Here is a 57,671-nt window from a genome sequence, read left to right as displayed (position 1 = left end):
AACATGAGGTTTGCCTGTTCGCATGGTCACTTTCCAATCAAGGTTTCGGATATCATCCCCTAATTGGTAGTGTCTTAACTCTTCAAAATTTAATCCGCGTCCACGAAATACGGAAGAGTGACGACCAGACAATGCCGTCCCTGATTTTAGGTTAGGAAGCAAACTAAAAAAACCAGCTTGAGACTGTAATTTTACCAGTTTGCTATATTCACAGTGTATGCGTGCGTCTGTGCTTTTCTCTGTCATCAAAAGCCCTACCCAATAACAACGTGATCCAATAATTCATTTATCACCTGTTCTTGCGTTATACCATCCGCTAAAGCGTCATAACTTAACGTAACACGATGACCGAGAACTGAATGCGCCATTGCTCGAATATCATCGGGCTCTACATAATCTCTACCCTGTAACCAAGCATAAGCACGGGCACATTTATCTAATGCAATAGATGCTCGCGGACTTGAACCAACTTCAACCCAACGAGATAAATTAGATTCTTCGTAACGCTCAGGCTTACGTGTCGCCATCACTAACGCCACAATATAACGCTCACTAATTTCTGAAACTTCAATTTTGGACAGCTCAGCTCTCGCTTGCATAACTACCGACGGATCCAATTGAATAGCATCAGGCTTAGGAGTCGTATCATTTTCTGAACACGCCTTATCCAATGGTTTTTTATCAAGATTTTCTTCGCTTCTTACTAAACGAATAATATCTAGCTCTGCATCATCATCAGGATAATCAACCGATACTTTCATAATAAAGCGGTCCATTTGCGCTTCTGGTAATGGGTATGTCCCTTCTTGCTCCACGGGGTTTTGTGTTGCTAATACCATAAACAAATCAGGCAAAGTATGTGTTCTATCGCCAACGGTGATCGTTCCTTCTGCCATTGCCTCTAAAAGCGCGGCTTGAACTTTGGCTGGTGCCCTATTGATTTCGTCCGCTAGAACGATACTGTTAAATATAGGGCCAGGCTGGAAATTCAATTGTGGTTTACCATTTTGCTCTTGATAAACCTCTGTTCCGGTAACATCAGAAGGCAAAAGATCGGGAGTAAACTGAATACGACCAAATGATGTATGTAAATTATCAGCCAACGATTTTACTGATCGTGTTTTTGCCGTACCGGGCAAACCTTCAAGCAAAACATGACCTTGAGTAAGTAACCCAATAACTAATGAACGAACAACATGAGCTTGACCAATAACTGATTGCTCAACCTGTGACATAAGTGTATTTATTGCTTGTTGCGTTTGGTTCATGCTTCCTCCTAAACCCGATACGATTCGTTATCCATATTCATTGTATGTAAATTAACTATAACTATTGGTTATACACATCATTAATTGGGCTTCACCTGATTAAGACGTTGGTTTAATGAATTAATCACATTCTCAGGGGCGTATTTCTGTAATTCATTAATGCATGCTTTTGCTTTATTTGACTTATTTTTCAATAACATGTCACATTGTACAAATAAATGCTGAGGGTTTCCGCTAATGGTAAAAGCATGACCTAATGCATCAGCCGCTTGCTGACTACTAAAGGATTCCATGGATAACCCATATACATACCAATATTGAGCATTTTGTTTTTCTATCTGAGTCGCTTGTTTAAACCGCTCTGCCGCTTCCGCTTTTTGATTCAACCGTAAGAGCGATAATCCCGCACTATAACGAAGAGCTCCTGAATTAGGCTGCGCGTTAATGCCCTTTCTTAATATCTTGTATCCTTTATTTTCCTTACCTTGAGAGCGATATAAATCAGCAAGATTAACGTAACTATTCACAAAATACGGTTCTATCTCGATTGCTCCTAAATAGGCTTCTTCCGCTTTAGCTAACTCTCCCTGAGCACGGTATACATTACCTAAGTTTGTTCGACCAAAGCCTCTGTCAGAATTAAATTTTTGAATCTCGATGTATTCATCTAGTGCAGGTGACAACTGCTCTCTTTGTAATGGATTCAATTCAGACCAATAAGCAGCTAAAGCGCCTGCTGTTTCTGTTCTAATCGCTAATACAGGATCGGTTAATAAAGGAGAGATAATTTGCCAACGATCAAATGCCTTATAACCCGCAGAACCTTGAATGGCCCCTAGTCTTATTAGCTCATCATTATTTTTAACCGCTCGTCCTAAAGCCACTAAGGTATTTTTACTTGGGAAAGCGCTTAATCTCTGTAATGCAGATCCTCTGATTATTCCTGCTTGTTTCGCATCTTGAGCGGTATAAGACAATGCATCACCGGCTCCTCGATAATGGATATCTGATGCATAGAATGCCACGGCAAAGTGTTGTTGGTTTCTATACGGAGAATCAGGAAACCATTGTCCAACTTGCTCGTCAGCCCAGACATCATCTTTATCTTCATGACATTGGGTACAAACGTTCGGAGTACCAATGTTCTTACTAAGATCTGGTCTTGGTATTTGCCAGCTGTGATCACGCCTTGCATCAACTCCCATATAGACCGTTTCAGGCATATGGCACGTCGTACATTGAGAGGCTTCCGTATTGGCTAAATGAAAAGTGTGTTTCTCTGGTGTGTATTCTGATGCGATATGACATTGACTGCATATTGCTTCTTCTGGAATGCTTAATTTTGTCGTGTGTGGGTCATGACAATTTGTACATGTCACCCCTTTTTTGGCCATTTTTGACTGCATAAATGAACCATAAACATAATCTTCATCATAAATTTGACCATCATTATGATAAAGCTCTGGCGTAATTAAACTTGGAAGGTAGCTATCTAATAAAGAACGTTCATTAAGCTCACCTTTTGTATGTGCTTGCGCCTCATTTAATTGGGTTCTACGACTATGACACTGGGCACATACAGTAATTTGATCCGTTTTGTGAATGGCTTTTGGTTGAAGAATGGATGAACCTTGTTTAAATACCCATTCTTTTACTGATTTACTAAGATCACGATCAAAACCATAATGAAGCCCAATAGAGCCCTCTTGCTTTTTGCTCCATTTAATATGTTCACTCGCAGGGCCATGACACGCTTCACAACTGACATTTATTTCTGTCCATGAAGTCTCATAACTATTTTTCTCTGAATCGTAATTTTTTTGTACATTGGTTGAGTGGCAATCCGCGCACATGAAATTCCAATTTTGTCCTGTATTAGTCCAATAAAATTCGTCGGTTTTTTCCATATCAGGGTATAAATGATACCAACGTTGACCACCCTGACTTTTGTGTCTTGAATCCCAAGCAAATGGAATTAATTGAATTCGCCCATCGTCAAACTCAACCATGTATTGTTGTAATGGTTCGAAACCAAATGTATAGCTGATTTTATAATCATGAAATTGACCATCAGGCCCTTCGATATTGACCCAATACTCTTTGCCTTTTTTGAAAAATCGGTTAGTTTTGCCTTCGAACTCAAAAGTAGCATCATTAAAATCACCAAATACACTACTTTTATCCGCATGCTTCATCGCCATGTCATGATCCGAACCCTGCCAAGCATCAACGGCTTCTTTATGACAATCAATACAAGATTCGCTACCAATAAAATCAGCAGAAAATACAGTTGGTGAAAACAACATAATATTCACCCACATTACCAAAAATACGTAGGTAAGTTTTTTCTTAGTCATATATATCCTTATACATCTTGACCATAATTCTGATTTCAAAAGTAAACAAATAGCGATAAATTAGATATAGTTCACTTGTTATAAACTTTCCATTTAACTCATTGATTTTGCGTGTTCCCTCTTAATTTCTATTGCAATGCCTTTATATAAAAAGGGGCTCCGAAGAGCCCTCTTAATTAAGAACTGCCATAATAAATTAAGTTATTTACTGTGAGGCTGTTGAAGTTTTTCCATTACCTGATCAAGACCAAAGCTTGCTGCTTTTTGACGAGGAGGGAATTCTTCAAATGTTTCTAAGTATTTTCCTACATAAGCTTGCGCTGGTACGAACATATAAGCATGGTCTAGCAACCAATCATAATAAGTATTCGACGTTACATCAGCGACTTCATATGGGTCCATACGTAAGTTAAACAGTTTAGGCATACGTAATGTTACAAACGGTTCAGCCCAAATTTGAAGCGTGCCCTTCACACGTTGCTCCATAAATACCGCTTTCCACTTGTTATAACGAAGTGCCGCTAAGTCACCATCATCAGTGAAGTAGAAGATTTCTTCACGACGGCCTTTCTCTTCTTCACCAGTTAGGTAAGGGAGGAAGTTATAACCATCTAAATGGTTTTTAAAGCTCTTATTACCCAGTTTGGTTCCTTTTTTCAGATCCTTTTTAATATGGTCATTACCAGCAGCAGCTGCAAAAGTTGGTAGCCAATCCATGTGGTGCATGATTTCATTCGATACTACACCTGGTTCAATTTTTCCTGGCCAACGCACCATTGCAGGAACACGATAAGCGCCTTCCCAGTTTGTATTTTTCTCACTACGGAATGGTGTTGTACCCGCATCCGGCCATGAGTTCATATGAGGACCATTATCGGTAGAATAGAAAACAATGGTGTTATCTTTAATACCTAGTTTATCCACTGTTTTTAAAAGTTCACCAACGTGGTTATCGTGCTCAACCATACCATCAGCATAGTTACTAATGCCTGTTGAACCTTGTAATTCAGGTTTTACGTGAGTTCTAAAGTGCATACGAGTTGCGTTCCACCATACAAAGAATGGCTTATCCGCTTTCACCGCTCGTCCCATAAAATCAATAGCCGCAGAAACCGTTTCATCATCTACCGTTTCCATACGCTTACGAGTTAGAGGACCTGTATCTTCAATTTTTCCATCAGCAAAAGATTTAATTACACCACGAGGACCAAATTTTTTGCGGAATTCAGGATCTTTTGGATAGTCAATATTTTCTGGTTCTTCTTCAGCATTTAGGTGATAAAGGTTACCAAAAAATTCGTCAAAACCGTGTGCTGTAGGAAGGAATTCATCTTTATCACCAAGGTGGTTTTTACCAAATTGCCCTGTCATGTATCCCATAGGTTTAAGTACTTCAGCGATCGTTGCATCTTCAGCTTGTAGACCGATATCTGCACCAGGTAACCCAACTTTACTTAGACCTGTACGTAAAACACTTTGCCCTGTAATAAAAGTTGATCGACCAGCGGTACATGATTGCTCACCATAATAATCAGTAAACATCATGCCTTCTTTAGCAATACTATCGATATTGGGTGTTTTATATCCCATTAACCCAAAAGTATACGCACTGATATTAGACTGACCGATATCATCGCCCCAAATAACCAGAATATTTGGTTTTTCTGCTGCTAATGTATACCCCGAAGCTCCCATTAACACTGCACTTAGTATTGTTAATCTACGCTTCGTTCCTTTTTTGACTTCCATATAAACTCCTGTTTCATTGATAAAAAGAGCATAATTAAAGGTATAGTACATAAACCTAAAACTGACAACGGAATATACAACAATAATTTTACTTTTTAACTACATAACCGCTAGTTATGAGCTTAATAACCAATTCCAACACATCGTTTTTTCCGCTTTTGCAGCATAATGCCGTTTCCTTTCCAATATCATCTAGCTGAAATCATTCGTTCAGGAGATACAGATGAACAAAATAGTAAAAAAAACGGCCATTGCAACGGGTCTTGCTTTATCAGGGATCCAAGTGGCCTATGCTGCAGCTCAACCAAATATCCTTGTGATTTTTGGTGATGATATTGGTTACGGCAATATCTCTGCTTATAACCAAGGCATGCTTGGCTATCAAACACCGAATATTGATAGCATTGCAAATGATGGTGCCCTCTTTACCACTTATTACGGTCAGCAATCTTGCACGGCAGGACGTTCTGCTTTTATTACAGGTCAAATGCCTATCCGTACAGGCTTAACTAAAGTTGGACTACCCGGTGCTAAACAAGGTCTGCAGGAACAAGACATTACACTTGCTCAAACCTTAAAGGATCAAGGTTACGTTACTGGTCAATTTGGTAAAAACCACCTTGGTGACCGTGATGACATGCTGCCAACGAACCATGGTTTTGATGAATTCTTTGGCAACCTTTACCACCTAAATGCTGAAGAAGAACCAGAAAATGCAGACTACCCTAAAGATCCTGTTTTCCGTAAAAACTTTGGACCTCGTGGTGTTATTCACTCATACGCCGATGGAAAAATCGAAGATACGGGCCCTCTAACTCGAAAACGTATGGAAACCGTCGATGAAGAAACGCTTGATGCGGCGATGAACTTCATGACAAAAGCAGTAAAAGCCGACAAACCGTTCTTCACTTGGTACAACGCGACTCGCATGCATATAAGAACTCATGTTAAAGCTGAAAACTCAGGTAAAACAGGGCTTGGTGACTATGCAGATGGCATGGTTGAACATGACAATATTGTTGGTGACCTGCTTGATAAAGTCGATGACCTTGGTATCAGTGATAACACTGTCATCATTTATACAACTGATAACGGTCCGATGAATGCGACATGGCCTGACGCTGCATTTAGTCCATTCCGAGGGGAGAAAAATACAGGTTGGGAAGGCGGTTTCCGCGTACCAGCCGTTATAAAATGGCCGGGACACATCAAAGCTGGCACAAAACTTAGTGGCATGTTTGCTGGTGAAGACTGGCTACCAACACTAACAGCAATCGCTGGTAATAAAGACATTAAGCAACAACTACTCAAAGGCTACAAAGCGGATAATGGTAAAACGTACAAAAACCACTTAGACGGTTATAACCAAGTTAACTACCTAACAGGCAAATCAAAAGAGAGTGCTCGTCAAGAATTCTTCTATTGGTCTGATGATGGTGACCTACTGGCTATGCGTGACGGCCGTTGGAAAATACACTTCAAGATACAAGAAAACCAAGGTTGGAAAGTATGGACACGTGAACTTACCAACCTACGTATGCCAATGATCTTCGATATGCAAGTAGACCCATATGAAAAAGCAGATCAAGGCTTTGGGTATGATGAATGGGTTTTTGATCATGTATTTTTACTTGTTCCTACTCAAGCAAAAGTGGCGAAAATGATGGAAAGCTTTAAAGAGTTCCCACCACGTCAAGAAATTCCAAGCTTCTCTGTCGATAAAGTAATGCAACAGATGAAAAACATGGAAAAAGTCGCAGACGCTCATAAATAACACAAACAAAACTTAGGGCTCATATGGGCCCTATTTTGCTATTTATAAGATACATAAAGGTAAACCTATGCAGATAAATGCAAACTTTACATTTGATGAGTTCAGTGAAAAATTATGGTCAATATTTCATGGACAAGCCTTAATCACAAAATTCAGTTTTCCATTAAATGATGCCTGCTTCTCATTTAAGTGTCTGAAACGAAATAATGTAAATTTTTACCTATTTGAAAGTCCTGACCCATTCTCTTTATTTAGTTTTCAGCTTCCTTCTACGTCACAACCAAAGACATTGTTATTACTCGATGTAAATAATACAGGCATGCTTTTTAATGGCATTCTATGTGAAGAACACCAATTTGCTTTAATTTCAGAAAAAAGCCAACAACCATTTTGCTTACAAATACCAGGTAATAGCCCTATTTTGGTATGCGATATCAATACCGATAACAAACAATTTCACCAACTTTGCGGTAGTTTGGTACCTGTAGGTATTGATATAAAATACGCAGAAGAGTTAAAAACTGCCGTCCGTAATGCAAGTAATATGTTTCCAAATAATCAATCAAATGTAGGGGCAACCTTGCTAATGCATATTGTCGAGCTTTTATCTTTACATCCAATTCCAATGCGCCGACAAGCATTAATGGGAAGAAGCCGTTTACCAAGACGCAATTTTATTCCTAAGTGTATTGATTATATGATGGAAATGTCTTCAACCGATGCTATTAATAAACTATCTAAAGAAAAAAATATTTCAGAAAAAACCATTAGAAATGCGTTTAAAGAAATGATTGGATTTACCCCAAAAGAATTTGAACAAATCAGTAAACTTTTTGCCTTTCGTCGAGCATTAAAACAACCAGATATCAAAACTGTTTTTGAAGCCGCAATTGCAAGTGATGTATATCGATGGTCACGTTATGCTAGTCGTTATTCTAAAATATTCAATGAATTACCACTTCAAACACTTTGAGAAAGCTCTCAGTTTAGTTATGTATGAAAACATTCAAAAATACGTAAAAAACCTTTGTAATCAACAAAATAACCAACAACATAACTTTTAGTTATAAAGTCTATAAAGCGACGATTCCAAAATTGTTAATTAAAGTGAGCTCAAATTAATCACAACTACTATTTTGGAGTTATTTATGAGTAATCATTTAAGTAAGATTGCTGTTGGTGTAGGCTTACTTGCAACTTCTGGTGCTGCAATGGCAGCTGCACAACCTAACATTCTTGCTATTTTTGGTGATGATGTTGGTTATTGGAATATTAGCGCCTACAACCAAGGAATGATGGGTTATAAAACACCTAACATCGATCGTATCGCAAATGAAGGTGCATTATTCACTGATCACTATGGCCAACAATCTTGTACTGCTGGACGTGCTGCTTTCATTACAGGTCAAGAACCCTTCCGCACAGGCCTATTAACCATTGGTATGCCAGGTTCTGATCATGGTATTCCTGATTGGGCTCCAACCATTGCCGATCTACTCAAAGAACAAGGCTACATGACGGCACAATTTGGTAAAAACCACCTTGGTGACCAAGATAAACATCTTCCAACTAATCACGGTTTTGACGAATTCTTTGGCAACCTTTACCACCTAAATGCTGAAGAAGAGCCAGAAACTTACTACTACCCTAAAGATCCTGAGTTCCGTAAAAACTATGGTCCACGTGGTGTAATTAAATCTTATGCTGATGGTAAGATTGAAGATACGGGCCCAATGACTCGTAAGCGTATGGAGCACGCAGATGAAGAGTTCTTAGATTCTTCATTAGCATTTATGGAAAAAGCGGTAAAAGCAGATAAACCTTTCTTCATCTGGCATAACACAACTCGTATGCACGTTTGGACTCGTCTACAAGAAAAATACCAAGGTAAATCAGGCGTAAGTATTTATGCTGATGGTATGCTTGAACACGATGATCAAGTCGGTGTTCTACTTGATAAACTGGATGAGCTTGGTGTAGCTGATAACACGATCGTTATTTACTCAACCGATAACGGTGCAGAAACAGTAACATGGCCTGATGGCGGTGCCACACCATTCTACGGTGAAAAAGGCACAACATGGGAAGGTGGTATGCGTGTACCACAACTGGTTCGTTGGCCAGGAACCATCAAGCCAGGAACGAAAATTAATGAAATGATGGCGCACCAAGATTGGCTTCCAACCCTACTTGATGCTGCAGGTGTTCCAAACGTAAAAGAAAAACTGGCTAAAGGTTACAAAGCAAACGGTAAAGAGTTCAAAGTTCATATTGATGGTTACGATTTCAAACCATACTTTGAAGGAAAAGTAGATAAAGGCCCTCGTGAATCACTGCTTTACTTCACTGCAAATGGTGAGTTGAATGCGGTTCGCTGGCAAGATTGGAAACTGAACTTTGCGGTAATGGAAGGTAATATTTCTGATGCGGTTCGTTTATCACCAAACTGGCCTCAAATTATCCATCTACGTGCAGACCCATTTGAAAAAGCACCACATGAATCAGGTATGTACTTACGCTGGATGGCAGATAACATGTGGTTATTTGTACCAATGCAAGACGTATTAGCCGAGTTCTTTAATACTCTACCTGATTACCCAATGCAAATGAGTACTCAAATGAACCCTGCTGCTATTAGTGCACAATCACTTGGCTTAAAAGCGAAAATGCAACAGCTAGATAAGCTTCAAGCTCAAATGAATAAATTAAATACTAAATAGTAATATCTAAAACTAAAACGCCCCGAGCGAATATTCACTCGGGGCGTTTTTCTATCTGAAATCTAGCGACGCTGACAAGTTGTGCAACCACGACACGCCGAACGTGTATGTGGGTCTAGTCGCCCTCTTTGTATTTTACAATACGCATTTTTAAGTGCTCGGCGAGCTGAAAACCAATCGTCAGGTTTTGCTAAAATCAAGTTGCCATTAAAACGTTTCATTAATGGCACTCGATACTCATTAATAAACTTACTGTCGAACTCAATCTCAAAATGCTCAAGTGCTTGTTCAATCGAAGTGAAATTCGCAATCACTTGTTGGATAGTAGATTGGTTCATCGTTTTATTAATGTTTAAATGCGTTCATTTCTGCAGCACTTTTCGCTGTTAAATCGCCAGTTGGATTTAATAGATGTGGCAAAATTTTTGGTAGATTTAATACGATGTCTTGATTTTCTACTGGGTAAATAATCTCGTTATACCAGCCTAATAAACCCATTGTTGCATAACCAATTGCATCATTATCTTCACGGTTTTCAATAATGATTTGTAAAAAACGTAAAATCGCTCTGTCGTTTGAACCAGCTTGATTACGAGTGTCATCAAAGATAGTTGTCGCTTCTGAAACTAAGCCTTCAAATTCAGTTTCAATCGATACTTTAAACGAACCACCATCAACAGATATTTTCATATTTTATAGCCAATTATTTATTTTAATTGTGGCGATATTAACGAATAAATTGCCTCTTGTCGCTACCCTCAGATAAGTGATTTACACAAAAATTAAAAAATGCGTTTCTATGATTGTTTTTTAATCTTCGCTGTCAAGTTCATGGCATATGCCAGTAATGAGCCTATACTTTCATCAAATTTAATGGAGAGCATTGATGGCTAGACCTAAAAAATGTCGTCGAATTTGTAGTAGAGCACCATACAGTTGCTTTAAACCTAATGGCGTACCAACAACAGAATTACCGCAAGTCCAATTACTTGCTGAAGAATTAGAAGCATTGCGATTGGCTGATTTTGAAGGATTAAGTCAGCAAGACGCTGCCGATCAAATGATGGTGTCACGCCAAACCTTCGGCAACATAGTGAAACAAGCAAGATTTAAAGTAAGCAGTTGTTTAGTTAATGGTCAGGCTTTAATGCTCCAAGTGGAGACTGAATAATGAAATTTGCTATTCCATACCAAAATGGTCGTATCGCAGGACACTTTTCTAAAGCAGAATCGTTTCTATTTACGGATAAAGAACATTCAGAAATAACACCAAACCCTGCACTGAATAGTACGGGCTGCGGTGGCAAAAAATCACTACTATCATTATTAAAAAGCCAACAAATTGATGTACTTGTCGTTCGTAACATTGGGCAAAAGATGCTTGGTAACTTACTTAAATCCAACATTCGAGTATTTCATGCCAAAGGCAATGCATCATTAAATACTGCTGTATTTACAGATTTGCCTGAACTGACCAATGCAACTCAAGGCCGGCCTTGTAAAAATACAAAGCAAGGGTGTTGTAGTAAAAAACAAAATGTTATGACGCCAAAGTTAACAGCACCATCACGACCAAAACAAACATTCACTGTATTAGGATGTAAAGCATGAGTACCGTTTTAATTACTTTTGGCGCTTTTGTATTGGTCATTTTACTAATGGCATTAGGCGTGATTTTTGGACGTAAAGAGATCCAAGGAAGTTGTGGCGGATTAAATAATGTTGGTGTTGATAAAGTATGTAATTGCGAAACAACTTGTGATGAACACAAGCTTTATCAAATTTCAGAACCAACGGACAAATAAAAAGTGAAACCAGTTATCTAGTTCCACTTTCTTTACGTGGTAACGCTTTATTTCGTTTCTTTTGTATTATACCAATCACAGTAAGTAAGTGATCAGAAATAGCGAAGGAAAAATGCTTGAGAACAAGGCAGAATTTTTCGATAAGTAGTTATTCTACAATCAAAAATTCTAACGTAGTTATCGAGCATTTTAACAAGCTAGAGCGAACAATTATTTACTACGATTGGTATTACATAAATAAGCGTTACCAAACATGGTCACAGAGCTTGAAAAATCTAAAGACTGGTATAGATACAATGTATCCGCCCCTAACGCTGCAGCTTTGATACGCATTTGGTTTAATGTTCCCCAAACCATATCCTTATCAGCATGTAGCCAGTAATCATAAAAATGCCCTTCTGAACCAAAAACGATTCCCAGACGTTGGCAATTCTCAACTACTTTTACTTCATCCCAAATAACGTCGACCTTTTCAGACTCTTTAGTTGGAAAAGTTACACAACCGGTTAGCAGCGTTGTTAGAACAAACATTGAGCTAATGACACGTTTTTTCATTAAATAATCACTACAGAATAAATGTTGTGCGATTTTAGTAAAAAAAGTATTAATAGCAAGTAATAAGTAACTAGACGATAAATTAAAAATTATCCCTTAACTTATTATGTTATCGCCACTTGTTTGCTTCAGCTTCTCCATTTGCACGACGAGCCGCCGCTGCCACTTCTTTATCCACGATAGTTTGACCAATAGGTGCAATTGAAATCGCTGCCAATTTTAAGTGCTGAATAGCAAACGGAATACCAATAATAGTAACAAAACACGCAACAGCAGACATTACATGACCAAGAGCCAACCAGAAGCCAGCAAAAATAAACCATAAAACATTGCCGATAAAACCTAAACTACCTGTACCAATATCTTCAGAACGCGTTAATTCATCACGATAAATGGCTTCTTTACCAAATGGAAAGAAAGAGAATCCGGCCATAACAAAACACGCTCGCCCCCAAGGAATACCAATAATACTAATAAAGGCTAAGATCCCAAAAAAGCACCATGCTAGCCCCATGAATACGCCACCAAAAAGGAACCAGATTAAATTACCAATTGCGCTCATTTTATTTCCTTAACTACAATTCTTACTATAAATAAATGACAAATTCGTAGAGTGATTAATCACTTGCACCACATTTGGCACATTCATCATATGTTCTATCGCCTTCGCTAATAACAATATATTCTGTGACGCACTTTTCACATAACGCCAGAATAGGATAAGCTTCTTTTTGTTTTTTGGAAGACGTATTTCCTTCCGTTGTATAAAATTTTCTCATTTTGTCTCTATAATCTTTCTTATTTTAAATAACATTATATCGCTATTTACTCAGAAACCTGTCATTAAATAATAGTTCAATCACTTGTATCAAATTACATACAAAAGTAACATACCTTGGACAAAGTTATACACCAAAGCAATAACTCACTTGGTACAATTATAATGAAAAAACTACTATTAATTTCGCTGCTGTCTGTTCCAGCATTTGCTTCAAGTAATATAGCCAATAATTTTTCATATATTGGTATTGGTTTTCAATCAGCTAAATACTCTTCCGAAGCTCTATCCCCGTATTTTAACGATAAATACAGTAATGATGAGAAAAAAACATTAGGAGGCCTATATATTGATGTTAACGCAAACCTTGTAGATAAAGTCTTTTTTGATGGGTACGCCGATTTCGCAACCAGAATCAGTTCGGATGTTGATACTTGGAAAGCTGGTCTTGGTTACGCTTTTTACTCAACACCAACCTTATCGGTTCCTGCCTCTTGTGGTTGGGTAAACTACCATGCTGAACGTGACTCAAGATCATACTCAGAAGGTGCTGGCTACTGTAAAGTCGGAGTAAAAACACAAATAGCAAATCACTGGCTACTGGATGCAACCTATCAACATGAATTTTTAGATGAATCTAAAGATACGTTAGGAATTAAAAACGTATTTCAATTTGGACGTGTTTTTGGATTAGTTGCAGGCTTTAAATATGCAGAACGAATCGAGAGTGAAATCACATACCAATTAGGTATGCAGTTCTCTTTCCACTAATTCAATCAGTTATATAGAATCTTAATAGCAAAAATGGAGGTCTACATAGTATTCCTCCATTATCAAATAGCATGATTATCACTCTAAAATGATTTTTGCATTTTTCTCTTGGTCTTCACTTACCAAACTTTGCATTGATGGATTACTAGGGTAACTCTCACCATCAAAGCGCATTAATACACTTCCCTTTCCTTTTGACCATACAATTATATCGTTCCATCCACTCGTTTTTGTTTCAGCAATACGTATTGGTGAACCCGTTACTGTACTTTTAGATATGAATGTAAAATCCGAACCCGTATTTTGAAAAATTAATACGGTACACCCACCAGACCCACACCAATTCATTCCTTTCAACATTACAATTGCATCATCAAATCCATCTGAATTTAAATCAGCATAACCAACATCAAAATTTGGTTTATTTTCTTGAGATATTAATGACACTGCTTGATTAATATCTGGAATCTCATGGGCTTCTTCATTACAACCAAATAAGAATAATGAAAATAGAATCCACCAGTATTTCATCTTATTCCTCTCTTATAAAAACAGAATGATTAAAACAAAAACACTCGACAAATTTTAACTGTCGAGTGTTTTTTAGATTATTCATATAACAGTATAGAGTTACCAGTTATCTTTGTATTTCTTTTTGTTCTTTTTACCAGAGCCTTCAGGTTTAGCGACAGGCTTAATTGAAGCTAAAAGTGCTTCTGTGATCTCTTCATTCACTTCAAACCCTTCAACTTGCTCACGCTCAAGACGAATTTTATTTTTCTTCTCAATGATTTTAAAGTGATGGTAATCTTCATAATCAATCAAAGATAATGCTAGACCAACTTCTCCTGCACGGCCACTTCGACCAATACGGTGCATATAATCTGCTGGACTTCTTGGTAAATCAAAATTAATCACAACAGGCAGTTTTTCAATATCCAAACCACGAGCGGCAATATCTGTTGCGATCAAAACATCAATCTCACCCGCTTTAAATGCTTCAAGAACGCGAGTACGAGCACCTTGACCTTTATCACCATGGAACACTTCCGCTGCAATACCACGTTTAGCAAGCTTATCGGCTAGATGATTACACGCATTTTTAGCGTTTACAAAGATAAGCGCTTGTCGCCATTGGTTCTTTTGAATCAAATGAGCAAGAACCGATGTCTTCTCACCTTTATTCACGGTAAAGACACGTTGTACGACGGTACTTGCATCTGCGCTTTGTAATTGAATTTCTACAGGATTATTCAATAGCGCTTGAGTTAATGTTTGAACTTCTTCTGGAAACGTTGCTGAAAACAGTAATGTTTGTTTTTGCTTTGGCGCTAATGCTAATAATTCATTAAGCTCTTCAGTAAAGCCTAAGCTCAGCATTCTATCTGCTTCATCAAGCACTAGCGTTTTTACTTTATCTAGCTTAACTGCATTACTTGAAATCAAATCAAGTAAACGTCCTGGAGTCGCAACTAAAATATCTGCACCACCACGTAGTGCAAGCATTTGAGTATTTACGGATACACCACCAAAGACAGAAACGGTTTTGATTGCACCATTAAAATGCACAGCGTAAGACTTAATACTATCCGCAACTTGCTTCGCTAACTCACGAGTAGGTACTAATACTAAACCAGTAACAAAGTTCCCTTTGCTCGCTTGCGCTTTACCCGATTGAAGTTCCGCAATCTGTTGCAATAAAGGCAAAGCAAACGTTGCAGTTTTACCAGAACCTGTATTTGCTCCTGCAATCAAATCACGTCCAGCAAGCACGCTTGGGATAGCTTGTGCTTGAATTGGTGTTGGCTGTTGATATTCCAACTCAGTTAAACGAGCTAAAAGAGGCGAAATAAGGCCAAGTTCTGTAAAATTGGCAGGTGCTGTCGTAGTGGTCATGTATATAAAGAACTCAAAGCTAAAAAATAGCCGATCATTTTAGCCTATTTCGGTGCGATTAAGTGAATTAATTACGTAATAAATTCAGCACTCTTAAAGATCATTAAAAGCAATTTATCTTTCACGGCTGCGATATGAATCATTTCTTCTATTGTTTTTCAATAAACCATGTACCTCGGCACGGTGCATTCGTTACTTTCCATTCTCCTTCTATACGGTTATTTCTAGCTAAACCAGTAAAGCGATAGCCCCACTTTTGACTATCTGCATACAGGGTTAACTCTCCGTTATCGGATATCCACCCTTTTAGGGTCGTATTGTTATACACTAATCTTAACGACACCTTTCCTTCTTGAATGGTACCGACAACGCTTGTTTGACGACAAATACCATCACCACTAATATCAATACGTTTTCCGCTCCAATCACCATCAAAATCGTTTGATATATTAAATGAAGGATTATCAGGTAATGGCGTATTTAATGGTACTCTTTCCGTATTGTTCATATTACTAGCAATAAAAACAAATAGACCAACCGCAATAACACCCAATAATCCTTTTTTCATCTTATTTCCTTATAATAAATTCAAATAACAAACTACTCTGTTGCTTTATTATCACGTAAAGTGGCTTTTACTGGTTCGACAACAATTGTATTTATATCGATATCAGCAATATTATTTCCCACATAATTAAGATCTCGTTCATTTTTATCATGCACCATAATAGTAATGTCTCCATTACCACCACAGCGATCACCATAAATTTCACCGATGTACTTTATTTCTTTCGGTTTTAATGTAAATGATTCGGTGATCATCGGCTCATCATAACTAAAAAACGGATTCGTATTTGATAACCAGAAATCATAAGTACCCGGCTCAAGAACGGTTGAATAAACTAAGGCATATTCTGATTCAAAAAAACTATCAATGTATCCATTATTTAACTGATAAACACCAATACTATCAGCGAACACAGCCGGATCTTCTGCTTTTTTTATAACGACTTGAACGGTATTACTCTTACAAGCTTCGTATGCACCAGCTGAAAAAATTAATACGGATTGATTCTCTTCTAAGTTATTTACATCAACATCATAAACCGTTGGCAACGTGGTCGCACAACCAGTCAATATGCTTAATGCAGTACCGATAAATAATGCTTTCGTTTTCATTTTTCATCCCTGTATAAACAATATATTCACTAACTAAAACTAAGTTTATATAGGTATTTTTACTTCATCATCACTGTTTTTATTTCTGACAATAAATTTGCCAAGTCACTCTAATAACTTGGCATTGAATATAAAAAAATGAGAGTCACTCGATATATCAGTTAAATTCGCCGTAATATTTATTCTAAACAACAAATAAACGTATCGACTTCTTGGTAAAATAAAGCAGCATTATTTTGAACCCAATGATTTTCATCTTGAAATGATTTATTTTCTAATGACGTAATAAATGTTAATGCGTCTCCACATCCTTCAAGGCTAGCCGTTCCCCAATAATAGCATTTAGGTAAACGTAAACTTTCATAAATTTGTCCCCATTGAACAACACCTCTTGAATCAAGCGTTTTATGCTGTTCGTATATTTCACTGGCCGTTTCACCTAATACAATTGGAGAACAGCGTCTCAATGACGATAAGTATTTAACTCCAGCACTGTGTCCCCAAGATAAAGAGAATTGTTCTGCAAAACCGCTTCCATGTACCCATGATTTGAACTCAGATTTATCACTGCTACGATATTTATCAGAGATAATTTTAGACAAAATAATGCTTTCTTCATGTAGTCCACCTTCAGCATTAATGAAGCCACCAATTCTATTCTGATCATCAAGATGACACACTAACGTACCAATATCGCCCCCCCAAGAGTGACCAATAAGAATACATTGCTTTACCTCTAGTAAATCAAGCGCTTTTAATACTCGTAGAGCTTGAAATTCTGTCGTATGTGAAATTTTTGATGCAGGAGAATACCCATATCCACACATATCAAACATGACTAAATTATATTGAGACAGATAATCCAGCGCATCAACAAAACAGAGGTGAGACTCTCCTAAGCCATGAATAAATACAACTGTTTTCTTAGCTGGTTCAAATTGAGTTGATAAGCAATATAATTGATCACCATCGATATCTAACCATTGTTCGTTTAACATGCTTTTTTCTCCCTACTAACCTATTTTTTCATACTATATAAATTCGATTAGTCTTTAAACGACAAAAGAAAGAAAATGAACAGATTATTAAATACAATACTCAAAATCTAAGCTTAATCTGAAATGCAGAATTTGCTTTTCCTTGTTGAAGAATTAAGCACCTTTTATTTTTCAATCTACCCCTCACTTAAGCTCATTCCATTAAACTTTGCGCTAGATCTCTTATTCAGTCTTTCATCAATTAGATTCCTGCGTTTGATCACACTTAGTTACATTCCTAGATGCAATGTGTCAATTCTTGCTCTAAATTCACCATCGAAACGTTTACGCAAACGTTTCGATGAGCATAAAACAGACAATAACCGCTCATTGCATTTTTAACTTAAGGTGTCCTCATGAAAAAAAATACGCTGCTAAATTCTGAATTGTCATACGTTATCGCAACACTTGGTCATACTGATGAAATCGCCATTTGTGATGCTGGCCTTCCTATTCCTGACGCTTCACAACGTATTGACCTTGCCCTAATTCAAGGCATACCTACCTTTATAGACACCGTAAAAGCAACGCTTGCTGAAATGCAAATTGAGGGCGTAATTGTTGCCGAAGAATTTAAAACTGTTAGCCCACAAATGCACGATGAGCTAATGACACTCATTGCAGCCGAAGAAGCGCAATGTGGTAAATCAATCACTGTTTCTTACATTCCTCATGAAGAATTCAAAATCCATACTCGCGAGAGTAAAGCGATTGTTCGCACAGGTGAATGTACCCCTTATGCCAATGTGATTTTCCAATCTGGCGTTGTTTTTTAAGTAGGATACGTTATGACTCAAGCTATCTTAGAATTAAACGGCATTGAGAAAGCCTTCCCCGGAGTGAAAGCTCTGGATGGTGCTTGTCTTAATGTCTATCCCGGCAAAGTCATGGCCCTTATGGGTGAAAATGGCGCGGGTAAATCAACCTTAATGAAGTCACTAACGGGCATCTACGCAATGGATGCTGGTGAAATCCGTTACGAAGGCAAAGCAGTTAACTTTAATGGTCCTAAACACTCGCAAGAATCAGGTATTAGTATTATTCACCAAGAATTGAATCTTATTCCTGAATTGACCATTGCAGAAAACATCTTCTTAGGCCGTGAAAAAACCAATGCCTTTGGTGGGATCAAATGGTCTGAAATGTACAAAGATGCCGATGCCCTACTTAAACGTTTGAATGTAAAACACCACTCTCGCCAGCTATTAGGCGAACTGAGTTTAGGTGAACAACAAATGGTTGAGATTGCTAAGGCACTGTCGTTCAAATCCAAAGTTATCATCATGGATGAACCGACAGATGCGTTAACGGATACCGAAACTGAATCACTATTTAAAGTAATTAATGAACTGCGTGATGAAGGTTGTGGCATTGTTTATATCTCACACCGTCTAAAAGAAATCTTCGAGATCTGCGATGACATCACAGTACTGCGTGATGGTAAATTCATTGGTGAACGTGTGGTTGCGGATATCGATGAAGACACATTAATTGAAATGATGGTAGGCCGTCGCCTTGATGAGCAATACCCTCGTATTGATGTTCAACATGGTGAGAAGTCGCTAGAGCTGTTCGATGTATCTGGTCCTGGTGTTCATAATGTTAGCTTCTCATTAGATCGTGGGGAAATCCTTGGGATCTCTGGTTTGATGGGTGCTGGCCGTACTGAATTAATGAAAATCATCTACGGTGCACTACCAATGACTTGTGGTGCTATCAAACTAAACAACAAAATGATTAATCCTATTTCACCACGTGATGGATTAGCAAACGGCATTGCCTACATCTCAGAAGACCGTAAAGGTGATGGTCTGGTTCTTGGATTGTCGGTTAAAGAGAACATGTCGATTTGTTCTTTAGATCAACTATCGAAAGGCATTCAATTAGATCATTATGCGGAAGTCACCGCGGTTGAAGACTTTATTCGTCTATTCAACATTAAGACCCCTACTCGTGATCAAATCATTGGTAATTTATCTGGTGGTAATCAACAAAAAGTAGCCATTGCTAAAGGATTAATGACTCGTCCAAAAGTCTTAATTTTAGATGAACCAACACGTGGCGTTGATGTTGGTGCGAAAAAAGAAATCTACCAATTAATTAACCAATTTAAAGCGGAAGGCATGAGCATCATTTTAGTCTCATCTGAAATGCCTGAAGTTTTAGGAATGAGTGACCGCATCTTAGTTATGCATGAAGGCCGTATTAGTGGCGAATTCATGGCAAAAGATGCCGACCAAGAAAAATTATTGGCTTGTGCAGTAGGTAAAACTGTTGAGCAAAATGTAGAGGTAACAGCATGAGCACCAAATCAATGACTTCAACTGAAACACAACAAAAGAAAGGCGGCATTTTTTCTAAAGAATGGCTGATTGAGCAAAAATCATTAATCGCGCTATTGCTTTTGATTGTCGTGGTTTCCTTTTTGAACGACAACTTTTTTACTGTCGACAACATCCTAAACATCCTGCGTCAAACCTCAGTTAACGCGATTATTGCGGTAGGTATGACGTTAGTTATCTTAACGGCAGGTATCGATTTAAGTGTCGGTTCTGTATTAGCCCTTTGTGGTGCTTTTGCGGCAACCATGATTGGCCTTGAAATTCCGGTAATGATTGCGGTTCCAACGGCGCTACTTGCAGGTGCTGCTCTAGGTGCAATCAGCGGTATTATTATCGCAAAAGGTAAAGTTCAAGCATTCATTGCAACGCTAGTAACCATGACGTTATTACGTGGTGTGACAATGGTTTACACAGAAGGTCGCCCTATCTCTACTGGCTTCACTGATGTTGCTGACAGCTTTGCATGGTTCGGTACAGGTTACGCGTTTGGCATCCCAGTTCCTATCTGGCTAATGGTTATCGTGTTTGCATCTGTATGGTACTTACTAAATCACACACGCTTTGGTCGCTACGTTTATGCTCTAGGTGGTAACGAATCAGCAACTCGCTTATCTGGTATCAATGTGGATCGCGTTAAGATCGGTGTTTATGCTATCTGTGGTCTACTTGCGGCACTGGCTGGCTTAATCGTAACATCTCGTCTTTCTTCAGCTCAACCAACAGCAGGTATGGGCTATGAGCTAGACGCAATTGCAGCGGTTGTACTTGGTGGTACAAGCCTAGCAGGTGGTAAAGGTCGCATCATGGGTACATTAATTGGTGCGCTTATCATCGGCTTCTTAAACAACGCTCTGAACTTATTAGATGTTTCTTCTTACTACCAAATGATTGCCAAAGCAGTGGTTATCCTACTGGCAGTATTAGTGGACAACAAAAACAAGTAACACCTCTTTATACAATAACTTATACGAATACCCCTATAAATTCGTTTGCTGTAAAACAAAATAGGCACAACCAAACGTACCATGTTTGAATTGTGCCGCCCTACACCTTATAAGGAATATAGAATGAAAAAGTTAGCAACCCTAATCTCTGCAGCCCTACTTTCTACCTCTTTCGCATCAACAGCGGCAGCTCAAGATACGATGGCAATGGTCGTTTCAACATTGAATAACCCATTTTTTGTGACCATGAAAGAAGGCGCTGAAGCAAAAGCAAAAGACCTAGGCTACAAACTGATTGTTCTTGATTCTCAAAACGATCCAAGTAAAGAACTGTCAAACATTGAAGATCTTACGGTTCGTGGCGTAAAAGCAATTCTTATCAACCCAACCGATTCTGATGCCGTTTCAAATGCGATTCGTATGGCTAACCGCTCTGGTATTCCTGTATTAACGCTTGACCGTGGTGCGAGCCGTGGTGAAGTAGTTAGCCACATTGCATCTGATAACGTTGCTGGTGGTGAGATGGCAGGCAAATTCATCATGGAAAAAGTGGGTGAAAAAGCACGCGTTATCCAACTTGAAGGTATCGCTGGTACGTCTGCTGCACGTGAACGTGGTGAAGGCTTCATGAAAACAGTTGATAATGGTGATCTGACTCTACTTGGTAGTCAACCAGCTGATTTTGACCGAACTAAAGGTCTTAACGTAATGGAAAACATGATTGCAGCAAATCCTGATGTTCAAGCGGTATTTGCTCAAAATGATGAAATGGCGTTAGGTGCTCTACGTGCAGTTCAAGCATCAGGTAAAGACGTATTAATCGTCGGCTTTGATGGCACAGAAGATGGTATCGCAGCGGTTAACCGTGGCCTACTTGGCGCAACTATCGCACAACAACCAGACCTAATTGGTGCACTTGGTGTAGAAACAGCGGTTAAAGTTCTTAAAGGTGAAAAGGTTGAGAAATTCATTCCTGTTGACCTAAAAGTTATTACAAAATAATCAGCTTATAAAATAATAAAAGCGGAGCATTGATACGCTCACAACAACCAGTATCAGTGCTCCCTCTTCTCAAAGATAGAAATACATAAAACCTATCGTTAAATGTACGGATTAATTGAACTGTTCGCCCATTTACCCATAAGTTTTAAGGCCACATTCCGGTCACAGATAAGAAACAAGGCACATTATGAATAAATTAGTTGTTTTAGGTAGCGTAAACGCAGACCACGTTCTTCAAGTTGCATCATTCCCTCGCCCAGGCGAGACGTTACACGGTCACAGCTATTCCGTTATTCCTGGTGGTAAAGGGGCAAACCAAGCAGTTGCAGCGGCACGCTTAGGCGCTGATATTGCATTTATCGCAAGTGTGGGTGATGACAGTTTTGGTCACCAAATGATTGAAGCTTTTCAGTTTGATGGCATTAATACCGAAGCGGTCATGATAGAAGAAAATACACCAACCGGCATTGCGATGATCCAAGTGGCTGCAACTGGCGAAAACAGCATTTGTATTTCTGCTGAAGCAAATGCACGTTTAACGGCAGATCGTATTGCGCCTCATCACGGATTAATCGAAGCTGCTGATACCCTATTAATGCAACTTGAAACCCCTATTGAAACCATAGAAAAAGCAGCTCAAATTGCTAAAGCCGCAGGTACTAAAGTGGTATTAAATCCAGCGCCTGCACATCAATTAAGTGATGACTTATTACAACTTGTTGATATTATTACACCAAACGAAACAGAAGCCGAACTATTAACTGGCATTCAAGTAACGGATATGGCGAGCGCTCAACAAGCGGCTGATGCACTTCATGCAAAAGGTATCGAGACCGTAATGATCACTCTTGGTAGCAAAGGGGTTTGGATAAGCCAAAATGGTTCTGGTCGCCAAGTTGAAGGTTTTAAAGTGCAAGCGACAGATACAACAGGCGCAGGAGATACGTTCAACGGTGCTTTCCTAACAGGATTACAATCAGGCCGTAAATTGGATGATGCAATCAAGTTTGCTCACGCTGCTGCTGCAATATCTGTAACTCGAATGGGTGCTCAAACGTCAATACCTTCAATCACTGAAGTCGAGCGTTTTCTCTTAGAGCATTGATAATTAAATATCGTTGCCTGTATTTGTATTTCATATAGGCAACGATATAAACAAGGATTGAATTTATGGCAACAATCAAAGATGTAGCCAAACATGCAAGTGTCTCAACCTCAACAGTCAGTCATGTTTTAAATAAAACTCGATTTGTTAGCGAAGACATTTCAGAACGTGTCATGGCCGCAGTAGCAGAACTAAACTATGCGCCTTCAGCCCTCGCCCGCAGTTTAAAAGTCAATCATACAAAAACCTTTGGCATGTTGGTAACAACCTCAACGAACCCATTTTTTGGTGAAGTAGTAAAAGGTGTAGAACGTCGCTGCTATGAAAAAGGCTATAACCTTATTTTATGTAATACCGAAGGTGATGCAGAGCGTGTTCATTCAAGCTTAGATACTTTGCTACAAAAACGTGTAGATGGCTTATTGCTAATGTGTACCGAGATAGAAAATCAAGTGCTTGAGCTTTTTTCTCGTTATCAACCAGTTCCTACCGTTGTAATGGATTGGGGATTGATTGATTTTCCAAGCGACAAAATTCAAGACAACTCGCACCACGGTGGCTATCTAGCAACAAAACACCTTATTGAACAAGGTCATACCGAAATTGGTTGTTTAACTGGTCCTCTCAACAAACTACAAGCGCAACAGCGTTTAAGCGGTTTTGTGCAAGCAATGGAAGAGTCAGGATTAGAAATCAATAAAAAATGGATTGCATCGGGCAATTTTGAATGTGAAGGCGGTGAAGCGGCTTTCAACGAAATTCATGCTAAAGGTAAACTACCAACGGCATTATTTGTTTGTAATGACATGATGGCAATGGGAATGATCAATTGCGCAAGCAAAAAAGGCATTTCAGTTCCTAATGACATCTCAATTGTTGGTTATGATGATATTAAAATGGCCAAATACATCACGCCATCACTTACTACCATTCATCAACCAAAACACCGATTAGGCCAACAAGCGGTCGATTCACTGCTAGAAAAAATAGCAACAAAATCAGAAACGAATCGAGTCTTTCAGCTAGAGCCTACACTCATGGTTCGAGACAGCGTAAAAACGCTATCAAATTAGAGCCACCACTGAATACAAAGTAAAACCGATCAAAGAGTCTCTTATCATATTCCTTTCTAATGGAAAATAATAAGAGGCTCTTTCTATTCTAATAATTCTTTCTTACCGCAACGTATCGCGCAAATCTTGGGATTCCATTATCCGTATAACCGTTATAACGATAGGTCACCGTAGAACCCAATTTAGGTGGATTTTCTCTCACTTCCACACTCAAACCGCTGCCAACTTTAAATTCTTTTCCATTTGGCATACGTAAAATCATCGCGCCCACCATACCGCGAAACTTTCCTTTCCCATCGGTATAGCCGATCACAATGGCTTCATTATCTTGATGTTTTTTCACTTTAATTAAATCGTCACTTCGCCCAGGTCTATAAACTTCACTGACCTTTCTTAACATCACTCCCTCACCATTACGCGCAGAAATATCATCCAATGCTTCCAATAAAGAGTCTTCATTACTAATAGGATAATGTTCAACCAATTTTAAGTGCGGGTGATCGAGCTTTTTAACTATGGTTGATAGCTCATAATATCGTTTAGGAAACATACCGGCAGAGCTAGGTAAATCGAATGCCATGAAGCGAATTTTTTTCCAGAGTTCGTCATCAGGTTGGCTATCTAACACTGTTTTTGCTACCTGTTGAAATCCACCTCTTCCAGCCCATAACTCTCCATCAATCTTATGATCGGGTAATGGGTCAGTAAACCAATCTGGAGCATATATCGTGTGGCCTGTTCGTGTTATTAACTTTTCCCCTGTCCATAATGCTCGAATACCATCTAACTTCTCACTTGCCCAATACCCTTCAATATCCATTCCTTTTTCGTATTGAGTAGCAAGAACTACATCTATTGATGCAGTATTTGGTTCATCATGTGAATATGTGGGGAGTGGGGTCAACCCAAGCGCAACCAAGGCTGCAAGTAATTTTATTTTCATCATCCTAACCTATTATCACTATTCCTTTATTTCATGATTACATAAGCTAGTGAACAACTAACGAAAAATTTGAACAAACATCACTCTATTTCGATCCATCTCCAGAAACAATGAAATGCGAGAACTATCACTTTCACTGTTTAAATATCCACTATTACCATAATTGTTATTTCATTGAGCTCTGCCAGATTTGCGACTTATCAAAAAGATCAATGTCTCACTCTTAATGCAAAGGTAATGTTTGTGACACATCAATATGAGATGTTTATTTATAGATAATTCTAATATCTACAAAATAATTCATATAACTCAACTATGGAAAGTAGTGAAATGAAAACAACACAAATAAAAACCTCTCTTGCTATGGCGATTGGCTTGGCGCTATCTGGCAACGCTTCTGCTGACATCATCATCTCTCAATACGTGGAAGGTGGAAGTTACAACAAATCATTGGAGATCAGTAACACCTCTGATAGCCCAGTTTCCCTTTCAGGTTATGCACTTAAATCTAAATACAACGGCCTTAATGACTGGAAAAACGATTTAGATTTATCGTCTATCACTCTTGATGCCAAAAGTGTTTATGTCATCTCTAATGGCCGAGCATCAGACCAAATCAAAGCCGTTACCGACAGTATTGAAAGCATTGTAAATCACAACGGTGATGAGACTTACATGCTATTTAAAGATGGTGTAGAGCATGATCGCATAGGCATTGATGGCGATGTAGATTGGGGGAAAGATAAGAGTTTTATTCGTGCTGATTTAACCCCAAGCACAACGTTTGATGCCAACATGTGGATTGAAAAACCAAAAGACAACATTGACGGATTAGGAGCATATCAAGAAGGCGTCACACCACCTCCGGCATTTGCGTGTCAAACAGAATCAGGAGCAACACCCGTATTTACAGAAATAAACCAGATTCAAGGAACCGGAGATAAATCCCCTCTTATCTCTAGCGGCTTTATTTCAGATGATGAGTATTTTGTTCAAGGTGTTGTTACCGCTCGTGGCGAAAGCTTACTAAAAGGATTTTACTTACAAGGTCTCAACGATGATTTTGATCCTAACAGCTCAGAAGGCATATTTGTTAGCACAGGAAGTGCACCATCGTTAGAAATTCAACCCGGCGCATTAGTGTGTGTAAAAGCCAAAGTTCAAGAATATTACGGTCAAACGCAATTAAAACCTGATACCAATAACTTCTTAGTTCAAGGCCACCAAGCCCCTGTATCCGTTACTGAGCTAACCATTAATGGAAACGAAACGCTTGCGCAAGCCCTTGAGCGTCATGAAGGGATGCAGGTTAAACTCACTTCGCACTCAGATTTACGTATCACACGTAATTTCAGCTTTGACTACGCAAGTAAACGCAACAACATGGTACTTTCTCATGGTGAACCACTATTCAAACCTACACAGCTCTTTGCTGCAGAAAGCCCTGAAGCTATTCAACTTGCTGAAGAGAATGCAAAACGCCAAATAACCATAGAATCTGATAATAAAGCACCTAATGGAAAAGTGCCTTATTTCCCTGATTTTGCGACCGATTCCAATCAAGATGGTAGCGCAGATTCATACTTACGTCTTGGTGCTCGCATTAAAGGTTTAGAAGGGGTTATCGCCTACTCTTACGGCCAATACCGCCTTGTTACCACCAATACCATTTCACAAGAAAATATCATCACTCAAGCTTTCGATGAAGATGGTGAAGCCTTATTTAATGTAGAGCGTACTGACGAACCGAGTGTTGACGATGCAGATCTCACCATTACTAGTTTTAACGTATTAAACTACTTCACATCCGTTGCAGCTGGTGGCGATGCCAACCCAACAGGTCAAAACCGTGGTGCAACAAGTGCTGATGACTTTGCGATTCAACAAGCAAAAATCCTCTCGGCATTAGTGGCTATTGATGCTGACATTATTGGTTTAATGGAAGTTGAAAATAACGGTTTTGGCGAAAACAGTGCCATTAACGATCTAACCACGGCATTAAATGCTCAATTTGAAGACGAAGAAGATCACTACAAATACGTTGAGATCAAAAACAAAGACAAATACCAAGGGGAATACCTAGGCTCTGATGCCATTATGGTTGCCCTTCTTTACCGCCCTAGTGAAGTCAAACTCAAAGGCAAAGCACGTGTAATTAAAACACCAGAGCAACACATTGCTGAAAATACCATTACTCGTGACAACAGCGGGACCATTGAATTTAATCCAGCTTATGACAAATACCAACGTCATAGCCTAGTTCAAAAATTCATGGTGAAAGACGCTAAAGAGCCATTAACCGTTGTTGTTAATCACTTAAAATCAAAAGGCTCTGAGTGTATTGAGCAATGGCAAAACTTTGAAGAAGATAAAGATCCATCAGATCTACAAGGTAACTGTAACCGCTTTAGAGTATCAGCAGCAAAAGCCATTGGTGATGAGCTAGAAAGCGTAAAAGGCGATGTGTTAATTCTTGGCGATATGAATGCTTATGGCATGGAAGATCCACTATTAACCCTTACGGATTACAGCCAAGAGAAATATAACCGTGACATCTTTACCGCTTCTTACACCACATTAGGCACAGATAAAGATGGTAAACCACTGCCTTATGAAACAACAGGCAGTCAGATCACTCAAGGTTACGGTTACATTAACTTAAATACCTTACTGCATGGGACGGATACTTTCTCTTACACCTACTCAGGTGAATTAGGAAATCTTGACCACGCTTTAGCGAATAAGTCTCTAGCAAAACGTGTTGCTGAAATTGAAGATTGGCACATTAACGCCGCTGAAAGTAACTTATTTGAATACAGCCCGAAATACACGGGAGACATGGTGAAATACAATGACATGTATTCAGCATCTGATCATGACCCAATTGTGATCACACTTGATTATAAGAAAGGTGCATCATTTAACTTCTTTGCGTTAGCTTCTTTATTAGGCTTTGGTTTCTTACGCAGAAAACTACGTAAATAACTATTATAAAGAGCATTAAATAAAAATGGCGGAGTATCTACACTCCGCCATTCTTTTATTTTGAAGCCACAGAAACTTCCAACTCTTCGTCGGTTTCTGCACCACTTTGCATGATGACGGCATCGTTATTACAAAACGGCGTCATAGTAACACTAATGTCTGCCAGTGCATCTTCTGTACATACGGTTTCACAATGCTCTCTCACCATACTGATCACGTGCATTCTTAACACGATTAAACTGATAATACCGAACACCACATTACCTACGGCTTGACCATATAACACACCCAAACCGCCATACCACTGCGCACCGAAGTACACAAAAGGCAAAGTACCAATGGTTGCTTTACTTAGGTTAAGTGCCGTTGAATATAAAGGTTTACCCAAGTTATTAAATGACGTGTTTGCCACAAACATTGCGCCATTAAAGATAAAGGTGATAGCCACAAAACTACAGAATGTCATCATAATAAGCGACGCATCACCAACTAAGTTAAAGGCTTTAACAATATAATCTTGCAATAAAAACAGGATCAGTGAGACCGCAATACAATAAATCGCAGTAAAGAACAGCGAATTACGCAGCGTGTCTTTTACTCTATCAATGCGTTGTGCACCAAAGTTCTGCCCTATGATTGGACCAACCGCTCCAGACAACGCAAAAATAACCGCAAACGTAACGGGAATTAATCGTCCAATTACCGCAAAACCAGCAACAAAATCTTCACCAAACGGTGCAAGGGTTGATGTCACAATCGCATTACCAATTGGTGTTGCCGTATTCGTAATAATAGCCGGAGCCGCAATCGTAATAATGGCAGGTGTATGATCTTTTATGATCGACCATTCAGGCCATTTCACTAAATTGTGCGTTTTCACTAATGGGTATAAAGAGAAAACCAATACGGTAATTCGAGAGATTACCGATGCAATCGCCGCCCCTTCAACATTAAGTCCAAAACCAAAAATGAAAATTGGATCTAAAATGGCATTCACAATACCACCGTATAATGTGGCTAACATTGAACGTTTAGCATCACCTACAGCACGAAGACCGGCACCCGCAGCCATAGCAATGGCAATAATTGGGGTACTTGGTAATAAAATTGAAAGATATGCTTGAGCACGCTCAGCAACAAACCCTTTTGCTCCTATCATTGAAAGCAATTCAGGAATAAAGCAGAACATAACAATCGTTACAACGGTATTCACAATAAAGGCGATCGCCAGTGTACTACTCGCTAATTGTTGTGCTTTTTCGTTCTCTTTTGCCCCTAGCGCTTTAGATACCAAAGCCCCCATAGCAATAGAAGAACCGATAGAAACTGAGGTTGAAAAGAATATTATCGTTCCAGCAAAACCAATGGCAGCGGCTAACTCAACTTGTCCTAATAAACTAATAAAAAACATATCTAATAAGTCAACGACAAACAGTGCCATTAAACCAATAGAAGATGCTCCCGACATTACTAAAATATGTCTCATGGTCGATCCATGAACAAATTTAGCCGTTTGATTACTCACATATCTCTCCTACCATTATCTTTCTACTCTTTACCATTTTAGATAAAAATAGCGTAATGGTGTTGAATACTAAAAATTAAATCGTTATTTCCTAAAAATAAAAAAAACCACAAACTAATTGTGGTTTTCTTCAAACAGTGGAAGTAATAACGATTACATGCCTATGCTTTCACTAATGCTATCAATTTCTTTGATATCCATCTGTAGCAATTGTAATTCATCGTTATATTGAGTGATGAGTTTCTTCGCCGCTTCTTGACGTTGGCATACGTCAGACTTCACATCCCAACTCTTACCTTCAAGGTACACTTCACACTCTTTCGCTAAGCGCTTTTCATTTGATGTGGTTACTTCAATCTTAACTTCAAGAGCACTTGCTTCTTCTTTCAATTGAAGTTGACGTTGGAACAACTGTTTTGCGCGCGTCAACATCGTCACTTGTAAATCAACTTGGTTAGTTAATTTATCAATTTGCTTATTCTGCTCTTCAACTTGCATTTCTAGTGAGGCTTTTTGAGACTTCAATGCACCCACTTCTTTTGTTAATGTCGCGTGTTTTTTCGATTCTTCAACAATCGCTTGTGCTTTTTCTTCATCAAGCGTTTGCTTTTGAACTTCTAATGCTTGCTGTTTTTCTTTTTCAACAAGAACATCAACCTCAGCACTCTTCTCTTTTGCTTGAGTTAATTGAGTTTGATATTGCTTAGTTTGAGTTTCTAATTGAGTGTAGGCTTCTGTCCATTTATTTTCTGAAATACTAGAGCCAATTAAACCACCAGCAACCGCACCGATAATCAAGGTTACCCCTGCTACCCAATGGCTCGCTTTTGATTTCTCTTCAATAATAATGACATCTTCATCGTGCTCATCAGATGTTCTTGTTTGATTTTCTACACTCACGTGATAACCCCAAGCAAATAGATTTTATTGAGTATAGTGTTATTCCCTATACTCTTTGTTAAAAATAAGACAACTTATCGAATTAGCTCTGAAATCATGACATATGCCACATAAATGACAAGCCCTGCAACAGAGGTATAAATAACCGATTTTTGAACCTTCTCATTTGATCTGAACTTGAACAGCACAGCAGCAAATACGAATAATAAAATGATGACCGCAATTCTTAGCATAGTACACCTCACTTTTCTTATACTTTAGCACATTTTTGCTTTCTAAATACTTGAGTTTTAGTCGTTATTTTGAACAAAGAAATCGGTTTCTTATAATATTTTTGAATTTTTCAAATAAAATGCATGACAATAAAATGTGACTTAGCTAACATAGCGTCTTGCTGTTATACAGCACACAATTTGTTGATCCGATGAAGACTGCAGGAGAGTGGCAAAAACCGTCAAGGTTACGCCCGCCGAAGAAGTAAATCTTTCAGGTGCCGAGTTCATTTTTTAAGTGAATAAGGTGAGGACTGTAGTTGGAGGAATCTCTGGAGAGAGCCGTTAAATCGGCCGCCGAAGGAGCAAGCCCTTATCTGAAAAATGATAACGGTGAAACTCTCAGGCAAAAGGACAGAGGAGAAAGTGATCCGATTAATCTCGGCTCTATACTATTTGTCGATCTTTTGACTTTGGTACACCACTCTCTCTTCTCCTTTCTATATGTTTTATTAAGGGGAAACCATGAACACTTTTCACAACACGCTTGTTACTATAGATAACTTCATTTGGGGTCCACCTCTTTTGATTTTATTGGTTGGTACGGGTATCTACTTTACGTTTCGTTTACGTATTTTCCAACTTCGCCACTTACCGACTGCACTTAAAATGGTTTTTTCACGAGAAGAGAACCAAAGTACAGGTAAAGGTGACGTTTCAAGCTTTGCGGCGTTATGTACAGCCCTATCAGCAACCATTGGTACAGGTAACATAGTAGGTGTAGCAACTGCCATTAAACTGGGTGGTCCTGGTGCCCTTTTCTGGATGTGGCTTGCTGCTGTATTTGGAATGGCAACAAAATATGCCGAATGTTTACTTGCGGTTAAATACCGTAAAACAGACAGCAAAGGCGAAATGGTTGGCGGCCCAATGTACTACCTTGAATACGGCATGGGTAATAAATGGTTAGCAAAACTGTTTGCCCTATTCGCTTTAGGTGTTGCTTGCTTTGGTATTGGTACATTCCCACAAATTAACGCTATTGTTGACTCAGCACAGCTAACAATGAATGCACCAGCATGGTTGACGGGCGGTATCCTTACAGTCCTTGTTGCGGTTGTGACACTTGGTGGTATTCAATCTATCGCTAAAGTCGCTGAAAAAGTCGTTCCAACAATGGCGGTAGTTTACGTTGTATCGTGTGCTTCTGTTTTAATTATGCAAGCCGAAGCTTTACCAGCGGCTTTTCAATTAGTAATTACGTCAGCATTTACAGGTACTGCTGCAACTGGTGGTTTTGTTGGTGCATCAATCATGTTAGCTATCCAATCAGGTGTGGCGCGTGGTGTATTCTCAAATGAATCAGGCCTTGGTAGTGCACCAATGGCAGCGGCAGCCGCTAAAACCGACTCTTGTGTAAAACAAGGTCTTGTATCAATGACTGGTACCTTCTTTGATACCGTGATCATTTGTACCATGACAGGATTAACTTTAGTGGTTACTGGTGTATGGCAAGGTGAAGCAGCGGGTGCCTTAATGACAACTCAAGCATTTGCTATTGGCCTAGGCTCTGAGCAAATTGGTCCATACCTTGTATCTATCGGTTTAATGTTCTTCGCTTTCACCACTATTTTAGGCTGGAACTACTACGGTGAACGTTGTGTGACTTACTTATTTGGTCGCAAAGGTGTTTTACCATACAAAATAATCTTTATTAGCTTAGTGGCTTCTGGTGCTTACATGCATTTAGATACTATTTGGGTTATTGCTGATATTGTTAACGGCTTAATGGCTATTCCGAACTTGATTGGTTTAATCGCTCTTCGTCATATTATTATTGAAGAAACCCACCTATTCTTTAGTAAGCAAAAAGAGACTGAAAACGAACAAGTTTTTAATAGAATATAGCGTACCAATGAATTGTCTCTGTTAATTTTCAGAGACAATTTGAAACATTTATGTAAACCAAATCTCACAAATATATTATTTATTCTGCTATTATTACCTTATACATTAAGTGAGGTGATATATGGACATATTAACTCTTATATTTGGCTCAGTACTTTTAGTTTTAGTCATAGGCTTTTTTATCTCCTTTTGCAAAGGACTTATTAACGAATATAAAGAGCTACATAAATGATAAACCCAATTTAAAAGCAGCTTTCTCGGCTGCTTTTTCATTTTTGTGACTATCAGTTAAAAAGTTATCCTGCCACTCTTGATAAAATTTCACTACAATAGGCCTAGCTTAATTCACAGTTATCGAGGCTCTATGCGACATTTTATTTGGATCTTACTCTTCTTTAGTTCACTTTCCTTTGCTAGCGAAGCACAAGACTTAAGTCATTTAGAGAAAATTAATGCTGAAATTGCACGGCTAAAAACAGAGTCAAACTCATTCAGCGGCAGTGAATTGGCTATTATTCGAGTTCAACAAGTCGAAAAAAATAATGAACTGCGATCTGTTTTATCACAGCTAATTCAAGAACATGACAAAACAACAAAAGAGCTTTTAATCTCAGAGGTGAATAACCAAATTGGTTATGCAGAGCGATCTTTTGCCTATTTAGATAAAGAACTAAAATCAAAACAAGCACAACTTGATAAAGCTGACATTGAACATAAGCTAGCGCTTCAAAACACATTAAAAGAAACCCGAGACTATTATTACCTATCCCTTAGCGACCAGCTTGAAAATTATCAATGGCTCGCAGATCTTGGTGAATCTAACGAAGCTCAAATCGATGCGTTCAAATTACTCATTGATCAAAAAATCAAATTTCTTTCTGCTTCATTAAGCTTTGATGCTAGTCGTGAACAACGTTTATCCGACCAACTTCAACACTCTTCGGAATCAGAAAAATCATCATTAACCCTAGATCACCTGTTCTTTGAGCGTAAAGTATTTAACTCTACATCAGGGTTAGAAAAACTGATCAGTATTGCCGATCAGTTGGACATCAATACCACCGACTATAAGCGTCAGCTATTTTCGACAACGGGTAACCTAACAGAAGATATTCTTAAGTTCCCTGTTATTGCTGCCATCTTAAGTAATTGGATATCTTCAGGCAGTAACTGGCTACTTAAACACGCTCCGGATCAGCTATTAAAATTCTTAGTCTTTATTCTGATCTTATTTGCTACCCGCTTAATTGCCCGTTTAACAAGCCGCGTGGTATTAAAAGCGGTTGTTCAGCCTCATTTACGCATGAGTAAATTGATGCAAGATTTCTTTGTATCCATGTCGAGTAAGCTGATTTACTTTATTGGTATCCTAATCGCCTTTTCAAAAATAGGATTAGACCTTGCGCCTGTATTAACAGGTTTCGGTGTTGCCGGTATTATTATTGGTTTCGCATTACAAGATACGTTATCTAACTTCGCATCTGGCATGATGCTACTTATCTATCGTCCATTCGATGTCGGTGATTTAGTTGAAGCTGGTAGCGTATCAGGCAAAGTAAGCCACATGAGCCTAGTAAACACCACCATCAAAACCTTTGATAACCAAATCATTATTCTACCTAACAGTATGATTTGGGGGGATGTAATCAAAAACGTCACCCACGAGAGAGTGAGACGTGTGGACATGGTATTTGGGATAGGATACGAAGACAGCATAGAGCACGCAGAGAAAATCTTAGCAGAGATTGTAGACGCACACCCTGCAGCATTGAAAAAACCAGAACCAAACATCAGAGTCCACACACTAGGTGCCTCTTCAGTTGATTTCATTGTTCGTCCTTGGGTAAAAACCGATGACTATTGGGATGTGTATTGGGACATTACTCGTGAAGTAAAACTACGTTTTGATAAAGAAGGCATTTCGATTCCATTCGCACAGCAAGATGTGCACGTTCATTTTGCGAAGAAAGATAAAAAACCAAAGAAGCCAAATCCAATCACCGAGAAAATTGGTAGCGTGATTGACTCAGTAAGATCAAAAGACAGCTAAACAAAAAGTGCCATGCGTATTCAATAATAGGCATGGCACGGTTTCATTCACCTTTTATATCAAGCTTGGCATTTTAAACAATTATTTAGAAACAAGTAAGTTTACACCAAGCATCACAAGTACCGCCCCTGTCACCCTTTCAATTCTATTTTTAACCACAGAGCTAGACATCAATTGCTTGGCTTTTTCCACCAACAAAGCAACGCCACCCTGCCATATCATCGCAATAACAAAATGAATGCTCGCCATCAATAATGATTGAGCAAACGCGCTGTACTCGGGGTTAATAAATTGCGGTAATAACGCCAAATAAAATACTGCGGTTTTTGGGTTTAGGATATTAGATAAAAACCCTTCTTTAAACGACACTTTTAATGACGTCACTTCAAGACTCTTAGTGTTGTTCATGTCTATGGATTGTGAGTGACGAAAAGTACTTCTTATGGATTGCACACCAAGCCAGATAAGATAAATCGCACCAATTGTCTTCACCACGGTAAACAACTCAGCCGAACTCACCAATACCACAGACAGACCAACTGCCGACATGGTTGCATGAACAAACAGCCCACAACAAATACCAAGACTGCAAGTTATGCCATCTTTCCAACCACCACGCGTTGTATTACGAATAACCAACGCCGTATCCAAACCAGGAGTCATTGTAAGTAGCAATATGGCAATAAAAAACGCCCAAAAATCCATTATCATAAAATATCCATTTTTTTACTTTTATCTCGTTTTATAACAAACCGTTTAAGAAAGCTATTCATTTTATAACTAGAGCATTAACTCTATTAATTATCGCACTTTTCATAGATTCATCATATTTATATAAAATAGGCCATATATGGATCTTTTTGACCTTTATCGGAAAGTTATTTGTTCGATATACGGTTAAAGTACAGGCATTCATATCACGGGGTAAACAGCAATGAATCATGTAAAATTTGAATATCAAATCATGGGGATTGGAAGGTGGATTTCTGCAACCGTCTCTTTGGATATTGCGACCAAATTAGCAGAAGAATATACATCTTACGGTTGGCCCGTAAAAATTAGCTAATACATTTTCTCATCCTTTTCGAATTAGCTTCTCTCTCATTTGGCCTCGAACTTTCGAGGTCATTTTTTGATATTTTAAAAATCACTGAATAACTCACTACCCTATCTTAAGACAATCGCGATATCATGAGCCTTAACTAAAAAACCTTACAAGGAACTAGCCTCATGAGTCATTATCAGAAACTTGTTGCTCACAGTTTAAAAATATCTCGTTTTGAACACTTATCTGCTATTTGCGGTTGGGATCAAGCCGCTGTAATGCCATCAGGCGGTAACTACGCTCGTTCAGAAGCCATGGCCGAACTTTCTGTACATCTTCATAAACTGGGTACAGAACCACAACTAGCAGAATGGTTTGATAAAGCAGAATCAGAGTCTCTGTCTGATAACGAACGTGCAAGCCTACGTGAAATGAAGTCAAAATGGCAACAAACCACAGCCCTACCTGAAACGCTAGTAGAAGCACAATCGTTAGCAGGCTCGAAATGTGAACACGCTTGGCGCTCACAACGCAGTGAAAACGACTGGGATGGCTTTAGTAAAAACTTTGCAGAAGTCGTTGCCCTATCTCAAGAAGAGGCACAGATTCGCGCTGAGATCACAGGCCTAACCCCTTATGATGCCATGCTTGATTTATACGAGCCGGGAACCACCACAGCAAAACTGGATGTGGTATTTAATGACGTAAAATCATGGCTACCAGCGCTCATCCAAAATATCCAAGAGAAACAAGCGACAGAGTCTATCTATTTGCCACAAGGTCATTACCCAACCGAGCAACAACGTCAGTTGAGTTTGGATGTAATGAAGTTTTTAAACTTTGATTTTAACCATGGTCGTCTTGATGTCAGCATGCACCCTTTCTGTGGCGGCGTACCAACGGATGTTCGTATAACTACACGTTACGATGAAAACGATTTTGTGCAATCTTTGATGGGAACTGTTCACGAGACAGGACACGCTCGTTACGAACAAGGTTTACCAAAAGAATTTGCTGGCCTTGCCGTTGGTGAAGCACGCTCAATGGGAATTCACGAATCTCAAAGTCTATTTTTTGAAATGCAGTTAGGCCGAAGTGCTGAATTTATTTCTCAACTATCACCATTAGTGCAAAAGAACTTTGTGAATGCGGATCAAAAGATCTTTGAAACAGATAACCTGCAAAAAATCTACACTCGTGTAAAACCTGATTTTATCCGTGTTGATGCCGACGAAGCGACATACCCTGCTCATGTTATTTTACGTTATGAAATCGAACGTGATTTAATGAACGGTAACATCAGCTATAAAGATATCCCTGAACTGTGGGATGCAAAAATGCAGCAATACCTAGGTTTAACCACCAAAGGCAATTACAAAAACGGCTGTATGCAAGACATTCACTGGACAGACGGCAGCTTTGGTTACTTTCCAAGCTACACACTAGGCGCAATGTACGCAGCACAGTTTATGGCTGCAATGAAACAAACCGTAGATGTAGAGAAAGCCACACTAAGCGGTGATTTAAGCCCTATCTTCACTTGGTTATCAGATAATATCTGGAGCAAAGCATCACTATTCTCAACGGATGATTTAGTGAAACAAGCAACGGGTGATGTGCTAAATGCGAGTTTCTTTAAAGCACACTTAGAAAAGCGTTATTTGGAGTAAAAACTAGACGTTAATTCGCCGCTTTACTCTATGTAATTAATAAAATGGATGTGGTTTTGGCTGCATCCATTTTTTGTAATTCGTTTTTGACCATCACTTTATCCCCGACAAGGTATAATATCTACTTTATCCTCGGTCGGGGATATCACATAATATGACGGGGTGTTGATTTATAATCCAAAACAATTAGTTAATGTGATTATTTTTAGGTCAGTACTAAAAAGATTAATTACGGTATAATATACAACATTCTTTTTCGTTGATTAGGTAGGACAAATTGACAACTAAAGCACTAAAACTTCGCGATATGGTTCATACCGTACTTGATAGTGACGCCCTTCACTCTCATCAAGTTAATGCAGCAACTAAAACATTTAACGCACTAAAAGGTGAGGTTCGAGCAGTTGTTACAGCAGCAGAGATGCAGGCTGGAAAGTCAGGTATTGCCCTTGCTTTATGTTGTTTGCAGCGTTTAAGTTTGAATGACCTTGATATTTGTGACCGTAAACAGCTTAAAGACACCCTATACCTTGTCACCATGCCAGATACAGCCTTAAAAGAGCAGGCTGAAGATGATCTTAAACTGGCAAAAAACGTTGTTGTCAGTAATTTCGTTAACTTTGAAAAAGCATTAGAAAATGAATTTAAAGGCAACCCTCCGAAACTGATCATTATTGATGAATGCCACTACGGTTCGAATGTATCTGCTGTTAGATACAGTAAAGTCTTCGATTACCTTGAGAAAGAAAATGATAGCTGCAAAGTGGTATTTATTTCAGCAACGCCTTTTGGTGCTTTATATGGCGCTGAAACTGAGTATCAAGAAGCAATAGAACTTCAACAAGAAGCTGAAGACGAAGACAATCAAGCATTAATTATTGAAGCAAAGCAAGCAGCCCAGAATGCTCTTAAAGACTCTATTTTAAGACGTGATTTCAATACCCGATTAGTATTTCACAAAACAAGCGATGAATACTACGGTGTTCGTGAAATGCTTAAGAGTAATAAGGTGAAAGGGCTTGGACAAGATACTAAAAACTTCCTCGTTGATTCACCAGAACGCAATGAGTTTATTGAGCAATTCAATTCTCATGAAGGCATGGGCTGGTCACTAGTACGTGTGCCTGCTGGTTTTGCCATGGACGCGAAAGAATTTCTAATTAGCCAAGGGATCGATGAAAGTTCTGTTTATATCCTTGGTAACTCACTTACTGGCGTTCCCGAAGATGAACATTGCAGCATAGAACGTTTTAAACGTGAGTTTGATGACGCCCAAATATTTGAGGATAAATTAATTGCAATTACCGTTGCAGGAGCAAGAGCTGGCATCAACTTCGGTGCCATGATGAAGAACAACCTCATCTCTACTTGGGATAGCACTGTTGCTAGCGTTGCAGCAGTAGTACAAGCCAACATAGGTCGTGCATGTGGTTATCACGGCAATAATTCATCACTGCACTTTACCAACCTTAATGCAACTGAAGCCTATGCCTCTATCTTGGATCACTTAGAAAAAACTTGCTCTGAGGAAGCGGCATCAGATTTTGATGGGCTAAGAGAATTCTTTGAGGATGTTTGTCAAGAATATCAAGTTAATGGATTAGATGTTGGCTTAACCATCAAATACAAACGTAGACGCCCTATCGGTGATGTTGAAACCTACCGAACAGATAGTTATATCGCTGTACCCGCAAAATTATTAGAAGACGAAGCAGACTTTAGTCAATACACCAGAGATAAACACCTTCTTCAAGCTATTGAGATAATTCGCAATGAGTTTACAGCCAAAGGAGCGCCAAGCGTCAAAGGCAATCGAGCGATGCGTGGCAAAAAGAAGAACTGGATAAAAGCACAATGGGTCAATGGTGATAGTTACAACAACCCTGAGAAAGCTCATGCGGACGGGACTCAAGAAGAGAAAGCTAAGCTCTACACAACAATGATCGACAACGATGAATATCTTGAGTTTAACCGTGTTGTCGCTCCTGGTTCAGGTGAACTATCGGAAAACAAACTGATCACTGCAACCATATTCAGTGTGTACAACATTTCTCGCCGCCAAGTTGATAAGAAGATCATGACGTTAGAAGATGTTCATGATATGTGTGATTACTTTGGCATTGAGCGAGATGATACTATGTTTGTTCTCTACAAGCGCGGAGAGTACGATATTGATCGTTCCATTGCGAAAAAGCAGCATAACGAGTTACCTGAAAAAACGGGAGACCTAAGTGATGAGTCTCATTTTTCAGATAAAACTGAATCAATGTATAATTAAAGCTCGAATGGGGCTTTTCACATAGCCCCACTTCTCGGTAATAGTCATGAATAATTCTAATAAACACCGCAAACTTGCTGAGTATACAATCTCAAGCAATACGTTCTCGCACCAACGTGAAGCGGCACAACAAGCATTCAAGCAGTTTGAAGCAGGTTCTAGAGCTGTAGTCATTGCTGCGGAAATGCAATCAGGTAAATCTGGCATTGCTCTCGCCCTATCCTGCTTACAAAGACTATCACTTTCGGACGAAGCCATAGTAGACAGAAAATGTCTGAAGGACACTTTATACCTAGTGACCATGGCTGACACTGCACTTCAGGAACAAGCAAAGCAAGATCTTGCAGCTAGTAAGAACGTTGTTGTCAGTAACTTTACAAATTTTGAAACAGCACTAAAAACACATTTCAAGTTTCAAGCCCCTAAGCTAATCATTATTGATGAGTGTCACTATGGCTCGAGTAGTGATAGCGTTCGATATGACAAGATCTTCAATTACCTTGAACACAACAACCAAGCCTGTAATGTCGCCTTTGTTTCAGCTACGCCATTTAGTGCGCTCTATGCCGCAGGTGCTGATTCAATACTCCGCCATAACTTCGATACTTCCTTGGTCTTCCATAAAACAAGTGATGAGTACCATGGCATTAGGCAGATGCATCGCAACAACCAAATCATTAAATTGGATGAAAATTCGCGAGACTTCTGTGATACCTCTTTACTTCGAAATCGTTTTATCCGTCAGATCAAAGAACATGAAGGTTCAGGATGGTCACTAATTCGAGTACCTAGCAGTCAGGCAAAAGTTGCAAGGGACGTTTTGCTCTCTAACGGTATTGAACCACATCAAATCCATATCATTGGTCAAAAACTTGTTGGCCTCGAAGATCACGAGCTTTCTTCTATCAATGACTTTAAACGTGAATACGAAACCGCTGCATTATTCGATGAAAAGCTAATAGCAATCACTGTGGCAGGTTTTAGAGCTGGTGTTAACTTTGGTCAAGAGATGAAAGAAACGCTGATAAACTCTTGGGATAGCACAATTGCCAATATTGCAGCAGTTGTACAAGCTAATATTGGTCGAGCTTGTGGTTATCATCAGAATACAACAGCAAAACACTATACTAACCTAGATGCGGTGAGAGCCTATGGTGAGCTACTTGATCACTTAGAATCCAATCACAACAGTCATGAGCTTAGTGGTCTTCATCAATTGTTCGAGCAAATTTGTTCACGCTATGAGGTAAGAGGGTTTGACCGTGGCACAACAATAGCTCCAGTTTCTGAAACTAGAGTAATAAAGAAGCTTATTGACAGTAAATCATACTCAACCAAAGGTTATATTGCTGTTCCAGGTAAACTTCGAGACCCTGACTTCGACTTCTCCATGTTTACAACTGACCCAGAGCTTTTAGAGGCTATTAGCTTAATTCGTCAAGAGTTGATAGGTGACGATGGACCATATAGAAAGAAAAACCGCGCCCTTCGTGGTGAGCATCAGAATTGGATCAAAGCACAATGGGTGAATGGCGCAACTTATGATGACGGGACTCAAAGTTGTGCAAAGGCAAGAACACTAGCCTTCACTTCTCAGTTAAATCAAGAAGAGGAAGTATCATTTAATCAAGTTGTGAACCCTGGCGGCGGAGAAAAAACTGAGGATAAAAAGGTAATGGCAAGTATCTTCAGTACTTATAATCTCTCAGGTCAGATGGATGCTTTCAAGCGCTCTTTAGATTCGGATGATCTGGAGGAAATTTGTAGTTTACTAGATGTAGAGCACGACCGAGATACCCTGATTGTTCTTTACAAACGAGGGACAATATTAGAAAAAGATTTAGATGATAAGTCGAATTTCAACCAGGAAATTCACACCACTCGAATACGACATAACAGCGTCTTCTAGATACAACAAAGCCGCGACTTTTCGCGGCTTTGACTCTTCTAAATTATATATTAGTTGTTACATTATTGAGTTTTAGCGCCTTCCAACCCCATGACATTTTCTTTTTATTATAGTTTAACACTGCTGTACCCTTGACCAGCACACCATCGTTAACACCATGCTGTTCCATCAATGGTGGAGCAATAAAAATATTATCATCAGTAAAACCCATTCCATTAGATGCTCTAACACTACAACTAAAGTCTTTATACACGAGTGAGCTAGGTGCTTTATCTGTTGGTTTCACTGATAAAACTCTATAACGCTCGCCCTGCTTAGTTTTAAATTGAGCTACTTTTACAGCAAGAAAATTGCCTTCTTTTACATTAAAATCGATATCCGAAAAGTGAACAACTGAGCTAACCTTCCTATTTACGATGAAATGAAATATCTCTTTTTTCTGATTCACATGGTCAACTACCGCGATATGATCGGTAAAGATATCCCAGTTAGCATCATAATCACGCTGAGCTATCAAAAAAACTTGGTATCTACCACTAGCATCAAAGTCACCTTTAATGCTTAATCCAGATCCAACATCACCAAATTTGTACTTGTTTTCAGGAACTGAAATTTCTATTGGTTCACTTTTGCCTTGCGGTACTAGATACAACTTTCTTTTTGGTTTATTTGGCTTATCGGGTATCGTGAATTTTTCTCCAACACAAGCTTTCACCAATGGCAAATCGCTAAATAGCAACTCTTCTGCCTTTGATACATTCAATTGATAGTATTTCTTGTTAGATTCTGTAGCAGTAAAGGTTTTATACCACTCCTGAGCTTGAAGCTTCTCTGCGTCTTCTGGAACCTTCAGTCCGTCTTTGGTTTTAGATGTAATTACTTTCTCTATTTCATGTTTGGCTTCAGCAAATTCGCCCAGAGAAGCCAATGCTTGCGCCATTTTAATACGTACTTTAGCTGTAAATTTATCATCCGTGTAACAAAGCAAAGCTTTGCAATAGCAACTCAGTTCAATTGACTTATCAAGACCTGCATTAACTTCCCCAAGCAATGCCCAAGACCAGTAATCACTGACTTTAGAGCGGGTAACATCGGTAGCAAAACGTAAAGCCTCTTTACTTTGCCCTAATTTTAAGAGCAATTTCGCTTTATTGAGTTTGAGCCAAATATTTTCAGGAAAACGTTCAATAGCACTATCTAAATGTGGGAGAATATATTGGTGATTCTCAATAATATCAGAAGCAACAGATTCCTTAGCTGCCTGCTGTATTACTTTTTCAGCTAACGATGGATATTGCTCCCCGTTATTGTTGATATAAGGTTCATAGTCCTCCTCTCTGAGAGAGTCTAACTGCCAATATCTCGAAAAGCTGATGAGATTAAAACTAGAATTACCAGCTAACTTAGCTGCTTGTTGTAGTATGCTTGAATGTAATAGTGAAGGCTTTTCAACTAACTGGAGCTTGAGATAGTCAGCTAACAACCTTTTTGAACTAGATACATTTATGTGCTCTTGAGCCAGCGAATGCTGTAAGAGTCGAAATAACTCCCACCCTAAAGAGGTTTGTACATTCAAATCGCCTGCACCAGCGCTACAAAGCTGCCTATAAATATTAGCAGCCTGAAGGTGACTCCCTTGTTTGCTTAAAGATTTGGCCTTTTGTATCAGTTGCCCATTAGGGTTACACAACGATAGTGCGTATTGAACCTGAGTCGTTAATATCTCATCATTTGCAGCAACGTCTATCGATTGAAGTTGCTGTGAATAATAAGCTAAATTTTGTTGCTGATTGGACTGAGAGTCTCGTTTCAACAAATCAATTAAGCACCAAGCTAGTGCCTTAAAATTCCACTCATCAGAAGCATTCACCTTAACAAGCTCTACAGCCATTTTATAGGCTTCATCAAGCTGCCCTGATTTACGTTTAGCAAAAACGTCTTTACTAGTAATCATTCGCTTAGCCCCTCTGTCAGTATCTTATTAATCACACCAACAAGCTCCGAACCCACACTTTTATTTCGTAAAACAGACATTTTCGTAAACCGTTGCTTACCGTTAAAGTTAATATCAAAAACTGCAACAGAATTCCCTTTGCTAAACGTATACCTCAATGCCCATTGCTGCTCTTCTGCTGAATTCAAAGTAATATCCGCACAACTCACAAGTTCCATCAGACGCTGGTGAAACTGATTTTGAAATTCTTGCGAAAATAAAACTTCAGGTACTTCGCTCGAATCATTCACCAAGCCAAATTTTAATGGTGCGAGTAAATCTGCAACCTCGCTACTAAAAGGGTTAACTTCAATAGACTTAACCTGACTCACTTTTCCTTTTGCGTTATACCAAATATTGATCCGAGCAAATTCACTTCCTCGTTGGATAGTATATGCCTCATGATATTGCTTATGATCAATATCAACTACAGCACAACCACTACCTTTTAAGGAGTGACGGACTGAGCCTAATAGCTGCATTAAAAATGCTTCACTCTGAGGTATACCAAAAGTAGAGTCATCTAAGAATTCAAATACTGAAGTGTGATCAGTATTGCTACCTTCAAATGGTATTGGTTCAGGCTCTTCTATAAACGTCTCACCAATAGGTGTTACTTCCTGTATAGTGCCCCCAAGCTTTATTTTTGGCGGCTCTAATAAATACAATTGTTTAGCGGTACGAGTAATTGCGGTATAAAACCAACGGAAATATCCTGCACTGAGTGTGTTTTGATGCATTTTACATTTAACAAAAACATGATTCCATTCGCTGCCTTGAGCTTTATGACATGTTATCGCATACCCAAATTTGACACGAAGCGCATTAAAGTACGGATCTGCGCGTAGTGTTTCTTTGAACTCTAAGCTATTCCTACGTAGATTTGAATTCCGCATACAAAAATCAATATACAAAGCCTTACTTTCATCAGAGGATAACTGTGGCTGTTCTGAGTAAAGTAAATTCTCCACAATCTTTGCCTTAAAGAAGCGAGACGTTCCTGTGAGATCTTTAAAACCAATATCCACCTCTCGGAAGCTCAGCTCTACTTCAACTCTCTTATCTTTACTTCTTGGGTTTAGAACTACTTTTCTTATTTCAGTTGGGCCAAGAACCTGACGAACTAAGCCAAACTCACCGTTAGAAATATAGAATCCATAGCGATCATTGTTTGAGACCGCTATTACTTTGTCGCCATTTGAAATTTCTGGTTGCTCAGGGAAGAAGTGCTCTCGAATTCGACAGTTGTATTGCATCACATCACGATTTGAGCCAGCAACGACTATAGATTCACCATTGATCTTCCCATGACATGACTCAAGATATTTAGGTAGTAAATCAGCGTACTCAACTTCTTCAACATCGGCAAAGGTAGTGTCTAGACTAAGTTGGTTAAAGACACCTGCTTTCAGTGCATTACGTAACTGAATTGAATTTTTCATTACACCGCTGTCAGCTTTTTGTCTGACAACTTCAGTTAACTCGTAACTTACCGTATCTAACCCAAATTTCTGTTTCAGGTAATCTGCTGAGAGTGCTGGTGAAAAACTCATTCCCACTGGTGGTAACTGTGCATCGTCCCCAATAAAAATAACTTTCTTACGGTGATCATTGTGATCTAAGTTTACGAACTTCAATAAATCACTCAATAATTTTCCAGTCCCACATCGGAAAAACTCATTGTCATTGTACACATCAGAAATCATGGAAGATTCATCAATGATAAATACCGTATCAGCAGACAACTCATTTACCGCGATCTGAGCATAGAGCTTATAAGTCTCAGATTCTTCACCAGATTCATCTCGATATTCAACTAAGTCTTTGAAAGAATAAATTGTTTTATGGATTGTGTAGGCGCTGCATCCTGTCTTATTTGAGATAACCTTTGCTGCTTTGCCCGTAGGCGCAGATAGTACACATGTACGACCGATTGACTTAAAGTACTCAGTAAGCCCTTTTGTAATGAAGGTCTTACCTGTACCCGCATAACCTTTTAACTGAAAGACACTTTTTTCTTTATTAGAAAGAAATTGATCTAATTGGTCTACAAGTTTAGCTTGCCCAGCTGTTAAACTATATTCCGAAAAGCTATCAAAAATAGAAATATTCTTATTAGTTACTTCCTGTTCAAAATCAATAGATTGAGCAGCCTGATTTGCATTCGCCTTAAACTTCTCAAGTTTAAGTGCGTCAACTTCTCCACGAAGTTTAGAAAGCTCATCTAAAGCACTTTGCTCATTTGCTTCAACAGATAACAACTCCTGTTTAGCTACTTCAAGCTGAGACTTCAACTCTTCGTGGTTTTTAAATTGCAACCCAGATAACTCTGGTTTCTTTGGTCGAACGAAGGCTGGATAAATTTCATTTGATTCACCACTGTATGCTTTATACAGCCATTGACCTAAAAAGTAGGCCTCTTTAATTAGCCATAGTGCATCGTCTGTCGTTCCTTCATCATGATGAACGGCTCTATTTCCTTTCATACGAAGCGCATGAAGTTTCTGACACACATCATCGCCCACAACTTCGATAAACTCATCTGACTTAAGTTTATCAATTAAGTTGCTTCTAGGCTCACATGGTAAGGAAAGCTCACGATACAACACACCAACAATCGCCTCACAGAAGCAACGAAGTTTTGTTAAAGACGACTGAGGGTCAGTATATGCGTAACCCTCTGCGTATTGAGCAAAACTAGCTAACTGAGGCCAGCGCTGCTCAAGAAGTTCAAAGTTCCCAGCCATTTATTACCTTTATTATTATTGTGACCTCATATACGAGTCACTTTTATTTATCGATTAATATTCAACACTGGCGTCAAACATTCCTGTAATGACAGACCACCGTGATTATAGTGATCACCCGACACGTAGCCTGAAATTCCTGGAGCCATTGCGATAGAAACGCTCGGATTCCAGAACCAAGGTACAACTAAACCATCGTATTGAACATTACTCTTCAATATCGCACAGCGGCGTTGACGGTTTGTCCCCAATGACTTGTGAATTTCACCTTTTGGTAAGCCATCAGGCACCCATAACCAGCCATGATCAGTAACGATTTTGATACGCTTCCAATCTGCTTCAAATAATCCTCGGATTCGGTCAACTACACTGTCTAAAACCTGTTCAATGTACTGTGGCATTCTTAACTGATGATCGTGACCTAAGTGATCTAAGTCTCCCGTTTGAACCCAGGCAAATCCATTAGGCTCACCTGTTTCGAGACCATCAAGGTATTGCCAACCTCGCTCAGGTAGTAGTTTCTTAAGGTACTGACTACTAAAAGAGGCTTGCGTACTCGCTAGCGCAGGAATGAAATCATCATTATCTTCTAAACCTGTTAACAGATCTGCCAGTGGTGTCACAGCGGCTTTTGCTGTTGCAGTTAATGACGGAAGTGCTGACCATTGAGAGGTAAGATCGCTATTAATACCAATGTCAGAAAGCTTCTTCTCTAGTCGCTTAGCGGTATCAAAACGCAACCCATCCACAAAGAAGATCACTTGGCTACCAGCAGAATAATTTGCTGATGTTTCTTTTACCTGCTTATCGCCAGGGTATCCATTTAACCTAACTTGGTCTTGGAAGTTAAGTGCCACCTTTTCTAACCAAGGCGTATAGATAACTGCAAGCGCATCGGCAACCAACTGCTGGTGGTGAATATCTTTCGCTTTTGCCATCGCATTCAGCACTGCGGCATCTGCCTGCCAGAAACGACTGGTATACAAATCGGCCATTCCCTCAGGAGAGCCTGAAGTGAAAGGTATCTCCGTGTGCTCTAGAACAAGCGTAATTTGTTCTAAAATATCTAACCATGGCGACAAACCAAGCTGAGACCATACCCAGCCTTTACGAGATTGCTGATTGCTCCAAAGTGAATTGAATACCTGCTTCAAACTCTCACGGTTACTGCCTGCACTTTGTTTAAATGCAGTTTCAATAACCGATTCATCACGTAAGTTTTCGGATAGATAGTTTTGCGCCTCAAAAGCCAGTCCTGTTGGGATCACATCTTTTAAACGATCGACTAATAAAGAAAGATTACCTGCGGTTTCTTCAAATCGCTCCCAAACACCTTGCCATTCACCTTGAGCATCACATAAAAACTCTAGGGCAAGTGAAATATTCGCTTCGTTCGGTTCAAAACCGTATCTTGAAATACAAGATTGAGTGAACACCTCCCACTTACTGCCTTGCCATTGCTCCGTTTTTTCTACTGGGTTATTCAACCAGCCTAAGATGTCTTTGATAGGGTCATCGAGAACGATTGAGTAGAAATCTTCCGCTTCTAACTTCTTGCCCATCAGCTTCTTAGCTGGTGTTTCTAGTAGATCGGGCAGAACTTTAAGGATTGCTTCTTGAGTTTTACTGTCTTTGGCAATATCAAGCTCTAACCCTACTTTAGGATTAGTTAAGAACGAACCTACCGACCAGTCACGCCCAGCAGTGTTGTACGCCCACCAACAACCACGGTATTGCAGCTCAGCTAACGGTTGTAAATACTCAGGGCATTGCTCTATGGCTCGTAAATCTTTTCGCCCAACCCCAGGAAGATAAATGATCGGCGTTTTATCTTCAGGTAGTTCGCACTCCTCTAGTTTTGCAGCAATCGCACACTTAACCCAGATAGCAGGGCCTGTACGCTCTTCTGGCTTGTATTCGCCGAGTTCAATAAGTTCAGGCAACTGCTGTTTAATGTATGGCATTGCAGATTGCCACTGACAATCAATATCTGTCCATAAAATGGCAGCAGGTGCCACTTGAACTGACTTATTGAAATCTGCTGAATTTCTCAGCTGCTCGATTAAATAATTAACAACTAACATTATTACTCCGCTAATGCCTCAATTTGTTTTAACCATGCATCAAACAAAACGCACTGTTCACGCATGCTATCAAGACCAACCTCTAAAGCAGCTAGAGTACCAAGTAATGGCTTCTCATACCCCCAGATTAGCTTTTCAATACGTTTGCTCGGTGCCGTTTGCGGGCTATTGTTAATGTGCTCTGGTGATTCAAAACTGTTTGCAATATCGATAAACGATTGCTCAACATCACTTCTATCCATGCCTTGAGCCATTTTTTGAGGATCACTAAACAGCAAGCCTTCAAACTCATACATTTGCACGTAAGGAATAAACCTACGTATCACATCACCACCCACTTTTTCCGTTAACTTCTCAGTTAAAGCATCTTGTAGGGTAGTCGCTTTTGTTTGGATAGAAGCCGTTACATCCGTTCCATTTTTACCAGGAAAGCTTTCAGGCAAACCATAGAAATCAAAGAATGTGGTGCAATAACAGTTCTTATCCGCAAGCAGACGTTTTTCAACATCAGCACTTAGACGTTCGAATTTAAAGTTGCCACCTTTATGACCTGGTCTACCAATCAATGCGGGCATTAGATAAATACCTTTATGCGCAAAAGGTTCGACTAGAAGTTCACGAACAAAGCTCTCTTCTGTTTGCCCTTCACAGATCACATGGACGAGTATTGGTTGTTGTACAGTCATTTTGATGGTCTCCCACCGATGATGTTTTTCTCCCAAAGCTCGCCTACGGAATAATCATCAAGCCAGCTCTCAAATTTTTCCGCATCCAAGCGTTTAAATGTGGATGCACCATTTTCACGCTCAACCACAATAAGATCACATAGTTCAAACTCATTCAACAATGGGACTGATTGAGTAGAAACAATAACTTGCATCCGTTTTGATGCACTACGTAGTAATGCGCCAAGCAACGTAATAGCGTATGGATGCAAACCTAACTCTGGCTCATCAATAATGATGGTTGATGGTGGATTAGGCTGTAACAAAGCTGTCACCAAACAAATAAATCGAATCGATCCGTCTGACAGTTGACTAGGCCACAATGGGTAATCACTATCCGATTGCTTCCAGAGCAGTCTAATCTGCTCTTCACCTGATGAAAGCTGTGTCGGCTTCAGTACGAAATCATCAAAGAACGGCACCGCTAAGCGAACCGTTTTGCAAATTTGCTTATAGATATCTTGGTTATCGCGCTGTAACTTAAATAAATAAGCAGCAAGATTTGAGGCATCACTTCGAAGATACTCGTTATCATGCACTGCCCCAACGCGCTTTACTGCTGCCGTTTCACTGGTATCGTGAAAGTGAAAGACTTTCCAACCTGAAATAGCCGAGTAGCAGAACGAAGCAACTTTTGCTGATGCTCCTCCACTGATCTCACTTTTTAGGTTAGATTCTTTATGACCTGAACCTAAATCTGGCTTAGTGACCCCATGATAGGGGCCATCAAAGTAAAGCTGCTCTCGATTAAAGGTAAATGCGTCTTCTGCTGTAGGCGCTAAATCAGCGAGATAACCGTTATCACCAAAACGAATAACGGTTTGCAGGTTTTCGGTCTCTTTTACGCCATAGCTAACAACACGATCGGCACCGCCTTGCTTACTGGTCCACACTTGAAGTCGACCTTCAACCAGCTCATGCAGCAGTCGAAAATAGCTTACGAAGTTACTTTTACCGACGCCATTAGCGCCGATAAGTACATTCAAATCATTCAACTTTAGTCTTTCAAGCTGACGTATAGATTTATACCCAAGAATAGACAGATGATCTATTTTACTCATTGGCTTCCTCTCTTGCGGCTTTCTTCTCTGCCAGCGTTAAATGATGATCGTTAATACGACTACCCTCACTCTCACCGTAAACTGGGCCAAGGTCAAACCATGGCGCGGAAGCGACATCTGTACCTCGGTCTTTTTTCCAGTGGATGTTTGGCTTGCCACGCAGTACACCTGCGCCTTTTTTGCCCACGTCTTTCGTTAGCATAAATGGACGGATGTTGAGACGTACACCATCATTCAGATCTGGGTTCCAACCAATCGGTTGCTCTGCTAACGGTTTCCAGCGCACGAAGATGTCTAAGCCAGGCCCTCCAGGTAAAGAGTCGCCTGCAAGAATTGCTTCTAACTGTGTTTTGAGGTTTTCCGCCGCCGTTAAACGAATATCGGCACCATCTTTACCATCTGCAAAATCACGTTTTTGAGTACTGATCCAGTCATCTAAGTAAGTATAAATCAGGCGTTCAAGCCCTTTGTAATCAAGCTTATGGTAGTTAACAAGAGCTGAGAAGCCATCCTTCAAACCATCCCAAACTTGCCAAATGAATGGACGGTGTTGGAACAGTTTAGAGTGTTGGTCAAAGAACTTATCACGCAACCAGCTTTCAAGGTCTTTCGCTTTTACTGCTTTAAGTAGGTTTTGTTCTACTGAACTTGTCCATTCGTCACCGTAGGCTTTGTGTAAAATCGCTTCTAAACGCTTAGCTGCTGTTTTCTCACCACGTACTGCTGGAATACAAACAATACCGTCATCATCAATCAAGCCAGCAAACTCAGCGTTCATCTTCATCACTTCACGCATTTCTGGCGCAAGTTCCATTTCAGGATCAAGTTCAGCAGGCCATTGGTAACCGAGTAAACGAGCAACAGCGACTTGGAGTACCGTGTCATTTTGGCGCATGTTCGCTACAGCAGTCGTTTTAGACTCTTCATCCCAAATAACTGATGCGCATGGGTGGCCATGGAACACCCATTGAGTAGGATCATCTGAATAAGGTAAAGGAAGACCTTTGGGGAACATTTCCATAGAAGTAGTTTCTATAACTCCAAAATCTGCTTTTACTTTTTCGAACGATCCATTTGTAGGTTTTAACGATGAATCAATTTTTCTTACTTCCTTGGCATATTCACCAGTAAAGGCGAATGAAAAAATACCTTCAACCTTACTCTGATCATGAGGAACTATAGCTGTCATATTACTGTCGAACTTATCACCAATATATAGAGCGCAAGGCAGAGACGCCATTTGACTGACAGCTACACCTTTTTTACCCCAAGCAAAATTACCTTGTTTTCGCGCTAGTGACTCGCCATTATCAGCCCAATAAAGAACATATTCTAAGCCACCATAAAAGCAACTTTCGCCTACCGTACTTTGGTAATACTGCCATTTGCTCTTATCTACTGTTACCTCCCAGAAGTTGCGTCTTACTCTCCCATCATCACCAGTTTTAATTCCTTGAACAGACTTTAAATGCTCTTTTAACAATTCTCCTGGCTTCTGCTCTTCAAGCATAATCCGATACTCTGGATCTGAATTAAAAAATGATTGCTTTATTTTTTTAAGGTCATTACTACATAATACATTGGCTTTTTCATCAAAAGTTCGAACATGTGAACTATCCACACTGAATAGTTCATTTCTATCATCAACAGAATTTGATTTCGTAATTGTTAATAATTGTATATTAAAGTCCCACATTGGAGTTTGGAAAGCTTTCGCTCCTAGCGAACCAATAAGCTTCCATTCACAATTATTTAGTAGCTCTTTTCGAAAGCTAATATAAGCTGTTTTAAACAACCAATCGAAAGGTAACACTTGACTGACAGTGCCTCCCTCTGTGCAAAAGTCCAAGCTTTTCGCTAAGAACACTGTTTCAAGTGTATTACTAGCTGACCCGTATTTTTCTTTCATGAAATCAACTAATTTTTTATCTAAATCATTACTACTACGATAAGGGACATTAGTAATGATCCAGTCATATTTTGACGTCAACAACTCAGCAGTTTTTGCCAAGCCATGCGCAACTGCTTTAGATTCGAAAGTAGCACCCGCCTGCACGCCAAATGTGTCTAATAATAAACGCCAGGGAGGTGTTTGCTGTGCCTCAAACTGATTTTGCTTTGGATCGACTAAACTACCTAAAGTTGGCGCATCTTTAAACGTATCCTGCATCCAAGCAATTGCATCTGTTAATGTTTCGTCACCTTTCGCTAAGTCTTTCCACTCTTTTTGTGCTTCAGCAATCGACATACCTGAACAGGCTAATTGAAGCTCTGGCAATACGCGGTAGCCACCTGCATTCGGGTAACGCCATGCTTCTAAAGCCAGCGCAAATGCCGCCAGTTCTACGCATCGTTGGTCAAGCTCTAGACCATGGATATTATCGCGCAGTACTGCATCAACCGCTTGCTTCTCTGACAATCCTTCAAGCTGCATACGCATAGGGACAAGCATTGAGAAAACAGCCACTAAGAAGTGACCAGAACCACAACAAGGGTCGAGTGTTTTAAGCTCAGACAGGTGCTCAGGCCATTTTTCAAACCCACCCGCTGCTGGTTTCCATAGTCCTGCGTCTTCATCTTTAGAAAAACGTAGATACTCCAGAGGAACACCTGGAATAGACGCTAATTCACGCAGCTCTTGCTCGTTGTTTGCGCGGATTAAATCATCTTGAGAAAGGCGTTTGTTCGCCCACCAAGCGCCGAGTGCATTATCGAGCAAGAAACTCACCATGTAAGGCTCTGTAAATAGCTGCGTAACAGGGCTTAGTTCCTGCGCACCAATTTTCACACCCGATTTGTTAACCTGATCTTTCTTCTTGGTTTGCCAGAACTGATAACACCAACCTAAGCTGTCTTGAGCTTGGTATGTTTGAGAATCTAGCTGAGCGATCAGACTTTCTAACTCTTCCACACGGTTCATCGACAGCTTAATATCGAAAACAGGCGAGTCCACACGGAAAATTTGTGGCAGCATTTTTTGCGCTAAGCGACCTGCTAGTTCCCAGCCGTCTTTGCAATTGTCTTCTTCCTCTGCAAGCTCAGAACACTCATCTAATGTGACCGAAGTGTACTCGTCATACATCAGTAGGTTGTTTTGCTCTAGGTAACGAGCAAACAACATACGATGCCAATGCTCATACGCCATTTCGTTGATTAGTCGCTCAGTTTCTTGTTTGCTATCTTTTAGCTTATCGCCTAACTGACGAGCATGGGCACGCAACTTATTACGTAGTGCACGTTCTTCTTCATTCAAGTAGCTAGGTGCTTGAGCTTCTGCTACACCCAAACGTTGTAACGCTTCAAATACAGCTTGCTCTACAATATCACGGGCTTTAACAACCGTATCTTCTAGCTTCTTACGCAATGTTTTATCTAATGCTTGTCTCATATCATTCTTCTTAATTCTATTAGTCTGCTCTACCTAGATAGAGCATTTGGACTATTGAGATAGTGTCCGTTATCCACAAACTTCACATCGCCTAGGGGAACCCCTTCTAGGCGACACCCTTTTAGACAGTGGCTTCTATACTTAAAGTAATATTACTGTGGTACAACTGGCCCTTTTTCTAGCTCAGCACGAAGCTCTTGTTCAATAACAGCTAGCCACTTCTGCAAATCATTTTCATTTTCTAACAATGGCTTATTAAGCTTGTGGTACTTAGTTTTCGGTTGAAGCGCACTGATCGCATCTTTTAATACCGCATCAAAGATGCCAGGAAGCAAGGCTACTTTGTCATTCCATCTATTAAAGCTGGTTTCATCCAGTGAGTTAAATACCGAATCTTCATCTGCAATATTAATTGATGGGATGTTATCTAAATTACGCTTCTTCAAAAACTCATTACGTTTCGCTTCATCAAGCTTTTGCCAGTTTTCATCCGCTAATAGATCAGACATGCACGCTCGATGTTCTTCTTCATAACGCTCACGATGTGCAGTTAAAGAAGTTCGAAGTTCATTTGTTGCTTTGTCCAGCAATGGTTTGACTGGGCAAGGATCAGATAACAAGCTTCGGTTAGTAATGATCGCCTGTTGTTCTTGTTGCAGCTCTTTGTATATCGCAAGTGGGTAACAGTACTCCATCGCTTGCGTTAGCTTTTTCCAAAGCTTAAGACGAAGTTCAGCTTTATGCGCTTGATCTTTCCACTGCTGGAAGTCACTAATCAATTGGTCTTTGCTATCAAATGCTTTTTGCAGTTGGTCATTACCTGAGTACATTTCAAGATCTGATAGTAATGCTGTACTTGGTGCCATAGGCAGTGGCGCGTCACCACCTGCACCACGAGCCACGTTTTTTGCATTAATAATCGCAAGAGGCAACTTGGTTGCTTCTTCACCTGTATTGCAGGCTTCTTCCAATAACGTTGAAACCACACCACGTACTTTAATAAGTTGTACTTTAGATAGCGTTACGTTTTCTGGTCGGAACTTAGTTTGCGTTACTGAGCTACGATCTAGACTTTTGGCATCAATCGCTCGCTCTTGCACATCAGACGCTCGTAGTACGCCTGCTGCTAACATTGCATACAATGCACCATCGACTACATCGTTACCCCAACCGTATGGTGCGTCTTTGAAGTTATCGCGAATATCTTTGCCCGTTTTCATTGCACCGATATAGCGGTAGACCTCTGCACACACTGGTTGCTGATGTGCTTCGCCATTGAAATCTACCGCTTCAAGCGCATTTGGATCGGCAAGTTGACTAGCTTGATTGTACACTTTTGCCCAGCCACGGCTGTCTGCCATTTTGAATTTGTTGTACAAACGCTGACAAGCTAAAGCACCTGCATTTTGCATCTGATCTGCAAGTGTGTCGCCTTCCACTTCCTGACCACCAGCCAAACGAACTTGGATCTGGGAGAAGATTTCATTCAAGAAACCTTTTTTGGCACGTTCGGCTTCACTTAAGCGAGTTTCCATCGCTTGCAGTGCATCTTTACCCGCTTCTGTTGTTGCTCGACCACGTACTTCTAACGTGTTTTCTGCCGCCTTAAGCGCAACAATAGCATTCTTCAACTCACTACGATGGATGGTTGGCACATAGACATAGATGGTTGCACTGTCTGGATTTGCACCACGAGAAAGGTCGTTAAATTGCTTCTCGGTTTGTTCTGGTGCCCAAGCATAAATACGTTTTGTTGCTTCATTTGGCAACTCTGAATCAAATGACACGTTGATCATTCGCGGCTCTGCTACCTCACCCTGGGTGATTCGAGCTTGAGCTACTTGCTTAGTAATATAACGTTGGATTTCTTTCGAACGGTACGCCTCTAATGTCTGAGGGTTACCCATAAGATCATTTTCTTGTCGGCGGAACTCATCATACCAAGCTTGGCTTTCTACTGTTTGCAAGCTGAACTCTCTACCTTGACCTGTCTCACGAGACATGATCTCATGCTCATCTTCCAATTGTTGAAGCATCTTAGGTACAAGTGGGCGCAGCTTATGCTTGTCGTTGTGTAGATCTTCTAATAACAAGTCAGATAGTGTATCTACGGTTGCATGAATGCCGCATTTTCTCTCTGCTGGTAACTTACTGATCAATAAGATTAGAGATAATAAACGACCTTGCAGTTGAGAATCCTCGTCACCACCACGCTTACGGCTAATGGTTTCATAAATTTCTTTAGAGATCACACCTGTTTGCAGTAGGTTTGTTGAAATCTGGTCGTAAAGAAAATCAGCAGGTACTACGTAGCCCAGCTCTTTATCTGCGGTTGTCTTCAATGCTTCATGCACAACACGAAGTTGGTTACGCAGTTGAGAACCAGTGCCCGTTCTGTCTAGTGCTGGTAAAATACGCTCCCAGAAACGACGGCGGACAGGGAGTAGCGGGTAATCTGGCACCATCCATTGTTCGTCATCTTTATTGTGTTCGATGGTACTGCCACGAAGATGACGAGATATTTCACCTAGATTGTCGTCCACTACCGTTCTAACAGCACTTTCTGCTGACGGTTTCTTTTGCAGGATAACTTTACGGATAACGGTATCTACATCCTTGTCTTCCAACTGCACAGGAACTTGAAAGCGACCCATTAGACGTTGAAGGTTCGCCATACCAGACAAGGCACTTTGCCCCGTTGCAACGAACAATAACTTTGACTTAAGCGCACTAGCACCACTACAGGTTTCGACTACCTCTTGAACATCAAAGGCTTTTTGAACGTTGTCACCGATATATTGCTGAACCTCATCCAATACAACTAAAGTTAGTGGTAATTCACCATCATTAGAAATGGCATCTACAATCGCAGAGACCATCTCATCGTTGGTCACATCATCAATAATTTTGTATTGAGCGCGTAGCATCTCGCGCACTTCTTTCATATCTGCGCCGATGCCTGGAATGGCTTGTAGCACCGCATCATGCATGATTGGAGATACGTGCAGGTTTTTAAGCTCTTTCGTCCAAGGATCGACACCCTCTTTCACTTTTGCCTTAGCTTCAACAAACGATTTAACTTGTTCAAAGACACCTTCTGCTTTCAACCACATAACAAAGCGAGAAAGGTGATACTGCTCTGGTAAACCAGCAGACTTAAAAATAATACCAAGAAATGCCATGCGAACTTTATCACCAGCACCTGCACCTAAAGTACCTGATGCAGCATAAAGTCCACCGTTACCAGCTGCAATAGATGATAGCTCATCAAAGTGTTTTACAATGTGCTCAGGTAAGTCTGCGGTTGAACGTGCATTAGAGCCATTGTTTAGCGTTTGGTTTGTCCAAAGAGTACGAAGCATCTTTGCAAGGTGAGATTTACCCGAACCAAAGAAGCCACTGATCCATACACCTGGTTGCTCGTTGTTTGTCTTAAACGCTGACAAATAGTTGCTCAGAATGCTGTCCATGCCTTTGGCATAGGCACCATCACAAACGAATGTACGCAGCTCATATTCCAGCGTGTCTAATGCACCTTTAGACAGGTCATCCTTTACTTGAGCAACCCCGTTGTTAGCCAAGCGGCTGCTAACAGGATCGTTAACGAAAATTTCACGGTTTAACATTGAATAAAGCCCTTATGACGTTGCTGAAATGGCAGTTGCGTGATATCCCCAACCGTCTTTCGCATCTAATAATTGATAATTGTTATTTTGTACTTCACCTGGGAAGAAGACCACCAAACGACCAGTCACCTTTTCTGCTAACGACTCTACAACGCCAGATACAGATGCAAAGCCAAACAAGGTGCCACAACCTAATAGAGTGATAACCCCATCTTCCGATTGGTTTGACTCGACTTTCTTTGTCAGTTCTTCAACTAGCTCATCGGC

General features: G+C 39.7%; 45 protein-coding genes, 2 pseudogenes and 1 riboswitch (2 of these 48 cut by a window edge). Of the genes and pseudogenes, 19 read left to right on the top strand and 28 right to left on the bottom strand.

Annotation, left to right across the window (positions count from 1 at the left end; genetic code table 11):
* The 5 genes and pseudogenes from HC728_RS13900 to HC728_RS13885 form a co-directional block, all read right to left on the bottom strand.
* Positions 1–246: the 5' portion of a DUF58 domain-containing protein gene (locus HC728_RS13900; RefSeq protein ID WP_017018561.1), read on the bottom strand. It extends 693 nt beyond the left edge of the window; the window shows 246 of its 939 coding nt (coding positions 1–246); its start codon is at positions 244–246; its stop codon lies beyond the left edge, outside the window.
* Positions 247–254: 8 nt separating this feature from the next.
* A pseudogene (locus tag HC728_RS20420) lies at positions 255–602 on the bottom strand (AAA family ATPase); the annotation flags it as partial.
* An 87-nt stretch (positions 603–689) separates the two neighbouring features.
* Positions 690–1,268: pseudogene (locus HC728_RS20415) on the bottom strand (AAA family ATPase); the annotation flags it as partial.
* Positions 1,269–1,348: 80 nt separating this feature from the next.
* Positions 1,349–3,625 (bottom strand): multiheme c-type cytochrome, encoded by a 2,277-nt coding sequence (locus HC728_RS13890; RefSeq protein ID WP_190395666.1) that lies wholly within the window; start codon positions 3,623–3,625, stop codon positions 1,349–1,351.
* A 201-nt stretch (positions 3,626–3,826) separates the two neighbouring features.
* The gene (locus HC728_RS13885; protein ID WP_190395665.1) at positions 3,827–5,374 is read right to left on the bottom strand and encodes an arylsulfatase; all 1,548 of its coding nucleotides are present in this window, start codon (positions 5,372–5,374) and stop codon (positions 3,827–3,829) included.
* Positions 5,375–5,597: 223 nt separating this feature from the next.
* Here HC728_RS13885 and HC728_RS13880 point away from each other — a divergent pair, with 223 nt between their 5' ends.
* The 3 genes from HC728_RS13880 to HC728_RS13870 all read left to right on the top strand — a co-directional run bounded on the left by HC728_RS13880 (position 5,598) and on the right by HC728_RS13870 (position 9,868).
* Positions 5,598–7,148, top strand: coding sequence for an arylsulfatase (locus tag HC728_RS13880; protein WP_190395664.1), 1,551 nt, complete (start codon positions 5,598–5,600; stop codon positions 7,146–7,148).
* Between the two features lie 67 nt (positions 7,149–7,215).
* Positions 7,216–8,121: a hypothetical protein gene (locus HC728_RS13875; protein WP_017018556.1), complete on the top strand. Its 906-nt coding sequence runs from the start codon at positions 7,216–7,218 to the stop codon at positions 8,119–8,121.
* A 175-nt stretch (positions 8,122–8,296) separates the two neighbouring features.
* Positions 8,297–9,868, top strand: a complete 1,572-nt coding sequence (locus HC728_RS13870) for an arylsulfatase (protein ID WP_012533827.1) — start codon at positions 8,297–8,299, stop codon at positions 9,866–9,868.
* Between the two features lie 62 nt (positions 9,869–9,930).
* Here the strand turns inward: HC728_RS13870 and HC728_RS13865 are convergent, their stop codons facing one another.
* Both HC728_RS13865 and HC728_RS13860 read right to left on the bottom strand, forming a co-directional pair.
* Positions 9,931–10,206: a nitrogenase-stabilizing/protective protein NifW gene (locus HC728_RS13865; RefSeq protein ID WP_011262023.1), complete on the bottom strand. Its 276-nt coding sequence runs from the start codon at positions 10,204–10,206 to the stop codon at positions 9,931–9,933.
* A 7-nt stretch (positions 10,207–10,213) separates the two neighbouring features.
* Positions 10,214–10,558, bottom strand: a complete 345-nt coding sequence (locus HC728_RS13860; protein ID WP_012533008.1) for a hypothetical protein — start codon at positions 10,556–10,558, stop codon at positions 10,214–10,216.
* A 196-nt stretch (positions 10,559–10,754) separates the two neighbouring features.
* Here HC728_RS13860 and HC728_RS13855 point away from each other — a divergent pair, with 196 nt between their 5' ends.
* The 3 genes from HC728_RS13855 to nqrM are packed head-to-tail and all read left to right on the top strand — an operon-like array spanning position 10,755 to position 11,673.
* Entirely contained in the window at positions 10,755–11,039 is a 285-nt protein-coding gene (locus HC728_RS13855; protein WP_011262024.1) for a DUF134 domain-containing protein, read from the top strand.
* Entirely contained in the window at positions 11,039–11,479 is a 441-nt protein-coding gene (locus HC728_RS13850) for a NifB/NifX family molybdenum-iron cluster-binding protein (RefSeq protein ID WP_190395663.1), read from the top strand. The genes HC728_RS13855 and HC728_RS13850 overlap by 1 nt, the downstream gene beginning before the upstream one ends.
* Positions 11,476–11,673, top strand: coding sequence for a (Na+)-NQR maturation NqrM (gene nqrM / locus HC728_RS13845; protein ID WP_005419476.1), 198 nt, complete (start codon positions 11,476–11,478; stop codon positions 11,671–11,673). Before HC728_RS13850 ends, nqrM begins: the two co-directional genes overlap by 4 nt.
* Before the next feature lie 210 nt (positions 11,674–11,883).
* Here nqrM and HC728_RS13840 read toward each other — a convergent pair whose 3' ends face one another.
* The 3 genes from HC728_RS13840 to HC728_RS13830 all read right to left on the bottom strand — a co-directional run bounded on the left by HC728_RS13840 (position 11,884) and on the right by HC728_RS13830 (position 13,007).
* A complete protein-coding gene (locus HC728_RS13840) occupies positions 11,884–12,228 on the bottom strand; it encodes a DUF4156 domain-containing protein (protein WP_017019249.1) in 345 nt (114 codons plus the stop codon).
* 109 nt (positions 12,229–12,337) lie between these two features.
* Positions 12,338–12,790, bottom strand: a complete 453-nt coding sequence (locus HC728_RS13835) for a YccF domain-containing protein (protein WP_146862659.1) — start codon at positions 12,788–12,790, stop codon at positions 12,338–12,340.
* A 55-nt stretch (positions 12,791–12,845) separates the two neighbouring features.
* The gene (locus tag HC728_RS13830) at positions 12,846–13,007 is read right to left on the bottom strand and encodes a hypothetical protein (RefSeq protein WP_011262028.1); all 162 of its coding nucleotides are present in this window, start codon (positions 13,005–13,007) and stop codon (positions 12,846–12,848) included.
* Positions 13,008–13,171: 164 nt separating this feature from the next.
* On the opposite strand from HC728_RS13830, the gene HC728_RS13825 reads away from it, so the two are divergent.
* Positions 13,172–13,777, top strand: coding sequence for an outer membrane beta-barrel protein (locus HC728_RS13825; protein WP_063645388.1), 606 nt, complete (start codon positions 13,172–13,174; stop codon positions 13,775–13,777).
* Between the two features lie 78 nt (positions 13,778–13,855).
* Here HC728_RS13825 and HC728_RS13820 read toward each other — a convergent pair whose 3' ends face one another.
* The 5 genes from HC728_RS13820 to HC728_RS13800 form a co-directional block, all read right to left on the bottom strand.
* On the bottom strand, positions 13,856–14,308 hold the full coding sequence (locus tag HC728_RS13820; protein ID WP_011262030.1) for a hypothetical protein: 453 nt from the start codon (positions 14,306–14,308) through the stop codon (positions 13,856–13,858).
* A 99-nt stretch (positions 14,309–14,407) separates the two neighbouring features.
* Positions 14,408–15,673 carry a DEAD/DEAH box helicase gene (locus HC728_RS13815; protein ID WP_017019252.1) on the bottom strand — a complete coding sequence of 422 codons (1,266 nt, stop codon included), beginning with the start codon at positions 15,671–15,673 and terminating at the stop codon, positions 14,408–14,410.
* A gap of 148 nt (positions 15,674–15,821) precedes the next feature.
* Positions 15,822–16,241: a hypothetical protein gene (locus HC728_RS13810; RefSeq protein ID WP_017019253.1), complete on the bottom strand. Its 420-nt coding sequence runs from the start codon at positions 16,239–16,241 to the stop codon at positions 15,822–15,824.
* Between the two features lie 32 nt (positions 16,242–16,273).
* Positions 16,274–16,852 carry a hypothetical protein gene (locus tag HC728_RS13805; RefSeq protein WP_190395662.1) on the bottom strand — a complete coding sequence of 193 codons (579 nt, stop codon included), beginning with the start codon at positions 16,850–16,852 and terminating at the stop codon, positions 16,274–16,276.
* Positions 16,853–17,031: 179 nt separating this feature from the next.
* Positions 17,032–17,850 (bottom strand): alpha/beta fold hydrolase, encoded by an 819-nt coding sequence (locus tag HC728_RS13800; protein ID WP_017019255.1) that lies wholly within the window; start codon positions 17,848–17,850, stop codon positions 17,032–17,034.
* A 395-nt stretch (positions 17,851–18,245) separates the two neighbouring features.
* On the opposite strand from HC728_RS13800, the gene rbsD reads away from it, so the two are divergent.
* The 6 genes from rbsD to HC728_RS13770 all read left to right on the top strand — a co-directional run bounded on the left by rbsD (position 18,246) and on the right by HC728_RS13770 (position 24,355).
* Positions 18,246–18,665 carry a D-ribose pyranase gene (rbsD, locus tag HC728_RS13795; protein ID WP_017019256.1) on the top strand — a complete coding sequence of 140 codons (420 nt, stop codon included), beginning with the start codon at positions 18,246–18,248 and terminating at the stop codon, positions 18,663–18,665.
* Positions 18,666–18,677: 12 nt separating this feature from the next.
* Complete coding sequence (gene rbsA / locus HC728_RS13790) at positions 18,678–20,192, top strand: ribose ABC transporter ATP-binding protein RbsA (protein ID WP_005419500.1); 1,515 nt, start codon at positions 18,678–18,680, stop codon at positions 20,190–20,192.
* Entirely contained in the window at positions 20,189–21,175 is a 987-nt protein-coding gene (gene rbsC, locus HC728_RS13785; protein ID WP_065598014.1) for a ribose ABC transporter permease, read from the top strand. Before rbsA ends, rbsC begins: the two co-directional genes overlap by 4 nt.
* Positions 21,176–21,298: 123 nt before the next feature.
* Positions 21,299–22,177, top strand: coding sequence for a ribose ABC transporter substrate-binding protein RbsB (rbsB, locus tag HC728_RS13780; RefSeq protein ID WP_012533978.1), 879 nt, complete (start codon positions 21,299–21,301; stop codon positions 22,175–22,177).
* 187 nt (positions 22,178–22,364) lie between these two features.
* A complete protein-coding gene (gene rbsK, locus HC728_RS13775; protein ID WP_005419503.1) occupies positions 22,365–23,282 on the top strand; it encodes a ribokinase in 918 nt (305 codons plus the stop codon).
* Between the two features lie 65 nt (positions 23,283–23,347).
* Positions 23,348–24,355 (top strand): substrate-binding domain-containing protein, encoded by a 1,008-nt coding sequence (locus HC728_RS13770; protein WP_012533351.1) that lies wholly within the window; start codon positions 23,348–23,350, stop codon positions 24,353–24,355.
* Positions 24,356–24,443: 88 nt separating this feature from the next.
* Here HC728_RS13770 and HC728_RS13765 read toward each other — a convergent pair whose 3' ends face one another.
* Positions 24,444–25,301 carry a DNA ligase gene (locus tag HC728_RS13765; RefSeq protein ID WP_012533044.1) on the bottom strand — a complete coding sequence of 286 codons (858 nt, stop codon included), beginning with the start codon at positions 25,299–25,301 and terminating at the stop codon, positions 24,444–24,446.
* Between the two features lie 327 nt (positions 25,302–25,628).
* Here HC728_RS13765 and HC728_RS13760 point away from each other — a divergent pair, with 327 nt between their 5' ends.
* Complete coding sequence (locus tag HC728_RS13760) at positions 25,629–28,283, top strand: ExeM/NucH family extracellular endonuclease (protein ID WP_190395661.1); 2,655 nt, start codon at positions 25,629–25,631, stop codon at positions 28,281–28,283.
* Between the two features lie 55 nt (positions 28,284–28,338).
* On the opposite strand, the gene HC728_RS13755 is transcribed toward HC728_RS13760, so the two are convergent.
* The 3 genes from HC728_RS13755 to HC728_RS13745 form a co-directional block, all read right to left on the bottom strand.
* A complete protein-coding gene (locus HC728_RS13755) occupies positions 28,339–29,808 on the bottom strand; it encodes an MATE family efflux transporter (RefSeq protein ID WP_065598017.1) in 1,470 nt (489 codons plus the stop codon).
* Between the two features lie 153 nt (positions 29,809–29,961).
* Positions 29,962–30,708, bottom strand: coding sequence for a hypothetical protein (locus tag HC728_RS13750; RefSeq protein WP_017019260.1), 747 nt, complete (start codon positions 30,706–30,708; stop codon positions 29,962–29,964).
* 74 nt (positions 30,709–30,782) lie between these two features.
* Complete coding sequence (locus HC728_RS13745; RefSeq protein WP_005419519.1) at positions 30,783–30,941, bottom strand: hypothetical protein; 159 nt, start codon at positions 30,939–30,941, stop codon at positions 30,783–30,785.
* A 301-nt stretch (positions 30,942–31,242) separates the two neighbouring features.
* A riboswitch (glycine riboswitch) is annotated at positions 31,243–31,348 on the top strand.
* Between the two features lie 97 nt (positions 31,349–31,445).
* On the opposite strand from HC728_RS13745, the gene HC728_RS13740 reads away from it, so the two are divergent.
* Together HC728_RS13740 and HC728_RS13735 are read left to right on the top strand one after the other, a co-directional pair.
* Positions 31,446–32,828, top strand: a complete 1,383-nt coding sequence (locus tag HC728_RS13740) for a sodium:alanine symporter family protein (RefSeq protein WP_012534186.1) — start codon at positions 31,446–31,448, stop codon at positions 32,826–32,828.
* 364 nt (positions 32,829–33,192) lie between these two features.
* Positions 33,193–34,878 carry a mechanosensitive ion channel family protein gene (locus HC728_RS13735; RefSeq protein ID WP_017019262.1) on the top strand — a complete coding sequence of 562 codons (1,686 nt, stop codon included), beginning with the start codon at positions 33,193–33,195 and terminating at the stop codon, positions 34,876–34,878.
* Between the two features lie 81 nt (positions 34,879–34,959).
* Here HC728_RS13735 and HC728_RS13730 read toward each other — a convergent pair whose 3' ends face one another.
* A complete protein-coding gene (locus HC728_RS13730; protein ID WP_065621803.1) occupies positions 34,960–35,589 on the bottom strand; it encodes a LysE family translocator in 630 nt (209 codons plus the stop codon).
* A gap of 519 nt (positions 35,590–36,108) precedes the next feature.
* Here HC728_RS13730 and HC728_RS13725 point away from each other — a divergent pair.
* The 3 genes from HC728_RS13725 to HC728_RS13715 all read left to right on the top strand — a co-directional run bounded on the left by HC728_RS13725 (position 36,109) and on the right by HC728_RS13715 (position 41,780).
* The gene (locus HC728_RS13725) at positions 36,109–37,593 is read left to right on the top strand and encodes a carboxypeptidase M32 (protein WP_190395660.1); all 1,485 of its coding nucleotides are present in this window, start codon (positions 36,109–36,111) and stop codon (positions 37,591–37,593) included.
* A gap of 277 nt (positions 37,594–37,870) precedes the next feature.
* Positions 37,871–39,871, top strand: coding sequence for a DEAD/DEAH box helicase family protein (locus HC728_RS13720; RefSeq protein WP_190395659.1), 2,001 nt, complete (start codon positions 37,871–37,873; stop codon positions 39,869–39,871).
* Between the two features lie 46 nt (positions 39,872–39,917).
* Positions 39,918–41,780, top strand: coding sequence for a DEAD/DEAH box helicase family protein (locus tag HC728_RS13715; protein WP_188863336.1), 1,863 nt, complete (start codon positions 39,918–39,920; stop codon positions 41,778–41,780).
* A gap of 43 nt (positions 41,781–41,823) precedes the next feature.
* Here the strand turns inward: HC728_RS13715 and HC728_RS13710 are convergent, their stop codons facing one another.
* The 8 genes from HC728_RS13710 to HC728_RS13675 all read right to left on the bottom strand — a co-directional run.
* On the bottom strand, positions 41,824–43,734 hold the full coding sequence (locus HC728_RS13710; RefSeq protein WP_188863335.1) for a tetratricopeptide repeat protein: 1,911 nt from the start codon (positions 43,732–43,734) through the stop codon (positions 41,824–41,826).
* Positions 43,731–46,520 carry an ATP-dependent RecD-like DNA helicase gene (locus HC728_RS13705; RefSeq protein WP_190395658.1) on the bottom strand — a complete coding sequence of 930 codons (2,790 nt, stop codon included), beginning with the start codon at positions 46,518–46,520 and terminating at the stop codon, positions 43,731–43,733. Before HC728_RS13705 ends, HC728_RS13710 begins: the two co-directional genes overlap by 4 nt.
* Positions 46,521–46,567: 47 nt before the next feature.
* Positions 46,568–48,604, bottom strand: a complete 2,037-nt coding sequence (gene pglZ, locus HC728_RS13700) for a BREX-1 system phosphatase PglZ type B (protein WP_190395657.1) — start codon at positions 48,602–48,604, stop codon at positions 46,568–46,570.
* A gap of 2 nt (positions 48,605–48,606) precedes the next feature.
* Positions 48,607–49,290 (bottom strand): DUF4276 family protein, encoded by a 684-nt coding sequence (locus HC728_RS13695; protein WP_190395656.1) that lies wholly within the window; start codon positions 49,288–49,290, stop codon positions 48,607–48,609.
* Positions 49,287–50,390 carry an AAA family ATPase gene (locus tag HC728_RS13690; RefSeq protein WP_190395655.1) on the bottom strand — a complete coding sequence of 368 codons (1,104 nt, stop codon included), beginning with the start codon at positions 50,388–50,390 and terminating at the stop codon, positions 49,287–49,289. The genes HC728_RS13695 and HC728_RS13690 overlap by 4 nt, the downstream gene beginning before the upstream one ends.
* Entirely contained in the window at positions 50,383–53,778 is a 3,396-nt protein-coding gene (locus HC728_RS13685) for an N-6 DNA methylase (protein ID WP_190395654.1), read from the bottom strand. The genes HC728_RS13690 and HC728_RS13685 overlap by 8 nt, the downstream gene beginning before the upstream one ends.
* 152 nt (positions 53,779–53,930) lie before the next feature.
* Positions 53,931–57,404, bottom strand: coding sequence for a BREX system P-loop protein BrxC (gene brxC / locus HC728_RS13680; protein ID WP_190395653.1), 3,474 nt, complete (start codon positions 57,402–57,404; stop codon positions 53,931–53,933).
* 12 nt (positions 57,405–57,416) lie between these two features.
* Positions 57,417–57,671, bottom strand: the end of a protein-coding gene (locus tag HC728_RS13675) for a BREX protein BrxB domain-containing protein (protein WP_190395652.1). 291 nt of this gene lie beyond the right edge of the window; 255 of the gene's 546 nt are visible here — the last part of the coding sequence; its start codon lies beyond the right edge, outside the window — the gene reads right to left on this strand; its stop codon occupies positions 57,417–57,419.

It is taken from the genome of Aliivibrio sp. S10_S31 (assembly GCF_014694495.1).
Taxonomy (GTDB): Bacteria; Pseudomonadota; Gammaproteobacteria; order Enterobacterales; family Vibrionaceae; genus Aliivibrio; species Aliivibrio fischeri.
This window is presented reverse-complemented; position numbering and strand designations above follow the sequence as displayed.

Excerpts from the sequence above, each read along its gene's own strand:
- HC728_RS13890 (WP_190395666.1), bottom strand. The coding sequence starts at position 3,625 with ATGACTAAGAAAAAACTTACCTACGTATTTTTGGTAATGTGGGTGAAT.
- HC728_RS13885 (WP_190395665.1), bottom strand. The coding sequence starts at position 5,374 with ATGGAAGTCAAAAAAGGAACGAAGCGTAGATTAACAATACTAAGTGCA.
- HC728_RS13880 (WP_190395664.1), top strand. The coding sequence starts at position 5,598 with ATGAACAAAATAGTAAAAAAAACGGCCATTGCAACGGGTCTTGCTTTA.
- HC728_RS13875 (WP_017018556.1), top strand. The coding sequence starts at position 7,216 with ATGCAGATAAATGCAAACTTTACATTTGATGAGTTCAGTGAAAAATTA.
- HC728_RS13870 (WP_012533827.1), top strand. The coding sequence starts at position 8,297 with ATGAGTAATCATTTAAGTAAGATTGCTGTTGGTGTAGGCTTACTTGCA.
- HC728_RS13865 (WP_011262023.1), bottom strand. The coding sequence starts at position 10,206 with ATGAACCAATCTACTATCCAACAAGTGATTGCGAATTTCACTTCGATT.
- HC728_RS13860 (WP_012533008.1), bottom strand. The coding sequence starts at position 10,558 with ATGAAAATATCTGTTGATGGTGGTTCGTTTAAAGTATCGATTGAAACT.
- HC728_RS13855 (WP_011262024.1), top strand. The coding sequence starts at position 10,755 with ATGGCTAGACCTAAAAAATGTCGTCGAATTTGTAGTAGAGCACCATAC.
- HC728_RS13850 (WP_190395663.1), top strand. The coding sequence starts at position 11,039 with ATGAAATTTGCTATTCCATACCAAAATGGTCGTATCGCAGGACACTTT.
- nqrM (WP_005419476.1), top strand. The coding sequence starts at position 11,476 with ATGAGTACCGTTTTAATTACTTTTGGCGCTTTTGTATTGGTCATTTTA.
- HC728_RS13840 (WP_017019249.1), bottom strand. The coding sequence starts at position 12,228 with ATGAAAAAACGTGTCATTAGCTCAATGTTTGTTCTAACAACGCTGCTA.
- HC728_RS13835 (WP_146862659.1), bottom strand. The coding sequence starts at position 12,790 with ATGAGCGCAATTGGTAATTTAATCTGGTTCCTTTTTGGTGGCGTATTC.
- HC728_RS13830 (WP_011262028.1), bottom strand. The coding sequence starts at position 13,007 with ATGAGAAAATTTTATACAACGGAAGGAAATACGTCTTCCAAAAAACAA.
- HC728_RS13825 (WP_063645388.1), top strand. The coding sequence starts at position 13,172 with ATGAAAAAACTACTATTAATTTCGCTGCTGTCTGTTCCAGCATTTGCT.
- HC728_RS13820 (WP_011262030.1), bottom strand. The coding sequence starts at position 14,308 with ATGAAATACTGGTGGATTCTATTTTCATTATTCTTATTTGGTTGTAAT.
- HC728_RS13815 (WP_017019252.1), bottom strand. The coding sequence starts at position 15,673 with ATGACCACTACGACAGCACCTGCCAATTTTACAGAACTTGGCCTTATT.
- HC728_RS13810 (WP_017019253.1), bottom strand. The coding sequence starts at position 16,241 with ATGAAAAAAGGATTATTGGGTGTTATTGCGGTTGGTCTATTTGTTTTT.
- HC728_RS13805 (WP_190395662.1), bottom strand. The coding sequence starts at position 16,852 with ATGAAAACGAAAGCATTATTTATCGGTACTGCATTAAGCATATTGACT.
- HC728_RS13800 (WP_017019255.1), bottom strand. The coding sequence starts at position 17,850 with ATGTTAAACGAACAATGGTTAGATATCGATGGTGATCAATTATATTGC.
- rbsD (WP_017019256.1), top strand. The coding sequence starts at position 18,246 with ATGAAAAAAAATACGCTGCTAAATTCTGAATTGTCATACGTTATCGCA.
- rbsA (WP_005419500.1), top strand. The coding sequence starts at position 18,678 with ATGACTCAAGCTATCTTAGAATTAAACGGCATTGAGAAAGCCTTCCCC.
- rbsC (WP_065598014.1), top strand. The coding sequence starts at position 20,189 with ATGAGCACCAAATCAATGACTTCAACTGAAACACAACAAAAGAAAGGC.
- rbsB (WP_012533978.1), top strand. The coding sequence starts at position 21,299 with ATGAAAAAGTTAGCAACCCTAATCTCTGCAGCCCTACTTTCTACCTCT.
- rbsK (WP_005419503.1), top strand. The coding sequence starts at position 22,365 with ATGAATAAATTAGTTGTTTTAGGTAGCGTAAACGCAGACCACGTTCTT.
- HC728_RS13770 (WP_012533351.1), top strand. The coding sequence starts at position 23,348 with ATGGCAACAATCAAAGATGTAGCCAAACATGCAAGTGTCTCAACCTCA.
- HC728_RS13765 (WP_012533044.1), bottom strand. The coding sequence starts at position 25,301 with ATGATGAAAATAAAATTACTTGCAGCCTTGGTTGCGCTTGGGTTGACC.
- HC728_RS13760 (WP_190395661.1), top strand. The coding sequence starts at position 25,629 with ATGAAAACAACACAAATAAAAACCTCTCTTGCTATGGCGATTGGCTTG.
- HC728_RS13745 (WP_005419519.1), bottom strand. The coding sequence starts at position 30,941 with ATGCTAAGAATTGCGGTCATCATTTTATTATTCGTATTTGCTGCTGTG.
- HC728_RS13740 (WP_012534186.1), top strand. The coding sequence starts at position 31,446 with ATGAACACTTTTCACAACACGCTTGTTACTATAGATAACTTCATTTGG.
- HC728_RS13735 (WP_017019262.1), top strand. The coding sequence starts at position 33,193 with ATGCGACATTTTATTTGGATCTTACTCTTCTTTAGTTCACTTTCCTTT.
- HC728_RS13730 (WP_065621803.1), bottom strand. The coding sequence starts at position 35,589 with ATGATAATGGATTTTTGGGCGTTTTTTATTGCCATATTGCTACTTACA.
- HC728_RS13725 (WP_190395660.1), top strand. The coding sequence starts at position 36,109 with ATGAGTCATTATCAGAAACTTGTTGCTCACAGTTTAAAAATATCTCGT.
- HC728_RS13715 (WP_188863336.1), top strand. The coding sequence starts at position 39,918 with ATGAATAATTCTAATAAACACCGCAAACTTGCTGAGTATACAATCTCA.
- HC728_RS13710 (WP_188863335.1), bottom strand. The coding sequence starts at position 43,734 with ATGATTACTAGTAAAGACGTTTTTGCTAAACGTAAATCAGGGCAGCTT.
- HC728_RS13705 (WP_190395658.1), bottom strand. The coding sequence starts at position 46,520 with ATGGCTGGGAACTTTGAACTTCTTGAGCAGCGCTGGCCTCAGTTAGCT.
- pglZ (WP_190395657.1), bottom strand. The coding sequence starts at position 48,604 with ATGTTAGTTGTTAATTATTTAATCGAGCAGCTGAGAAATTCAGCAGAT.
- HC728_RS13695 (WP_190395656.1), bottom strand. The coding sequence starts at position 49,290 with ATGACTGTACAACAACCAATACTCGTCCATGTGATCTGTGAAGGGCAA.
- HC728_RS13690 (WP_190395655.1), bottom strand. The coding sequence starts at position 50,390 with ATGAGTAAAATAGATCATCTGTCTATTCTTGGGTATAAATCTATACGT.
- HC728_RS13685 (WP_190395654.1), bottom strand. The coding sequence starts at position 53,778 with ATGAGACAAGCATTAGATAAAACATTGCGTAAGAAGCTAGAAGATACG.
- brxC (WP_190395653.1), bottom strand. The coding sequence starts at position 57,404 with ATGTTAAACCGTGAAATTTTCGTTAACGATCCTGTTAGCAGCCGCTTG.